This window comes from Dokdonia ponticola (genome assembly GCF_042653865.1).
Lineage (GTDB): Bacteria > Bacteroidota > Bacteroidia > Flavobacteriales > Flavobacteriaceae > Dokdonia > Dokdonia ponticola.
The window spans coordinates 334236-391906 of the sequence record NZ_JBHSFV010000001.1 but is presented as its reverse complement, the minus strand read 5'-3'; the positions used below and the strand labels follow the sequence as shown (position 1 = coordinate 391906).

The 57671-nt window shown below is 36.8% G+C and carries 52 protein-coding genes, 1 pseudogene and 1 riboswitch (1 of these 54 only partly in view); of the genes and pseudogenes, 20 read left to right on the top strand and 33 right to left on the bottom strand.

The window, feature by feature from the left end; all coding sequences use genetic code 11:
* The 3 genes in view from ACFO3O_RS01815 to ACFO3O_RS01805 are tightly spaced (each overlapping or abutting the next) and all read left to right on the top strand, a layout consistent with a single transcriptional unit that may run on beyond the window.
* Nucleotides 1–634: the 3' portion of a hypothetical protein gene (locus ACFO3O_RS01815; RefSeq protein WP_379976821.1), read on the top strand. 200 nt of this gene lie to the left of the window's left edge; the window shows 634 of its 834 coding nt (coding positions 201–834); its start codon lies beyond the left edge, outside the window; its stop codon occupies nt 632–634.
* The gene (locus ACFO3O_RS01810) at nt 635–1618 is read left to right on the top strand and encodes a serine hydrolase (protein WP_379976820.1); all 984 of its coding nucleotides are present in this window, start codon (nt 635–637) and stop codon (nt 1616–1618) included.
* Nucleotides 1602–2009 carry a thiol-disulfide oxidoreductase DCC family protein gene (locus ACFO3O_RS01805; RefSeq protein ID WP_379976819.1) on the top strand — a complete coding sequence of 136 codons (408 nt, stop codon included), beginning with the start codon at nt 1602–1604 and terminating at the stop codon, nt 2007–2009. Before ACFO3O_RS01810 ends, ACFO3O_RS01805 begins: the two co-directional genes overlap by 17 nt.
* A gap of 121 nt (nt 2010–2130) precedes the next feature.
* Here the strand turns inward: ACFO3O_RS01805 and ACFO3O_RS01800 are convergent.
* The 16 genes and pseudogenes from ACFO3O_RS01800 to ACFO3O_RS01725 all read right to left on the bottom strand — a co-directional run.
* Nucleotides 2131–2529: pseudogene (locus tag ACFO3O_RS01800) on the bottom strand (DUF2628 domain-containing protein); the annotation flags it as partial.
* Nucleotides 2530–2796: 267 nt separating this feature from the next.
* The gene (locus ACFO3O_RS01795; RefSeq protein ID WP_379976818.1) at nt 2797–3816 is read right to left on the bottom strand and encodes an SAM-dependent methyltransferase; all 1020 of its coding nucleotides are present in this window, start codon (nt 3814–3816) and stop codon (nt 2797–2799) included.
* 127 nt (nt 3817–3943) lie between these two features.
* Nucleotides 3944–4567, bottom strand: a complete 624-nt coding sequence (locus ACFO3O_RS01790; RefSeq protein ID WP_379976817.1) for a class I SAM-dependent methyltransferase — start codon at nt 4565–4567, stop codon at nt 3944–3946.
* Nucleotides 4568–4728: 161 nt separating this feature from the next.
* Nucleotides 4729–5295: a PH domain-containing protein gene (locus tag ACFO3O_RS01785; RefSeq protein WP_379976816.1), complete on the bottom strand. Its 567-nt coding sequence runs from the start codon at nt 5293–5295 to the stop codon at nt 4729–4731.
* Nucleotides 5296–5447: 152 nt separating this feature from the next.
* Nucleotides 5448–7346 carry a T9SS type A sorting domain-containing protein gene (locus tag ACFO3O_RS01780; protein WP_379976815.1) on the bottom strand — a complete coding sequence of 633 codons (1899 nt, stop codon included), beginning with the start codon at nt 7344–7346 and terminating at the stop codon, nt 5448–5450.
* Between the two features lie 227 nt (nt 7347–7573).
* Entirely contained in the window at nt 7574–7957 is a 384-nt protein-coding gene (locus ACFO3O_RS01775) for a hypothetical protein (RefSeq protein WP_379976814.1), read from the bottom strand.
* A gap of 71 nt (nt 7958–8028) precedes the next feature.
* Nucleotides 8029–8757 carry a nitroreductase family protein gene (locus ACFO3O_RS01770; protein WP_379976813.1) on the bottom strand — a complete coding sequence of 243 codons (729 nt, stop codon included), beginning with the start codon at nt 8755–8757 and terminating at the stop codon, nt 8029–8031.
* Nucleotides 8758–8832: 75 nt separating this feature from the next.
* Nucleotides 8833–8973 (bottom strand): hypothetical protein, encoded by a 141-nt coding sequence (locus tag ACFO3O_RS01765; protein ID WP_379976812.1) that lies wholly within the window; start codon nt 8971–8973, stop codon nt 8833–8835.
* 235 nt (nt 8974–9208) lie between these two features.
* Nucleotides 9209–9961, bottom strand: coding sequence for a WG repeat-containing protein (locus ACFO3O_RS01760; RefSeq protein WP_379976811.1), 753 nt, complete (start codon nt 9959–9961; stop codon nt 9209–9211).
* 656 nt (nt 9962–10617) lie between these two features.
* On the bottom strand, nt 10618–11370 hold the full coding sequence (locus tag ACFO3O_RS01755; RefSeq protein ID WP_379976810.1) for a hypothetical protein: 753 nt from the start codon (nt 11368–11370) through the stop codon (nt 10618–10620).
* A 499-nt stretch (nt 11371–11869) separates the two neighbouring features.
* Nucleotides 11870–12661, bottom strand: coding sequence for a hypothetical protein (locus tag ACFO3O_RS01750; protein ID WP_379976809.1), 792 nt, complete (start codon nt 12659–12661; stop codon nt 11870–11872).
* Between the two features lie 293 nt (nt 12662–12954).
* Nucleotides 12955–14010, bottom strand: coding sequence for a DUF262 domain-containing protein (locus ACFO3O_RS01745; protein ID WP_379976808.1), 1056 nt, complete (start codon nt 14008–14010; stop codon nt 12955–12957).
* Nucleotides 14007–14744, bottom strand: a complete 738-nt coding sequence (locus tag ACFO3O_RS01740; protein WP_379976807.1) for an FRG domain-containing protein — start codon at nt 14742–14744, stop codon at nt 14007–14009. Before ACFO3O_RS01740 ends, ACFO3O_RS01745 begins: the two co-directional genes overlap by 4 nt.
* Before the next feature lie 597 nt (nt 14745–15341).
* Entirely contained in the window at nt 15342–16133 is a 792-nt protein-coding gene (locus ACFO3O_RS01735) for an ABC transporter ATP-binding protein (RefSeq protein ID WP_379977236.1), read from the bottom strand.
* Nucleotides 16133–17161 (bottom strand): FecCD family ABC transporter permease, encoded by a 1029-nt coding sequence (locus ACFO3O_RS01730; RefSeq protein WP_379976806.1) that lies wholly within the window; start codon nt 17159–17161, stop codon nt 16133–16135. Before ACFO3O_RS01730 ends, ACFO3O_RS01735 begins: the two co-directional genes overlap by 1 nt.
* On the bottom strand, nt 17151–18338 hold the full coding sequence (locus tag ACFO3O_RS01725; protein WP_379976805.1) for an ABC transporter substrate-binding protein: 1188 nt from the start codon (nt 18336–18338) through the stop codon (nt 17151–17153). The genes ACFO3O_RS01730 and ACFO3O_RS01725 overlap by 11 nt, the downstream gene beginning before the upstream one ends.
* Before the next feature lie 439 nt (nt 18339–18777).
* Nucleotides 18778–18996: riboswitch (cobalamin riboswitch) on the top strand.
* Between the two features lie 29 nt (nt 18997–19025).
* On the opposite strand from ACFO3O_RS01725, the gene ACFO3O_RS01720 reads away from it, so the two are divergent.
* Nucleotides 19026–20906 carry a TonB-dependent receptor gene (locus ACFO3O_RS01720; protein ID WP_379976804.1) on the top strand — a complete coding sequence of 627 codons (1881 nt, stop codon included), beginning with the start codon at nt 19026–19028 and terminating at the stop codon, nt 20904–20906.
* A 3-nt stretch (nt 20907–20909) separates the two neighbouring features.
* Complete coding sequence (locus ACFO3O_RS01715) at nt 20910–21998, top strand: YncE family protein (RefSeq protein WP_379976803.1); 1089 nt, start codon at nt 20910–20912, stop codon at nt 21996–21998.
* 486 nt (nt 21999–22484) lie between these two features.
* Here ACFO3O_RS01715 and ACFO3O_RS01710 read toward each other — a convergent pair whose 3' ends face one another.
* From ACFO3O_RS01710 to ACFO3O_RS01700, 3 genes are all read right to left on the bottom strand, one after another.
* The gene (locus ACFO3O_RS01710; RefSeq protein WP_379976802.1) at nt 22485–23900 is read right to left on the bottom strand and encodes a S41 family peptidase; all 1416 of its coding nucleotides are present in this window, start codon (nt 23898–23900) and stop codon (nt 22485–22487) included.
* 67 nt (nt 23901–23967) lie between these two features.
* Nucleotides 23968–25002: a tetratricopeptide repeat protein gene (locus tag ACFO3O_RS01705; protein ID WP_379976801.1), complete on the bottom strand. Its 1035-nt coding sequence runs from the start codon at nt 25000–25002 to the stop codon at nt 23968–23970.
* A 12-nt stretch (nt 25003–25014) separates the two neighbouring features.
* On the bottom strand, nt 25015–26376 hold the full coding sequence (locus tag ACFO3O_RS01700; RefSeq protein WP_379976799.1) for an exo-beta-N-acetylmuramidase NamZ family protein: 1362 nt from the start codon (nt 26374–26376) through the stop codon (nt 25015–25017).
* Nucleotide 26377: 1 nt separating this feature from the next.
* Between ACFO3O_RS01700 and ACFO3O_RS01695 the strand changes: the two genes are divergently transcribed.
* Nucleotides 26378–27610 carry an ABC transporter permease gene (locus ACFO3O_RS01695; RefSeq protein ID WP_379977235.1) on the top strand — a complete coding sequence of 411 codons (1233 nt, stop codon included), beginning with the start codon at nt 26378–26380 and terminating at the stop codon, nt 27608–27610.
* A 352-nt stretch (nt 27611–27962) separates the two neighbouring features.
* On the opposite strand, the gene ACFO3O_RS01690 is transcribed toward ACFO3O_RS01695, so the two are convergent.
* The gene (locus ACFO3O_RS01690) at nt 27963–28535 is read right to left on the bottom strand and encodes a sulfotransferase family 2 domain-containing protein (protein ID WP_379976798.1); all 573 of its coding nucleotides are present in this window, start codon (nt 28533–28535) and stop codon (nt 27963–27965) included.
* 171 nt (nt 28536–28706) lie between these two features.
* Here ACFO3O_RS01690 and ACFO3O_RS01685 point away from each other — a divergent pair, with 171 nt between their 5' ends.
* Complete coding sequence (locus ACFO3O_RS01685; RefSeq protein WP_379976797.1) at nt 28707–29102, top strand: TerB family tellurite resistance protein; 396 nt, start codon at nt 28707–28709, stop codon at nt 29100–29102.
* Between the two features lie 539 nt (nt 29103–29641).
* Here ACFO3O_RS01685 and ACFO3O_RS01680 read toward each other — a convergent pair.
* Nucleotides 29642–32188: a TonB-dependent receptor gene (locus tag ACFO3O_RS01680; protein ID WP_379976796.1), complete on the bottom strand. Its 2547-nt coding sequence runs from the start codon at nt 32186–32188 to the stop codon at nt 29642–29644.
* 263 nt (nt 32189–32451) lie between these two features.
* On the bottom strand, nt 32452–36072 hold the full coding sequence (locus ACFO3O_RS01675) for a T9SS type A sorting domain-containing protein (RefSeq protein WP_379976795.1): 3621 nt from the start codon (nt 36070–36072) through the stop codon (nt 32452–32454).
* Between the two features lie 425 nt (nt 36073–36497).
* Between ACFO3O_RS01675 and ACFO3O_RS01670 the strand changes: the two genes are divergently transcribed.
* A complete protein-coding gene (locus ACFO3O_RS01670) occupies nt 36498–37034 on the top strand; it encodes a hypothetical protein (RefSeq protein WP_379976794.1) in 537 nt (178 codons plus the stop codon).
* Nucleotides 37035–37170: 136 nt separating this feature from the next.
* Here the strand turns inward: ACFO3O_RS01670 and uvrB are convergent, their stop codons facing one another.
* Entirely contained in the window at nt 37171–39171 is a 2001-nt protein-coding gene (uvrB, locus tag ACFO3O_RS01665; RefSeq protein ID WP_379976793.1) for an excinuclease ABC subunit UvrB, read from the bottom strand.
* 265 nt (nt 39172–39436) lie between these two features.
* Between uvrB and ACFO3O_RS01660 the strand changes: the two genes are divergently transcribed.
* The 7 genes from ACFO3O_RS01660 (at nt 39437) to ACFO3O_RS01630 (ending at nt 43236) form a co-directional block, all read left to right on the top strand.
* Entirely contained in the window at nt 39437–39721 is a 285-nt protein-coding gene (locus tag ACFO3O_RS01660) for a 2TM domain-containing protein (protein ID WP_379976792.1), read from the top strand.
* Nucleotides 39722–39733: 12 nt separating this feature from the next.
* Entirely contained in the window at nt 39734–40033 is a 300-nt protein-coding gene (locus ACFO3O_RS01655; RefSeq protein ID WP_379976791.1) for a 2TM domain-containing protein, read from the top strand.
* Nucleotides 40033–40380: a 2TM domain-containing protein gene (locus tag ACFO3O_RS01650; RefSeq protein ID WP_379976790.1), complete on the top strand. Its 348-nt coding sequence runs from the start codon at nt 40033–40035 to the stop codon at nt 40378–40380. Before ACFO3O_RS01655 ends, ACFO3O_RS01650 begins: the two co-directional genes overlap by 1 nt.
* A 63-nt stretch (nt 40381–40443) precedes the next feature.
* Nucleotides 40444–40788: a 2TM domain-containing protein gene (locus ACFO3O_RS01645; protein WP_379976789.1), complete on the top strand. Its 345-nt coding sequence runs from the start codon at nt 40444–40446 to the stop codon at nt 40786–40788.
* A gap of 66 nt (nt 40789–40854) precedes the next feature.
* Nucleotides 40855–41196, top strand: a complete 342-nt coding sequence (locus ACFO3O_RS01640) for a 2TM domain-containing protein (RefSeq protein WP_379976788.1) — start codon at nt 40855–40857, stop codon at nt 41194–41196.
* A gap of 70 nt (nt 41197–41266) precedes the next feature.
* On the top strand, nt 41267–42406 hold the full coding sequence (locus ACFO3O_RS01635) for an amidohydrolase family protein (protein ID WP_379976787.1): 1140 nt from the start codon (nt 41267–41269) through the stop codon (nt 42404–42406).
* Nucleotides 42407–42477: 71 nt separating this feature from the next.
* Nucleotides 42478–43236 (top strand): LytR/AlgR family response regulator transcription factor, encoded by a 759-nt coding sequence (locus ACFO3O_RS01630; RefSeq protein WP_379977233.1) that lies wholly within the window; start codon nt 42478–42480, stop codon nt 43234–43236.
* A 250-nt stretch (nt 43237–43486) separates the two neighbouring features.
* Here the strand turns inward: ACFO3O_RS01630 and ACFO3O_RS01625 are convergent, their stop codons facing one another.
* From ACFO3O_RS01625 to ACFO3O_RS01580, 10 genes are all read right to left on the bottom strand, one after another.
* Nucleotides 43487–43822, bottom strand: coding sequence for a hypothetical protein (locus ACFO3O_RS01625; RefSeq protein WP_379976786.1), 336 nt, complete (start codon nt 43820–43822; stop codon nt 43487–43489).
* A 79-nt stretch (nt 43823–43901) separates the two neighbouring features.
* On the bottom strand, nt 43902–44555 hold the full coding sequence (locus ACFO3O_RS01620; protein WP_379976785.1) for a hypothetical protein: 654 nt from the start codon (nt 44553–44555) through the stop codon (nt 43902–43904).
* A gap of 204 nt (nt 44556–44759) precedes the next feature.
* A complete protein-coding gene (locus ACFO3O_RS01615) occupies nt 44760–46517 on the bottom strand; it encodes an alpha/beta hydrolase-fold protein (RefSeq protein WP_379976784.1) in 1758 nt (585 codons plus the stop codon).
* Nucleotides 46514–46741 carry a hypothetical protein gene (locus ACFO3O_RS01610; RefSeq protein WP_379976782.1) on the bottom strand — a complete coding sequence of 76 codons (228 nt, stop codon included), beginning with the start codon at nt 46739–46741 and terminating at the stop codon, nt 46514–46516. The genes ACFO3O_RS01615 and ACFO3O_RS01610 overlap by 4 nt, the downstream gene beginning before the upstream one ends.
* A 177-nt stretch (nt 46742–46918) precedes the next feature.
* A complete protein-coding gene (locus ACFO3O_RS01605) occupies nt 46919–47323 on the bottom strand; it encodes a hypothetical protein (RefSeq protein WP_379976781.1) in 405 nt (134 codons plus the stop codon).
* A gap of 260 nt (nt 47324–47583) precedes the next feature.
* Complete coding sequence (locus ACFO3O_RS01600; RefSeq protein WP_379976780.1) at nt 47584–48876, bottom strand: IS1380 family transposase; 1293 nt, start codon at nt 48874–48876, stop codon at nt 47584–47586.
* Nucleotides 48877–49094: 218 nt separating this feature from the next.
* The gene (locus ACFO3O_RS01595) at nt 49095–49883 is read right to left on the bottom strand and encodes a hypothetical protein (RefSeq protein WP_379976779.1); all 789 of its coding nucleotides are present in this window, start codon (nt 49881–49883) and stop codon (nt 49095–49097) included.
* A gap of 151 nt (nt 49884–50034) precedes the next feature.
* Nucleotides 50035–50580 carry a hypothetical protein gene (locus tag ACFO3O_RS01590; RefSeq protein WP_379976778.1) on the bottom strand — a complete coding sequence of 182 codons (546 nt, stop codon included), beginning with the start codon at nt 50578–50580 and terminating at the stop codon, nt 50035–50037.
* A gap of 402 nt (nt 50581–50982) precedes the next feature.
* Nucleotides 50983–51819, bottom strand: coding sequence for a GNAT family N-acetyltransferase (locus ACFO3O_RS01585; protein ID WP_379976777.1), 837 nt, complete (start codon nt 51817–51819; stop codon nt 50983–50985).
* Between the two features lie 93 nt (nt 51820–51912).
* A complete protein-coding gene (locus tag ACFO3O_RS01580; RefSeq protein ID WP_379976776.1) occupies nt 51913–52929 on the bottom strand; it encodes a TIR domain-containing protein in 1017 nt (338 codons plus the stop codon).
* 558 nt (nt 52930–53487) lie between these two features.
* Between ACFO3O_RS01580 and pyrR the strand changes: the two genes are divergently transcribed.
* The 5 genes from pyrR to ACFO3O_RS01555 all read left to right on the top strand — a co-directional run bounded on the left by pyrR (nt 53488) and on the right by ACFO3O_RS01555 (nt 57343).
* On the top strand, nt 53488–54027 hold the full coding sequence (gene pyrR / locus ACFO3O_RS01575) for a bifunctional pyr operon transcriptional regulator/uracil phosphoribosyltransferase PyrR (protein ID WP_379976775.1): 540 nt from the start codon (nt 53488–53490) through the stop codon (nt 54025–54027).
* 4 nt (nt 54028–54031) lie between these two features.
* Entirely contained in the window at nt 54032–54961 is a 930-nt protein-coding gene (locus ACFO3O_RS01570) for an aspartate carbamoyltransferase catalytic subunit (RefSeq protein ID WP_379976774.1), read from the top strand.
* Entirely contained in the window at nt 54961–55296 is a 336-nt protein-coding gene (locus tag ACFO3O_RS01565; protein ID WP_379976773.1) for a ribonuclease Z, read from the top strand. Before ACFO3O_RS01570 ends, ACFO3O_RS01565 begins: the two co-directional genes overlap by 1 nt.
* A gap of 694 nt (nt 55297–55990) precedes the next feature.
* Nucleotides 55991–56908: a ribonuclease Z gene (locus ACFO3O_RS01560; RefSeq protein ID WP_379976772.1), complete on the top strand. Its 918-nt coding sequence runs from the start codon at nt 55991–55993 to the stop codon at nt 56906–56908.
* Nucleotides 56909–56926: 18 nt separating this feature from the next.
* On the top strand, nt 56927–57343 hold the full coding sequence (locus ACFO3O_RS01555) for a hypothetical protein (protein WP_379976771.1): 417 nt from the start codon (nt 56927–56929) through the stop codon (nt 57341–57343).
* Nucleotides 57344–57671: the final 328 nt, after the last annotated feature.

The following is a 57671-nucleotide window of genomic DNA, read 5'->3' as shown; positions in this document are numbered from 1 at the left end:
AAAATACCCTAATTTTATAGGGGTCATTATTTTAAGACTGTTAGTCATTTTATTGTTAGTAATTCCTGGTATTTGGGGATTCTCTCAAGCACCTCTTTTTCTTGTACTAGTGCTGACATCGCTCCTCATTAATTACCGGAGTCCTTTTGGACAAGATGGCTCCGATCAAATGTCAGCTATTGTGAGTATTGTTCTGTTGTTGTATCATATTAATCCAGAAAACACAACGGTAGCACAAGCAGGGATTTGGTTTATCGCATTACAATCATTACTCTCATACTTCACCGCAGGATTTTTTAAAGCCAAAGGAGAAAAATGGACTACACGTCCCAATGCCGTTTATTTAATATTTAACACGGCTACTTACGGAAGTAAACCCATAGCTGGATATTTACAAAATAAACAGATGGCCATTACCTTTTTGACTTGGTCTACAGTCGCGGTAGAAGTTGCTTTTCCATTAGTGTTAGTGACTGGATATCCCGGAATGATTGTGTTTCTTGGCTGGGGTTTAGCATTTCATTTGATGAACGCTTTAGTCATGGGACTTAACTCTTTTTTATGGGCTTTTTTAGCCACGTATGGAGCGATTATCTATTGTTGCATGCAACTTTCTGCCTATTGGATACTATAGATGATGGAGAACCCTATTGCTGAATACCTTATAAAACAGCCAGATCATGCTAGCCTTCTTTTTATAAAAAATGAGGAACCGCTTTTGACGATCAATGCGCACCGTCACATGCCGCTAGCCAGTATTTATAAATTAGTCATTTTAAAAACGTATCTAGAGCAATGCGAGGCTGGTACAATTCGTCCAGACACACAAATACACATCCAAGAACTAAAATGCTATTTGATTCCTTGGATTGATCCTGGTTTTAAAAAGTGGTATCATACGGTGCGTGAAAAAAATAAAATTAAAAAAGATCGTATCGCTTTGCGCGAAATTGTACAAGGAATGCTTGCATACAGTTGTAATGCGCATACCGACTTCTTACTTTCATTAGTAGGCATAGCAAATGTTCAAGAAGAACTCTCGGTATTGGGAATGCGTGATCACGATCCTATTATGCCTATCAGTACGTCTGTATTGCTATTTCTAAGAGATACTGTAAAAAATAAAACCCATACACCGTGTTCACTAGCAAAAGAAGCAAATATCGCTTTTGAAGCACTGCTGAAAGGTGAAAATGTAGAAGGCTTAGATTTTAATTTGTTAAACCATTTTGATTATAAGATGCAATGCCGCTGGAGTGATACGTTACCTAAGGGTAGTGTACATAGCTATAGAAAACTCTTGACACACCTACAGAATAGGCAACGATATGATAAGGAATTACAGAAAGTGATGCATTGGTTTGGAAATTTAAAATCGTACAAAGGCACATCAGGAGGGATGAAACTGGGGTCAACTCCTAAGGTATTTAATACCGTATTGTACGCTACAGATAAACAACACAACACCTACCAATTGCTCTATTTTTTAAATAACCTTACCGTTGACCAAAAGCAACTCGTTGAATTTGCGAGCGCATCGTTTAATGTACAGATACTAAAAGACCCTCTTTTTGTCAACCAATTAAAAAATGAAATCCAACATGTCCATATACGCTGAAAAAATAATACTGTTTGATGGCGACTGTTCTTTTTGCGATCGTACCGTTAATTTTTTGTTTGACCATAACACAAAACGTACACTTTACTTTACCTCTCAACAATCCGTATTGGGAAAGGCATTATTAGAAAAAAATAACCTTCCTACCGACTTAAATACTATTTATTTTTATGCTAATGGGAAGGTGTATCAAAAAGCAGATGCCTTTTTTTCTATAGCAAAAGAGCTAGATGGCATTTGTACATATTTCTCATATGTACAACGTATAGTACCAAAGAAATTGGCAGACTGGTGTTATGACCGTATCGCAAAACGAAGACATCTACTGTTAGGCAAAAAAGACAGCTGTAGACTCATGACAAAAGAAGAACAACAGTATTTTCTATTATAACGTTTGTAGTTGGTTTGAGTTTGCTTTCGCGAAAGCGTACCCTTGTATACTAGAAACTAGAAAGCCTTATCCGATTTGTCCGATGACCCTCCCGGATTTGAGATTTTAAAAAAAACTATAGTTATGCAATTGTATACATCTCTAGCATTAGTATAAGGACAATTAGCACTATTATAAAAACAGGACCTAGCATGGTAGTTCCCCCTTTTTTGGCAAGTACTTGTATCCTTTTTTCTCTATCAGAATATTCTTCCATAACTCTATTGACTACTTTTTGAGTTTTTGAAATGTAGAACCTGTTTGCTAGAAAACCAATAGCACTTGCCCATACAACGCTACTTATGAAATCAATTATTTCATAAGTATTAATAGAAATAACGCCATATTCATATAATGCTTCTTCAATAAATAACTCAGCAAAAATCATTCCTATAAGAATTAAAATATGGGTGTACATTTTTCGATATGCCATCCAAAAAAAACCTAAAAAAAAGGCGTGGACACTAAAAGAGCATTTCCCCCTTTTATCAAATTTTTTTGTTTGATTTACATAGTAATCAGCATTTTATTGGAAATAACTCTCATAAAACTCTTTGTTGTCTTCTGTAATCATTATATAAATTGTCTGCTTGATTTATTTTGTAAACTATTAATTTTACTAATTAAAACCTAGAGTTCACTAGAACTAATCTTCCTTTTTCAAAACAATCAATCGATCGGTGAGTTTAGGAGTGTATTGCCTACTTTTGAATAGCTACAGGTAGCTTAGTAAATGACATGTAGTTTACTAAACTTCAGTAGCATTCAATATGATTTGATACGCTAGTCTTGGCTCAGAAGAAATGACATATTGGGTATCAATTGTAATTGTACTTTTTATGTCATTTGGAATTTGCCTTAATATGAGAGGAGTAGTTAAACCACTCTCATTGACATCAATTTTCACGTCATCGTATACTTGGATATATGTATTCAGTAGTAAGTAACTTGCTGTTTTTGAATCCATTTCTTTAATAATGGTTTTCTTTTTTGAGAAAACTTCTATTTCGTCTCCTTGTTTTTCTGATAGATAGGAGTCAAACATAGATGCTTTACTAACTTCAAATATTTTTTCAATATCAGTGTAATCTTGTTTTAAAAACCTTCCATCTGGTGTTCCTGCTTTTTTTAGTGCTAGGTGTAATGCTATTTTCTCGGGTATAAATACCGTGTCTTGAGACACCTGACGCATTAGGTTTAAAAAAATAGGTACTTGCTGTTCTTTAGCCAAAGCTGATTGCATGGTCTCACTTATGATAATATCTGGTTTGTTTTTTGGGTCTATTACGTACCTAGTTGCATCATCTTTTACCAATGTAATATCATAATCTTCTAGTTCTAATGCCGTAATTACGTTTTCTAATATATTAAATGTAAATGGGTTGATTTCTAATAAGGTATAAGAGATATTCTTATTGGAATATCGCAACATAATAGGGAGTATTAGCGTTGCAAACGGACCTGTACCTGCATAGAGAACATGAATAGTATTTCGTTTTTTTAAGTCTTTGATCGCATTGTCTATCCCTTTTATAAATTGTCGGGTTCTCAATATATCATCTAGACATAGCCCTGCCCAAAACGTACCAAGAGATTTTCCATTTTTATTTTCAATATCAATTCGCCCTTCCTCTGTATCTATTTTTTGACTAGAAATTTTGTGTAGAATAGCTTTGTATTTTTTGGATGCTTCTAATAATTTTAGCTGATCAATAGTGTCCTCAAAGTATTCTGAAGTGGCTTGGATGAGTTCTTTCTGTATGTGCATGGGAGATAGGTAGCGGGTTACTTGTAACTAAGAATTGTTCGATAAATTTTTAAAATCTTAATGTAGTACATACGAATCAAAAAAACGAAAAATATGTTGGGAAGTTGGATGATCTTACTTTGCATTTTCAAACTGGCTTTTTCAAAACAATCAACCTGTCGGTTAGTCCAAGGATATCCAGCCGATTTTTTTCTGAGAGGTATCTAATGGTTTCTTTTGTATAGATAAAAATATGTGTTGGGTCTTTTCGATAATGCCAATTGGTAAAATCAATTCCCTCATGGTATACTAACGTCATCATGAGCAGGAGTCCGTTGGGTTTTAGTAAAGACGTAAGCCGATTTATTTCTGCGTTGGGATCATGAAAATGTTCCATCACTTCACAACAGACAATATAATCATAGGTTGATTTCAAAACAGTTTCATCAGGTGCAAAGAAAGGATCGTAGGGTACAATATCATAGTTTTTCTTTTGTAGCATACTAGAAATCACTGGGCCTGTACCACTCCCAAAATCTAACCCTTTGTGTGTGGGTAAGCGATGATCCAACACATACTGCGTGATAGGCATGGTGAAATTTTGATACCGCACATCCTCCACATCATTGTTGTGACATTCATAATGTGCTTTTTCTTCGACGGCAGTGAGGTATTCTTTTTCATCTTTTACAAGCGCTTTGCAGGTATCACACACATAGTAGTGTGCATCTTTTTGGATGATTAATAGGGAACTGCAAAGAGGGCATGTCATATCAGAAAATATGTGTTGTATTTCCTAAAAGTACGGAAACTCAATAACTAAAGATATGTTCTGTATTGTTTTTGGATATATTATTAATTCTCTTTTTGACACATGATGTGAAGTGATGAAAAAATATTTGGTATGAATAGTTCACTTACAACTTCATTTATTTAATATTTTTTAGGAATCGATTTTAACCTCACACCCTCTTTTGAATCATGTTTTTTGATATATGGGAATAATCGAAATCTATATTTAGTTTTTCTGATTATTGGTGCATCATGCACAAAGTCTTTGAATAAATTTGATAAATAATATCGATCTCCATTATTAAACTCTAAATCCCAATAGCCAAAATCTGAGAAAAATAAAGAATATCTTCCTTTGTTGTCAATTGTATTTTTATAGTTGTAAGCTATATGATATTTTGATTTTTTTACATCTTTAAAATTATATGTTTTTATTAACCCTTTTTGGGTTATGGAGATTAAGTGTAAGTCTTCATCTATATTAAAATCAGTGTGTTTGTTTTCAAAATGATAATTTAGATATAAAATAATAGGTAGTGCATTAGCTAAAAGTAATAATCCGAACATTAGTGAAAATAGCAAATGAATATATTCAGTATTTTCTTGATAAAAATATATCCAAAAAATTAAGTATAAGAAACATATGATGCTTATTGCTATCAAATTTCGCTTTAGTAACTTATTCAATATGTTTTTATTTTTTTTCAAAACCTTAGGTTATAATTCTAAATAAGAAAAGCTTGATATTTCTATAATCTAATATAGTAAACACCTATTAAATATAAAATTATAAAAGAGTATGCTTTCGCGAAAGCATACTTCACAAGTATACAAAAATGAGTTTGTGATTGTTTTTTAATTTAACGCTCAACCACCATCTTTAAGGTAGTTAACCTACCATGAGATTCGTACGTTACAAGGTATATCCCATTAGAAAAATTCTCCGTATTGACAATCGTTTGTTCACGAATACTAGTGATGTTTTCAATCCTTTTCCCTGAGAGGCTATAGATATTTATTACAGCATCTTTGTTTGTAGAGAAATTTTCGATATTAAAAATGGCTTCTGTCGAAACAGGATTTGATACAAGATTGAATAATCGCGTATCTGCTATGAAATCTTCGACACTAAGTATTTGTGATACTCTGAGTGTCACGTTCTGTGGGTGACAAAGAACATCAAATACATAATTTAAGTTGTTATAAATTGCTGTTGTCGTGCTTTCAGGTGTACAGTTTGTAATGTTTGAATCTGAAGTAAATACCACAAATTCATCACCAAGTTGTGGTTCAAACGTTAGGTTGACTTCAAATCCACCTTCAATAGAGGCCTCACCTGTGTTTTCTATGACATCGTATTCCTCTTCGGGAGTGTACCCATTAATATCTATGAGTAATTTGGCGGTTTCAGTTTGATGATAATGGGTGGTTTTAAATCGTTGAATGCCTGGTCCAGGTTCAAAATATCCATTATTAGATGCTGGAAAGGTAAATAATGAAGGAAACTGAAATGTACCAGAACCTTGTACAGTTCCATAGTCTATAAATTCTGGAAATTCTGGATTCTGAGAAAAAAAGTTAGAAAAACTTGAAGCATCATCCATTAAGATAGTGCCTTCATTTAATTGAATAAATTCGTTGTTATTAAATACTACCCCATTAAAGTGATGGTCAATAGTCGAATTCATCACCGTTAAAATACCCCCATTGTTGAATTGCTCATTTTCGGTTCCAGTTCCTACAATAGAGGCCCCATCTAGGTAAAATGCATCACTGCCATTACTAAACCTAGCACCATTTTCAAGAAAAATTTGAAAAGGATTTCCAGTTCCTAGGGTAGCAGATCCCGTAGTAGGCTGTACCAACACCCTGATATCATCGAGCGTGATGTCATTATTTCCTGTCATAAAAAGATGTGCTTCTTGTATTCTAAACGTTCCACCGCCCGTAAAAGTAACATCATCCCAAGTTAATGTGCCATGTACACTATAAAATAAAGTACCGATGACCATAGGATGCGCTGCACCATTATTTTTAATTTCCAAATAGCCATTGTTGTAGCCTTCAATACTTCCGCTGCTGGCACCAAAATGATTAGCACCACTAAAAATCAAACTCGCATTTTCTTCTACACCAATAGTAGGTCCTAAAATGGTATTCTCGTTAAAAGGTTCAATAAGCAGACTCCCTTCGGCTACGGTAAAATCATAACAACAGATATACATATCTGTATCAATAGTAACAGCGTTAGCTCCGTTTTTCAACAAGGGGCTTGTTATATTCAATATACCAGGATTAAGAGTGTTAAAACTTATGTCAACACCATCTAGCCTGAGAAGGCCCTGTTGCGTTTGAGAGATTAAAGTGGCTCCTTCATTTATAAAAAAAGGCTCCGTGTTTGAGATACCAGCAGCCTTTGTGATGGTAAGCGTTCCTGTATTTTTTAAGGTGAAATTTGATAAAATTTTAGTGCTATTGGTTTCAGCGATATGTAAGGCTTGAAAAGTACCATTACTGTTTAAGGTACCACCGCCTGTAAACTCCCCTCTCGTAAAAGTGATAGCAGACGTAGAGACTACCTCAACTCCCTCTGGTATGATAACAGTTCCCTCACCATTTTGTAAAGGGATCGTTCCCATATCCCAATTTAAGGGGTCTGACCAGAAATATCCATCTCCATTTCCTGTCCACGTATGCGTTTGACTCTGCATCACTAACTGACAAGCTAAAAAAATAGTGATAAAGGCAATTTTTTTCATTTTTTAATGGTAACAAATATCAGACAGGCTCGTTTCCAAGGATCAAGATACGTATATAATTTGTTTTAGATTGAATAATACTAGCGACGGCACAAACTAAAACACCTACTATTTTACTAAGGATAATTCCGCTTTCGCGAAAGCGGTCTCAGCAGCATACAGAAAAGGTGGTTATTGTGTAGGTTTTAAGGTTGGAAAGTGTAAAGAGTGCTATGTCTTAAGGGATATCAGCGTGTCTTGAATATATATTGGAATTCTTTCCAGTCCTTCTTAAACTCTTCTTTATCAATATGAATGGCATTGAATTTCTTGTAATCTTCTATTTGCAATTGATTATCACACCAATATCCGTGGTTTTTTCCCATAGGCATCGCTGTGATTATTTTGCCTTTTTCATTAAAACCTATTTCTCTATTTGTATGTTTTTTTTCAATGTTGAATTCTATTTTCCAAGTAGATACTTTATGCAGTAAATGATCAAAATCAGGATTGGCAACAGGAATTACCTTTCCTAAAACCCAAGTCATGAACTCATGTAATTTGCTTGCGTTTTCTGAACCAATCACTTCTTTTTTAGAATACTCAAATTTTAAGTAAATAAATTCGCTCATATAAAATAGGATATGGAGGTTTTGTAAGATTAGTTTTGTGCTAAAGTGGGTAACGTAGCAAATAAAAATAACTACACCTCATAATACACCTCATCAAAAGGAATTCTGAATCTTGGTCCATAGATTCCTTTGTTGTCTCTTATGCCGCATCCAATCACCATATTGATTTCTGCACCCGCAGGAAGTTTTAAGAGTTTCTTTACTCTTAAGGTATCACTCCCTTCCATCGGGCAGGTATCATAATCAATAGCTGCCATGCTTATCATAAAGTTTTCAGCCGCTAATCCAGCACTTTTGTGAGCTACAATTCGCATATCACTTAATCGGGCTTGTCTGTATATAGGTTTAAACAAGCCAACAATTTGAAAGATACTGTATTTAATAATCCCTAATATTCCCAAAAAATCTGTGTAAATCGACGGAATCAATTTGCTATAATAATTCATAGTCATTTTTTTTCGTTTCAAATCACGTTCGCTAAGATCCTCCTTGTTATATACCTTATTCAAAAATGCGATATTGGCTTTTGCTCGTTTTCTCCACAAATCCTTACGAGTGACTATAACCACTAGCTGTTGCGCTGTTGTTGCCGCATTTTGGTTAAAACAAGCTTCAGCCATTTTGGCTAACGTTTCTTTACTAGTAATATGATAAAACTCCCAAAGCTGAAGATTACTACTTGTGGGCGCTAATGACGCATTCACTAAGCACTGTTTGACTTTTTCGGTATCTATAGGGATCTCTTTATACACTCTTGTTGATCGTCTGTAAGCAATAGCTTCTGAAACTGTTTTTTCCATCTGTTCTTCCTGTACTTAAATAAAATTAACTAATAACGTTTATGTAGATACCACCAACATAGTTGTCAGGCACTTTTATGTAAAATTTGGCATCACCGTAGTATAAAAATATACATATTCTTTTGGAAGCAGTAAGATACGGATATTAGAATGCTCCTGCCTGCTAGTGATTCCGCTCCTGCCTGCCGTCAGGCAGGTTCGCGAAAGGTGCCTCATGAGCAGATAAAAAGGTTTTTAGTTATTCTTGTTTCTATAAGCTTGTACGTAGAAAAATAGGGGGTGAGGTATATTTTTAGGGTGACTTACTCATGTGGGGCACCAATTACAAATGGGTGGGAGCGGGGGAATTGACTGCATACTAAGAGCCGTATGAATTGAGAGGTTCACGTACGGTTCTGTGAGAGGTTTAGGGGTGAAATTCCCCTTTACCTACTTGACTGTAGTGCGTTTTTTATTTAAGCTTATTTCCATTCAAATCGTAAATATCGTGTGGTTCATTTTGGTTGAAATAGCGCACATTTTGAGCATAAACTTTGTTATTTTGAGCATAAATTTTATTACCTATTAATTTAATAGAATCATATTTTATTGGTATTAGTAATTTATTACTTATATGAATGACACCAGTTTTACCATCCATTAAATAAGTGTTTTCACCATCACAATCTTTATCATAAAAGTTAATAATCTCACTATCTTTACTAATAATTAACAATTCAGAAGTAATGAATTTCATCCAACTATATTTAAATGGGATAATTATATTGTTATTAATATCTACTAAGCCAAGATGGTTTCCTTTCCAAGTACTTATGACATATATGCAAGATGTAAATGATCCATTTAAATAGTCATTCCACCATTTATATGCTTTTTTTGAGTTGTTGTATGAAAAAAAATCTTCTTGATCATCTTCTTCATCGTGATTCCAAATAAAAAGATTTTCCTTTCTTTTTAATCCTTTGAATACTTTGAAATATCGCACTAAATTAGTATTGTAACAACTTTCTATATAATTATATTTTAAGGGTAATTCATATTCTCCGTTCTTATTAATAAGTCTCCACTTTTCTTCAATATTATCTTCAGGCTTAATTTTAGATTTTTTGATAATCTTGCTATATGGTGAAATCTCCTTTCCTTTTCTATAATAATTAGCAATATACTTGCTGAATTCACTAATTATTTTTACTAATTTTTTCATAAGAGTTACAATGCACTACAACGGTCTCGGCTATGCGTAGTGCGGGATTTCAAGGCACTTCACTTTCCGGAGAACGATAAGTTTATTAATGTTTATTTACTTTCAATTTAGCACCAAAACCCGTATTACGTATAGCCATTGTGTGTGCCCAGCATGGGCATCTTTTATTTATCGAAAGATAAATAATTCATTTAGAGGGTGCAAGTCCCTTATGGCCAGGGGTGATCCTTCGACTATCGCTCAGGACAGGCTCTTGAGCTCAAGCTGCCGCACGATTGTATCGTGTGGCTTGTGTAAGGTACATTTTACACGATGTATCTGCTGTCTTTTGTGGTTGGAAATGATGTAATGATATGATAGGTTATGGAACGCGATACAATCGCACACCATCAAGGGTTTTTTAGGGTGACTTACTCATGTGGGGCACCCATTACAAATGGGTGGGAGAGGGGGAAAAGTGGGGTAGGAATCTCAACGTTTACTGTTTTTGCAAAAACGCTTTTTTTTGGATCAAAAGGAGGTGTTCTACGCTCCTTAAAAATTCACTTTTAGGATGTAGGATAGAAAATAAAGTCCCCTTAAAACGTCTTATAGGCACTTGCTTTTTAGAAAATTATAGGGTTGTGCAACGGTTACCGTTGTTAGCAAACGTTTTTTTATTTCCATTTTGTTCTTAACTCAGTTCCGATCGGGAATTTTTTTGGTGTAAAATCATACATATAGGTCATTCCAAAACTTCTGTGAGTTAAAACAGAATCGACCTCGATAAAAAACTCGCCATCTTTAGTTTCCAAGGTCAGTCTATTATTCATTCTATCGTTTTTTCCTTTGTCCAATTCTATTAACCAAGAGATATTTTCTTCATCGTTTGGGTCAATAACTTTTTTGATGTATTTAATTTTCGCAGATACAGGTTCTTTTAAAAAATAACTTTGCCATTTTTCTGGTATTTGTTTTAAATCAAATTCAGACATAATCGAATCCTTAGTTTTTCGAACTAAATACATTCCACTCGTTACTGGTTCTAAACCATTATTTATATAGTCCGCAAATCGGATATAGTCATTTTCTTTTTCCAGACTCCAACCAAAATCAAAGTATTCTGAAAACAGGTATTCATTATTTTCCCATTTTACAACTTGAAATTCCGTTTTGATTTTTAATGAGTCAATCCCGTAAGTAATATTGGTCATTTTTGGTTTTGATTCCATATCCATAGGATATTCGGTATATTCAATTTTTTCTGGAATCAATTTTAAATTGATACTATCCATTTTATAAATACCAAAGACTTTTTTCCTTTCTCCACCACCAGTGCAACCGAATAAATAATTTTCGTTTATGAATCTTCCATCGCTTAATAAGTCAAGTCGTAAACCATTATTGAATCCGCTGTAAGAATATCTCAAAGTATCAATATTTTGAATAACTATCTTTTCGTTATTCGATTTGTTTTTGTCATTCGAACAACTAAATATTAAAATTAATAAGAGAATATTAATGTATTTCACAATCTTCATCAAATGTTTGCTAACGTTTTGGCTATGCGCAGTGTCCCGAAAGGCATTACGTATAGCCATTGTGTGTGCCCAGTATGGGCATCTTTGTTTTACAGCAATATAAGATATTCATTTAGAGGGTGCAAGTCCCTTATGCGCTGGAGTAATCCTTCGACTATCGCTCAGGACAGGCTCTTGAGCGCAAGCTGCCGCACGATTGTATCGTGTGGCTTGTGTAAGGTACATTTTACACGACGTATCTGCTATCTTTTGTAGTTGAAAATGATGTAATGATATGATAGGTTATGGAACGCGATACAATCGCACACCATCAAGGGTTTTTTAGGGTGATTTGCTTATGTGGGGCACCAATTACAAATTGTCGCCAGCGGGGGGGGAAGAGGTTTTTTTACATAGAATTAATATCCTTCCTATAGGTTATTAAACCTTTTTCATAGAATTGACTAATGTTTTCATAATCTCCTATTCTTTTATATCCAGTTCTTGTTTCAAAAATTGAGCCCATATTTTCTATATGTGGAAAGAAAACATGACTAGAGTCTATATTACTTGAATTTAGGAAGCCACCACAAATACTACCTTTACACTGTCCAGGCATAAAGCTAATTAAATAATCATCTTCTTTTTTAAAGTAAGTTTCAGAAAAAATCAAACCCTTGTAGGCTAGTGAACATTCATTGTCTGCAATTTGACCAGATAGTACTGCTTCAGCTTTTAGTTTCTTTTCTGAAATAAGAAATGATTTTGTGTCAGAAATTTGTTGTTTAACTAAGTAATTAGTGTTTAACCCATATATCGATAAGATTTTATTATATTCCAAGGGTAAAATAGATTCCCTAAATAATCTTCTTCTTGGTTTTTTATGCCATGTTTTATCACGTCGCACAAATCGACCATCTTTTTCAATTTTTGGTAATTCAATATCGTCATCAACAACTAAAACTATTTTTGCATTCCTTCTGTGGTCGGTTACAAATTTTAATAATTTCGTTGCAAAATCAAATGAATACACGCTAAACTCTCCCCATCTCTTTGTATCCAATTCGACATGACGTTCATTATCCTCTAAATAGAGTAAAGGTAAGTGTCCACCAAAAATCTTAATGTTTTTTGAGGTTTCAAGTATATCTTTTTTTAAAATAGAAAATAAGTTTTGCTCATCAAAAATTGCTTTTTCCATTGGTAGCTAAAATAAATTTTAGAGATAATCTGTTTTTTTAATTCGAATAAGGGCGAAACCTACTCATGTGGGGCACCAATTACAAATTGGCGCCAGCGGGGGTAGGAATCTCAACGTTTACTGTTTTTGCAAAAACGCTTCTTTTTGGATCAAAAGGAGGTGTTGTACGCTCCTTAAAAATTCATTTTTAGGATGTAGTATAGAAAATAAAGTCCCCTTAAAACGTATTATAGGCACTTGCTTTTTAGAAAATTATAGGGTTGTGCAACGGTTACCATTGTTAGCAATAGTTTTTATTCCTCAATATATTCTTTTACTATTCTAAATCTTTCTTTAATATTAGAAACGTCATTCGTTCCGTGTTGTGAAAGTCTGTCGTATTCTAAATAGTCATAGTTCGCTTCTTCATAACTTTCTTCTGCAAGTTTTCTATTAGCTTTAATATCTTCTTCGAACTTAATTAATTTTGACCTTTTAATGTCAATACCTTCTTCTTCTGCCCATTTGAACAACAAGTAATACATAACCATACTACCTTGAGTTCTTAAAAGATTGTCTTGGTTTGTAAAGCATTCTGACATTTTATCTAAAGTTTCTTTTACAGTAGAGGTAATTGCCTTAACAGTTTTTGACTTACCCTTTTTGTAGTTTTTAGCCATCGCATCTAAATATACTTTTTTAGTGTCGATAAGCTTTTTAGATTCCATTTGTGCTGTTTCTACTAATAAGAATCTTGCAGCAACTTCATAGTGTTGATATCGTGTATTTTTGAATTTTACTTTTTTAGTAAAGAATTTGTTGTTTGCTAAATCTCTAATTGCAGCAACCATATCTCCTCCAAATGCATTTCTTTTTTCTGCCGAGTTTAAAGGCACAGCTTCATTTAATCGAAAAAACATATCTTCGATTAAGTCTATATCATCAGTAAGGACAGCAATTATAGGTAATACAAAAGAGTCAAACCTAATTTTGATTTTCGGGTGTTCTTTTCCTAAATCTTCGTAGCTCAAACCTGAAAGATTTAAGTCTCGATTATCTTGGTATTCAAAATCATCAGATAAACAAAAGTCTCCATCAATAAAACCCCAAATCGTTTCAAGTCTTTGTTTACCATCAATTATTGCAAATAATTTTCCAGTTTTAGCTCTTTCTTTTCTTTCGAACTGATGAAAGTATATTTTTGGAATGTCATATTTGTTTAAAATAGAATCTATTAATAGTTGTTTTTTTTCTAATGTCCAAACTCCACCTTTTCTTTGGTATTCTGGGTCAACAACTATCTCATCTTTTTCTGAATATATGCTTAATATTGTTGAATGTTGAACAGGAAATGTTTCTATATAACTCATTGAATTTTATTTTTTAGAATTTCTCCAATACTTGAAAGTTCTGGAAATAAAGTGAATTTGTTTACTTCTAATAAACTCAATTCCTCTCGTAATTTTGCCTTGGAACCTGCCGGTATTTTTAATTTTATTACTTCACTATTTGCACAAAATTCCTCAATTGGCTTATTGTCTAAATGGTGTATAGTAAAAACACCTAATTGTGCCTGAATTCTTGTACTATTTCTGGTTGCAATTGTTGCAATCGGCGCAAGTTTATTCCTTGGGTTTTGACTTAATGTTTTTACAGAATAGTTTTCCAATTCTTCATCGTCAAAAGATGGTATGAAATTTTTTTCAGATGTGCTTATGTTCGCAATTTTATTAAGTTCCGTTGGTTTTAATAACCATAAAGCACCATCTTTATCATCGTGCAATTCGTTTTGTACTGCAAAGTATAAGGCAGCAAGAGGACTTTCACTCCAATCTAATAATCTCGTGGGAACTCCATAATGTTGCATTAGAAATAACCAATCAAAATCGTCTTTTGTTGATTTATTAATTAACATTGCAGCGGACTGCTTAAATCTTGTAAGCAAAGAACTTTCAGATGTGGTTTTTGATAATCTCAAAATTCCAGGTGATAAAGTCCAATCAATATCAGATTGTCCTCTGAACCAAATGTCTTCGTCAAATTTTTTTCTTACTTTTTTAAGAAACGTTATTAGGTTACTTATGCTTTTTATTTCTTCTGCCATAAATTATGGATTATGTTGTTTCTCAAATTATTGCCAACTACTTTATATCGCAAATGCACGATATATCTTTTATGTGTCGTTCCTCACAAAACTACGCTATTTTTTAAAATAATACATTGTGAATCATCTGTTTATAGTTGTTTTGTGAGGGTGCTTATTTTTAGTTGAACCGTTGCAAACGTTTCTAACCGTTATAAACGGCTTTTAGTAAATTGCAAAATACACGATTTTATCTAATTACTTTGCGGTTTCCCGTAATGGGAAGGAATTAGGTATGAGGCATTCTGAAATCAAAATCGAAAATGAAATCAAAGCAAAGGTTGATGTTTAAAAATAGCTAGTTGTGTGATCTTTCCTAGAGTCTATCCAGAGCTTGTCGAAGGATCGAGATGACTGCAATTTTTAATGGGGCATTAGAATGAGAAATGAAGATTTGAAACATTAAATTATAACCATTAACCATTAACCATTAACCATTAACCATTAACCATTAACCATTAACCGTTAACAGTTAACAGTTAACAGTTAACCGTACACTATTAAAACCTGAAACTTCAAACCAAGAAATCAAGAAACTTTAAAACCTGAAAGAAACACTTACCCAATCACAAACCTCCCCAAGTCTGCATCAAATCGTACATTCTCCGAAGGAAACAGCGCATCAAAAACTCCTTTTTGGATCAGTTGTTTTGGAGTATCAATGATTGCTTTTCCATCTTGTAGGACAATCATTTGATCGCAGTGCGCAATCGCGAGTTCGATGTCGTGGGTGGAGAACAAGACAAGTTTTTTTTGCTCGTGAGCGATCTGGGTGAGGAGTTTGAGCACTGCTGCTTTATGATGTAAATCCAGATGCGTCATTGGTTCGTCGAGGAGCATCACAGACGTATCCTGTGTCAAGGCGCGGGCAATGAGCACGCGTTGGAGTTGGCCGTCACTGAGTTCGTAGCACTTCTTGTGTTTTAGGTCGGCGGTGTCGGTGGCTTGGAGGGCGAGGGTGATGGTGTTTATATCGGTTTCAGAGAGTGAACCGAGCCAATTGGTATAGGGTTGTCTTCCCAAACTCACCAATTCGACAACGCTTAGATTCTTCGAAATCGCCTGCCCCGTGAGCACCACAGAGAGTTGTTTTGCCAAGGTCTGAGGTTCGATTTTGGAAAGCGGGGTGTCATTCAGGGTCCTATTTCCCGAAAGGGGATTTTGTAAACCTGCCAACGTACGTAATAAGGTAGATTTTCCAGCACCATTAATGCCGACGAGTCCCACCAATTGACCTTGGGGTATGGCAAGATTAATCTCGGAGGCTATCAACGTATTCCCTTTTTTGGAGGCATAGCCAATGCAGAGGTCTTGAGTGGCAAGAACGGTATGTGTCACAGGACGCTCCATCAAAACACTAATTTCTTTTTACGTACCAATAACCAAATCACCACGGGTGCACCCACCAAGGCAGTGACAGCATTGATCGGAAGGGTATATTCACTGAAAGGCACTTGTGCCACCGTATCACAAATTAACATCAGAATCGCACCGCCTAAAATCACTGCGGGAAATAATACACGGTGGTCGGAAGTAGGCATGATTTGCCGAATCAAATGGGGTACGGCAAGCCCAATAAAGGCAATGGGTCCCGCAAAAGCGGTAATGCTTCCCGCCAACAGACTGGTCGCGATAATGATGACAAATCGACTTCGGGTATAGTGAACGCCCAAGGTTTTCGCGTAGGCATCGCCTAGCAAAAGGGCATTGAGTTCTTTGAGGTGGGTCAGCGCTAGGATAAGACCAGCGATAAAACAGTATAAGAGTATTCGGATGCTTTGCCAAGAGACATCGCCAAGACTTCCAAACGACCAAAAAATGTATTGTTGGAGTTCTTCGGCTTTGCTAAAATAGGAGAGGACACTTACGACCGCAGAGGTGAGACTTCCGACCATTAAACCGATAATGAGCAATGCCATCGTATCGCGCACTCGTGATGCAACGGCCAATACCATTAAAAATACGAGAAAACTTCCGGCCGCCGCTGCGATAATCAATCCCCATTTTCCAAATGCAAGCGAACTAGAAATGCCCAATACGGTACCGCCCAAAATAAACAATGCTACCCCCAAACTGGCACCACTACTAATTCCCAAGACAAACGGCCCTGCCAGCGGATTGCGAAACAGGGTTTGCATTAACAATCCTGCCACAGCAAGACCACTACCCGTAATCATCGCCATGAGCGCTTTGGGGAGTCTGTACTCATAAATAATAAATGCCCAAGCGGGTTTGCTGACTTCTCCACCAAATAAGCTTTTGACCACATCAGACATGGGGATTGCCACAGATCCTAAACTCAAACTAATCACAAAACAGCACACCAAGCCTATGGCGAGTAGTAGTAAAGGGACGGTATGAGAACGATTAGTCTTCAAAAGGCGTATAGAAATAAGGTTGGTAATTGGGCAAGAGTTCTGGATGTAAATAATACACGAGATCTTTTAATACCAAATCGGGTCGGTTGGGGGCGAGTTCGTAATATAACATCCCACCTGTAGCGCCTTTTTTGGTTGTAAAGGTGTATAGTTTTTTATTTTTAAAGGCTTCAAATTGAGTGTACACTGCATGGGCTTCGGCGAGTGTTTGGTAGCTTCCAAATTGACCTGGTGCGATCCAGAAGTCGGCGTTTTGACCTTTATCTAGCACCGACTCAATGCTTAATCCGATGCTTCCTGTGCCTTTACTGTCTTTCCATAAATAGTCACCGCCAGCGTCTTCAATCAGTTGTGCGGGCCAGCTTTCTCCGTGGGGTAAATACCACACATCTTTGTACATCGCACCGCTCAAGACCGTTGGGCGTTGGCTGACTTCTTGCGCCAGTTTTTTGGTGGTGAGGTATTCCGTTTCTATAGACTTGAAAATACTATCTGCTTCTTTTGATTTGCCGTACAACGCGCCAAAAAACTTAATCCATTCGGCTTTTCCCAACGGACTTTTCTCTACCCAATCACCGTTGTACAACACAGGAATGCCTGCTTTTTCAAGGGAATTAAGAGAGGTGTTTTGACCGTCGACACCAAATCCAATCACCGCATCCGGATTGAGGTCGATGGCGACTTCGGTATTGATGGCTTCGTTTTGTCCGAGTTCTTTGATTTTTCCGCTTTCAATCCGTTTTCGGGTCTTGGCACTGGAGATATAATCTAGATTTGGAAAGCCCGTAAGCGTATGATCTACTCCTAGCATTTCCAACGAAGGAATGTGCGTGGTAGAGGTCACCACTATAGATTTTAGAGGGACTTTGACAATCGCATCTATTTTGTTTTCTTGGAGTAAACTCGTCAGCGATGCCGTATCGTTGTGGGTTGGCAAGGCGCCTGTATCTTCCACTAAAGCATATCGGTATACGTTTTCCGTACCCGGAAAAGCGTCGGTTACTTCGATCAGCGTATAGTTAGAAAAAGTACTGATGGTAAAGCCTGTAGCATAGTCAACAGCCTGTTTTTGAGCCGTTTTGGTTTCAATTACTTCCTGTTTCGTTTCTTTTTTACAAGCAGTAATACCTGTCAAAATAAAAAGAAATATCCAAAACTGTTGCCAATGTTTATTCATTCTTCAAAAGTAGTATTTAAAAAAGAGAAAAAACAAATAGGAATGAAAAGAGGTGTTTTTGATTTTCTTAAAGAGGTTTCTTAAAGCTTTAGATGCATTTAAAAACACATTTCTTAATGCTTTGTCAGTCTGAGCTTGTCGAAGACCTAGTTTATAAACTTTATTAGTAAGAAAGCACTTCGACAAGCTCAGTGTGACAATTGACTAAATAGGGAGAACTCCTATCGTTTACCTCTCACATGAATAAATCTAAAATTACAGCTCCTTCCCTCTCTGAGGGAAGGTGGCTGTATCGAGGCACGAGATACAGACGGAAGGGAGAGCCCCCTAACCCCCAAAAGGGGAACTTCAGTTTCAGTTTTAGCTTCGATTTCAAAAATAGAGTAACACTCTATTTTTAAAACCTATATTCTTTCCTCTTTATTCTCATAAAAACCATACCTTTGTTGAGAATTTTGGTTTGGAGAGTAAACACATACTCACCAATTAAAAGGGAATTTTGTGAAAAACAAAAGCTGTTCCCGCAACTGTAAGCTGTGCCTATACCCTTGTATAGGACTTGTTAAAAACACTACACCGCCACTGTCTTGAGGTGTCAAGATGGGAAGGCTTTTAACAAGAAGCAAGCCAGGAGACCTGCCACGATTTATAACTAATATCGACTGACTTTCGGGTAAAAGGTCACAGATGATGAAACAAAAAATCGCCTACATCGTGATGGTACTATGCGTTTGCATGAGTACGGCACATTCGCAAATAGATAGCTTACAGGTATTGCCTGAGGTGATTCTGAGTGACGTGAAGTTACGTGACTTCTCACAAGGGGTTACCGTGACTAGAGTGACCGACTCTGTGCTCAACAATTCCAAAACAGCGCTGACAGAGGTGTTGCGTTACCAAAGCCTTATTTTCTTGCGAGAAAATGGGCCAGGCGGGGTGTCTTCTCCATCTTTTAGGGGGACTTCTGCACAGCAAACGGCTGTGGTTTGGAATGGCATCAACATCAACTCACAACTCAACGGACAAACGGATTTTAATACGATTTCTAGTCGGAATTATGATCATATTGATGTGCGAAGCGGCGGTGGGAGTATTCCGTATGGATCGGGTGCAATAGGTGGGAGTATTCATTTGAATAATGAGATCTCGTTTGCCCCCCGTTTTGAAAACCAATTAGCCCTCAGCTACGGGAGTTTTAATACGCCTTCAGGGAATTTTAAATCGCGATTTGGTACTGAAAAATTCTATGGGGATGTGGCGATAGATTATACGCGAAGTGATAATGATTTTGAATATCTTGATACGGATCAGCGGAATGAGAATGGGCAGTTTGAGAACACCAATCTCAATGCGAATGTTGGATTTACGCTTTCGCGAAAACAGCTTATCAAGATTTACCACAATACTTTCCTAGGAGATCGCAACTTTTCGGGGACGCTCACCGCACCGTCTGACGATGCGTATCAGGACCGAAATACCCGTACGCTTATCGAATGGCAAGCGAGTGATACCAATTATGATTCTAAACTCCGAGTGGCGCATGTCTTTGAGCAGTTTCGCTACTTTCCCAGTGAAACCAACCGGGAGATTTCTACGCTTGGAAAAGCGATTCGATATACTGCAAATTATGACTTTACGTATCGGTTTGGAAAAGATAAACGGCTGAAAACAACGCTTGATTACACTACGGTTGATGGCAGTGGGAGTACCATTCAGCAGGCAACACGCAATGCTTTTTCGGCGAGTACGTTATGGCATCATCAGGTGACCAAAAAATGGAACTATGGAATTCAAGCACGACAAGAGGTGACCAATACATTTGATAGTCCGTTGCTGTTTGGGGTGAGTTCTGAGTACGCTTTCCTGCCGGCCGAGCAGGCGGGCACGAATCTGCTTAGCTATATCATCTCTATCAATGCTTCTCGAAATTACCGCATCCCGACCTATAACGACGTGTACTGGAAAGGTGCAGGATCGAGAGGAAATCCAGACTTGATCCCAGAGACCAGCTTTCAAGTGGAATTGGGGCATCGTTTTAGGTATAAAGATCTGAATGTACGACTGAACACGTATTATATAAAGACGGATGATTTGATTGTTTGGCGGCCTGATTTTTCAGGGATTTGGAGTCCCGAAAATCTATCTGAAACACGTAATTATGGCGCAGAACTGATGACTGATTATAGTTTCTATATAGGGGAGCATGTATTTACTATGACAGGGCAATATGGATACACCATCGCAGAAGATATAGAGACAGGGAAGCAACTTTTGTATGTGCCCAAACAGAAAATCACAGCAAGTGTGGGATATACTTTTGATCGATTCTCTGCGTTTTATCAGTTGTTATACAATGACAGGGTCTATACTACCACAGATCATTCGGATGTCTTGCCAGGATATGCAGTGTCCAACGTAGGAATGAATTACACATTGGTGAAGAAAAAAGAACAGCAGATTGCTATTTCGCTTCAAGCGAGAAATATATTTAATAAAAACTATCAAACCATTGCCTTTAGACCGAACCCAGGGCAAAACTTTATTTTACAAACTACTTATACATTTTAAACTATGAAATTCTACAAACTTTTATGGATTGCTATTTTTGGAACGCTGTTTTTATATGCGTGTAGTAACGACGATGACGTTTTTACACCAGATCCTGATCCTGATCCAGAGGAGGTGCTTCCTTTTGAAAATGGTTTTTTAGTGACCAATCAAGGGCCTTTTAATACAGGTTTTGGAAGTGTTGATTTTGTTGATGCAAGTTTAACGACAGCAGATACTTATATTTATCAAGATGTGAATGATGATAATCTTGGGAATATCGTGCAGTCGATTGGTTTTTCGGGCGACTTGGCCTATGTGATAGCAAACAATAGTAACCGGATCACCGTGGTGAATCGATTTACGTTTGAGGAAGTGGGACGTATTGAAACGGGATTGAATAACCCGAGATATTTTATAGATGCCAATGGAAAAGGGTACGTATCTAACTGGGGAGATCCTACCATAGCCACCGATGATTTTATTGCGGTGATTGATCTTACAACAAATACTGTAACAGGAACTATTCCTGTGGGAGAAGGACCTGAGGAAATGATTTTTAATCGTTTTAACTTGTATGTGGCAAACCAGGGTGGTTTTGGGGTGAATGATATCGTTACTGTGATTGACCCAACTATCGATATGGTAACTTCTACCATAAATGTAGGGGATGTACCTAACTCTATGCAATTGGATAGTGATGGAAATTTATGGGTGCTTGCAGGAGGAAGCCCCGCTTTTACAGGTAATGAAACGCCAGGAACGCTCACCCGAATTAATACCTCAAGCAATCAGGTGATTACGACCTTTGTTTTTGGAGCACAGGATCATCCTAACTATTTGAATATTGCAGGTGATGATTTATATTATTTCTTAGCAGGTGACGTGTTTAAAACCACGACGGCTAATTTTCAAATCCCAAGTACACCTGAGCTTTCTGGGATGAGTTTCTTTAATATGTTTGTGGTCAATAATGGCACTACATTGATTGGATGTAACGCAGGAGATTTCGCGAGTAACGGAACATTAGAGATCTATAATTTACAAGACAATACCTTAACAAGGACACTAAATGTAGGGATTATTCCCGACAACGTATATGTGAATCCGTAGTCGTATTTTACTTACGGATTGAAAAACGCGAGCATGTATTAGGGGACAGACTCGCGTTTTTTGTTCCCTAATTACTGAAACGAGTTCAGCACAGGTACTAATACCATTTACCAATTGAATTTACTGTAATAAAACACCCTTTTTTCCTTTCTATTTAACAAGAAAAAAGAAACCGTAGCTTAGGCTATGCTTTAGTTTTCTTTCTCAAATAAAGAAAAAAATCATCGTTTTCTTTTCCAGTAAATTCAATTAATAACTGGTATAACTTTCTCCCAGAGGGAGAAGGGATTTTTTATGGTTTTAGATTTTGTCTTTGGGGATTCTATTATGTACTGTACAATGTACAAACAAGCTCCCTTCCGTCTGTATCTCGTATCTCGATACATCCACCTTCCCTCAGAGAGGGAAGGAGCTGTGATTTAGATTTTATTCATCATATAGGGAAAGAGTAAGCATTCCCCCTTTGGGGGCTAGGGGGCTTTGAGGCTACTCATTCAACATCCGTTGATACAACACATCATTTTGATCGCTGTAGAATACAGCGGGTAATTCGCGAGTGTTGTAATGGGCAGCAGCACTTCTTCCTAAGAGAATTTCGTTGATGACAGCATCCAGTAAAGGTTCTCCTTGAACACCTAATTGCCCCAAGTTTCTAAAGTCTTCTGCGATCACAATATCAGGCGTAAAGCCATCAAAATAATCGGTGAGTCCGTTGGCGTTTACAGAGCGTAATACGAGTGGTAACATCACATAGCGATGGTTGGGATTAATGGCATCGGTTCTTCTGAAATCTGGGGAGTCATATAATAAGAAAGAGCCTTCAAATTTCCCTGAAGTGGTTGTTCCTACTTGAATGACTTCAATGTACGGATCAAGTCCGCTTAAAATCAATTCGCTGGCAGAGGCAGAGCTTCCTGTAGTGATCACATAGACTCTAGTTAGGTTCAAACTATTGATACTTGCGCCGTTGTTGCCACTTCCAATATTAGCATTAAAACGACGGTCAAATTGGTTATCAGGATTTCGGTCGTCATTATAGGTTTGTCTTATAAAGATCTCTCCGTTAAACTGCCCTGTAATCATCGAACTCAAATCATTGGCAGTTTCAATAGAACCCCCTCCGTTGTAACGTAGATCTAAGATAAGATCGGTAATACCGTCTGCTTGAAATTGTGCAAAGACATTATTGAGTTGGTCATCAAATTCGTTGGTAAACCCGGTGTAGTGTAAGTAGCCGATTTGTTCACCCTCTACGGTGAGTGTTCTGGCGGTATGTACTGGGTTAATCGTAAGTTCTATTTGGTTGAGATCAATGTTGGTACCGTTAAGTGTAAAGAGTTCAGTGTCTGGATCATAATCGGCGAGATTGAGTGTGAAGGCATCTCGTCCAAAAATCTCATCAAAGTCAGAAGTGTTTGTGAGTAATACTCCGTCTATTCCCGTAAAGATCATGCCGCGTTGTACACCTGCATCTTGCGCAGGACTGTTATTAATCACATAACGTACGAGTCCAAATACATCTCCATTGCCCGAAGGATCATTAAATAAGGCAAAGCGCATTCCCGTAGAGCGGCGGATTCCGCTTAACGCATTTTCTAATTCAATATAATCATCTCTTAAAATACTAAAACGGTCATTAGGTGAGAGTAACCCTTCAAAAGTAGCTTCCGGGGATTCAAAACTCTCCAAAAAAGCATCACGTTCTTCATCACTTTCAAAGCGGTCATTTGCCAAATCTGGCACATCTGATTTATATAAGGACCAGAAGTTAAGACCTCTATATATAAATTGTGAGATTTCTAGATTACTCGCAGGTCTGATCACATCATCTAGATCATCAGAGCAATTCACTAGGGTAAGGGATGCTAAAATTCCTAAGAGTAAAAATTTGATCTTTTTCATAGTATGTATTTTCTATAATTGAGAATTCTCATATCCAGAATCCTCGGTTTTTTTGATTGTTTTTTGATCAACTATTGAGCCATGAAAACATAGCATTTATTTTTTGTTCATTTTCTTTCAGCCAAGCAACAGAATTTTCGTTTTTGCTTTGTTGTACATAATGACAAAAGGTTTTTATGTGCTCACTTTGTGCTAACGTGTAAAAAAACGGAATATAAAACCCTTTCCATAATCCGTCGGTTTCTTTATTGGTGTCACCAAGTGTTGTAAAGAACGAAGTGGTATTTTCTATAAATAATTCGTCTTCAGATGTATCTTTATTCTTTTCTAAACTCTTAGAGGCCTCTAATAAAGAAAGCATTAACTCGGAAGATCCAAATTCTGAATTCGTTTTCAACGTAATATTAATATTTTTAGGTTCACCTTCTTTGGTGGTTTCTTCCTGAACACCCTTACTAAAATTTGTATATACCATATCTAACGCTTCTTTAGCCCTTTCTGTATGTGGTTCAGCCAATAAAAAATAAAATGAACTCAGGAGGGTTGGGATCTTTTCTTCTTTTTTGTGATTAATATGCGCTAGTAAATAGTGAGTGCTCAAATGGTTTTTGTCTATGTTGGCGCTTTGTAGGGCATGATATTCTGCGTTTTTAAGATCATTTATTTTGAAATAATTTACGGCTAAGTTGTATTGTAAATAATGATCCTCTGGAAATTTTTCAATCCCTTCTTTGAATATTTTGATGGAGGCGTCTATTTCTCCTATAATATCGAGGCAAGACCCTTTGGTTACATACGAAGAAAGCACATAGACAGGATCATTATTATCTTGTATGACTTTTTCACTATACAGAATCGCATTATCATAATCTCCTAGTTTATAGTAACTCAAAGCAATTTGGTTGTTTGCCAGTGCAGATGTAGGATCTATTGCTATTGCTTGTTTGTAAACCGCAATAGAGGTTTCGTAATCTCCTTCTATATAGGATTCATAGCCTTGCGCAATAATGGCTTCAATTTCAATTTCAATTTCTTCTTCTTGAGAATAGCCTATACACGTACTCGTAAGTACGATCAATGTCATAAGTAATTGTTTGATCATATAAGTGTCGTTTTAGTGTTGATAGATGAGGTATTTTTCGCGGATGTTTTTAAAACGTTCGATTGCTGGAGACCATTCTTTCTTTATTTCTTCAAAAGTATCCCCTCGTTCGATTTGTTGTTGCAATTTCTCTGAACCCGCATGTAGCGTGAAACTGGATGTTTTGAAGAAGTTTTCTTTATCGGCATGAGCTGCATAGGCTTCTACTAACCAGGCTAGATTGACACTAGCGAGATAGTCCTCATCTCGTAAATCCATGCCGTGGCAACGGTTTCCTTTTTCTTTGGGATTACTCGCCCCAAAATTAGGCTGTGGAGTGTACTCAAATGGAAATTTATCAGAAGGCAATAGGGGAGAGCCAAAAATTTGAAACTGCATTTCGGTGCCTCGTCCTGCGTTGATTGTAGTGCCTTCAAAAAAACCTAAACTTGGATACAGGTTGATACTTTGGTCATTGGGTAAATTAGGTGACGGTCTCGTAGGTAAGGAGTACCGACTATCGTAATTCCAGTTTTGTAAACGAATTACGGTTACATCGCATTGAATGCCGTTTTTGAGCCATTGCTCGCCATTCACCATATTTGCATATTCTCCAATGGTCATTCCGTAGACCAATGGGATGGGATGCATTCCTAAAAAACTACTGTGTTCAGGTTCTAGGGTAGGGCCGTCTATATAATGTGCGTTGGGGTTGGGCCTGTCTAGTACAATCACAGGAATCCCTTTTTCTGCGGCAGCTTCCATGACATAGGTAAGTGTTGAAATATAAGTGTAAAAGCGTACACCTACATCTTGAATATCAAACAGTAATACATCAATATCTTCTAGTTGGTCTTGCGTTGGTTTTTTATTTTTTCCGTGCAACGAAATGATGGGAAGTCCCGTTTTTGGATCTTTCCCGTCTTTTACATTTTCGCCTGCATCTGCATTCCCTCTAAAACCATGTTCGGGCGAGTATATGCGTTTGACAGTAACTCCGCGGCTTACTAACGAATCTACCAAGTGGGTACTTTGTGCTTTGCTGTGGATTTCGGATGTAAAAATGAGGCCGCTCTGATTGGTCACCACGCCCACGTTTTTATTTTGTAAGAGCGGGAGATATTCAGTCGTTCTGTTGGCGCCCACCACAATCGGAAGGTTCTGATCAGAACTCGTATTTCGTATTTCGTATTTCGTATTTTTTAAGGCGGAGTCCGCTTTCGCGAAAGCGTATACAGCATCTTCAGAACTAGGTGATACTTTCTGATTTGTATTCTTAGCGGATACATCCGTATTCGTATTTCGACTTTCGACTTTCGTCTTTTGCGAATTTCCACACGAAATTAGAAGAAAGAGCGTTAAAAAAAAGGTATTTTTGAACAAAAGAATCTGCATTTTGAATCTGGAGTATTTTATAGCAAAACGGTTACATGGGGCAACATCGTATAAAAGTAGTGCATCTACGACGATAATAAAAATTGCTATCATTGCGATTGCCATCGGGATGATCACGATGCTCATTGCGATTGCGACCGGATTGGGCTTACAAAAAAAAATTAGGGAGAAAGTGGCTGCTTTTAGTGGCGATATGCTGGTGTCGAATTTTGACGGAAATAACAGTGAAGAGACGGTAAATCCAGTGCCTTTATATCAAGATTTTTATCCTGACTTTGAAGCCGTTCCCGAAGTTACGCATGTGCAAGCCGTAGCCACCAGAGCAGGAATTATCCGTACCGCTACCGATTTTGAAGGTGTACTCGTTAAAGGCCTTGGCGCCGATTATGATTGGGATCGCATTGATGACTATCTTATTGAGGGGCGTTTTCCTGTGCTTACAGGCGATCTGAATACCGAAATGATCATTAGTAGCTATTTGGCCAATCGGCTTGGATTTACCCTTGGTGATAAAGTGATTGTGTATTTTATAGATGATAATTCTGACCGCCCTCGACCCTTACGACTGGATATTGTAGGGATTTATGAGAGCGGATATCAGGAGTTTGATAAGGCATACCTCATGGCGGATATCCGTCATATACAACGAATTAACAGATGGAAAGACTATGAAGTGGGTGCTTTTGAGGTATTTATAGACGATTTTGATAAGGTCGAAGAGGTCAATAATTATGTGTACAAGAATTCAGGGTCCTTTTTACGCTCCATTACCGTGATTCAACGGAACCATAATATCTTTGAATGGGTAAAATTATTTGATTTTAATATTGCTCTGATTATTGCTATTATGATTATCGTAGCGGGTATTAATATGATTGTGGCATTATTGGTTTTGATCTTGGAACGCACGCGTATGATCGGGATTTTAAAAGCGCTAGGGAGTTCTGATTATAGTGTACGTAAGATTTTTATCTACAATGCCATGTACCTGATCGGGATGGGACTCTTCTGGGGAAATCTCATTGGATTAGGACTGGTGTTTGCCCAACAGTATTTTGGAATTATCACCTTAAATCCCGAAACCTACTACGTCAAAGTCGCGCCTGTTTATATTAATTTGGGGCATATTTTACTGCTTAATGTGAGTGTTTTTGTGTTATGTCTTTTGATGTTATTGATTCCTTCCTACATCATTACAAAAATTAGCCCTGTGAAGTCGATTCGGTTTGAATAAGCTGTTGGTTTTTAGCTTTTAGCGGTAGCTTTTAGTCTGTTGTTAGTAGTTTTTAGATTGTAGTTTTGTTCGTGGTTATTGAGTTAATTGTTAACGGTTATCGATTATCGGTTATCGGTTAACGGTTAACAGATAATATTGGTTGAATGTTTCTTGTTAGGGACATTATTTTCTAAAGTACACATTTCTATTTACGAGCGTAAGTAGGGGGCTTATTAGGTTTTAAAAAATAGAGTACTACGCTATTTTAGAACAATACTCTATTTGTATCGAGTAAGAGTTCCCCTTCGGAGGGTAGGGGGCTAGAAGGCTAGTGCCTGTGCTGAACTTATTTCAGTAATGAGGGAGAATTTTAGAACAAATATCCAAAATAGTCAATATCGCTCGCACATTTTTCAGTGACGAGTGCTTTGCTTTTTTCTGTGTAATACTCCCTATAATCTTTGGTTAGGGTTTCATTACTTCTTGGGATTTCTTGAATGTTTATTTGTAGCTGTTTGGCTATTTTTTTCACTTCTTCGCTATAGTTTTCAAACCGATAGATGGTCACATTATCTATACAATGTGTGGAATTCTTAAAATAATCTATTTGATTTAAAAGAAAAGAATCATTCCCGTTATCTTGTGCTATTTCAATTAGAAATTCTTCAAAACGTAACTTGTCTCTTTCTAGATCTTGCGGATCAGATTTATGGAGTAACGAGTACCAAGAGAGTAACCTGTCCCAAGGATTACGGACCATGCTAAACACAAAATAATCAGGATATTTTTCAAGTAGTTTTCTTTCCATGGTCGAAGCATTTCCATGCTGAGCGATGACATCTACTTGATTGGGTAGTGCTTTTTTTAATAGTGAAATCATACTGGAACCTCCAGTCCTATGGATGTGAATAAAGATGGTTTTACGGTTGCGGATGAGGATCATACTCCAAATATATAGTATTCAGTATTATAATCTTTTTTGATTTGTAAATGTGTGTTTAGAGAATAAAACTTTTGCTTTTTACAAACAGATGAGGTGTTACAATTATTATAACTCCACCATTTTCATAAAAACAGAATATCTCTTATATTGCATGACAAAATAGGTAATGTTGTGAGTACAGAAAAAAAGCAGATTATTTCCGATATGATTGGCTTGGCAAAGGCAGATAATGTTTTGCATGAGCGTGAGTATGAATTTATTCTTGCCGTAGCTGCCCGTTTAGGACTTTCTAAAACAGACGTAGATACACTACATGCACGTCCTTTAAAAGTAAATGTGCTCACCACAGAATTACAACGTATTTCCCAGTTTCATAGATTATTACTCTTAATGAATGTCGATCAAGAGACACATTTTACAGAGTTAGATGCTTTGCGCAACTATGGTTTAAAACTAGGGATTCGCCCAGAAGCCATTGAGCAAATCTTAAGCGAGATGGATGATCACGAGCATAAGATGATTCCGTCTGATCGGTTGGTAGAAATCTTTAAGCGTTTTTATAATTAAACGTTTTCTTTTGTAAACATCATTTAAAATGTGTCAAAAACAAACTGATTGTCATCCTGAGCCTGTCGAAGGAGAATAGGTAATCAGAATGGTAAAAACTTAGACAGGCTCAGTTTGACATTCCATGAATTATAGAGATCTTCGGAAATTCAATTAGCTACAAGGGATTCTCGACTGCGCCTGTCTGCCGAACAGGCAGGCTCGAACGGACAACATTATTTGTAGAGTCCTTTTTTTTTATGAATATGTTTCTTTATATGCTTTCTCGAAAGCGGTTAACGAGGTAATTGGAAAGGTTTATCCATGATCCATCAGATACGATGAGTTCTCGACTGCGCCTGTCTGCCGAACAGGCAGGCTCGAACGGGCATTGTTATTCGTAGAAACCATTTTGCTTGAGCGAACTCGCCTCGCCAGCAAGAGAGTAAAAAAGAAAACCGAAGCGATGAAACTTCGGTTTTCAAATCACAGATAGTACGCAAGTGTGGTTGGAAGTTAGGTCAGCGCACTACCTATGTGATGAGTTATTGTAAAAGCGTCTAAAAAATTCCTCCTCCTTCTTTCTCATCTTTATCACGGCGTTTTCTAGATTTTGCACGGTATTTATTACTTCCTAAACGAAGGGATAAGGCTGCATTAATCGTATTACTTTCCCAGTTAAACTCGATATTCTGGTTAAAAGGACGCGTTCCTGTACCTTGAAATTTCATGGTATTAAAGATGTCATTGTAATTAAGACTCGCCGTAGCTTTTCCTTCCCAAAAGTTGTAACGTGCTCCGATATTAGTCATAAACATAGGATCTACTTCAAACTGAATACTCTCGTTTGCTCCACGATATAAAACGAAAGCAGAGAAGGTTAATTTTTTGGTAGCCTTGAAGTTATTAAACACTCTAAAATTCCAGATAACATTGTCTATTTCAAAGTTATTGCTTGTAATATCACTCACTGTTGGGTTATCTACAGTAGGGTCTACAGTTTCAGCAAAGGATTGTTGTGTTTGCGAAAATATATCAAAACTCGCGTTAAAACTCCACCATGACAACGGTTTGTAATTTGCTGAGATTTCTAATCCATAGGATGAGGTATCATCAAAGTTGTCATTGGTAAAAATCAAACTATTTAAGTTTGGATCTGTACGATCAAACAATAGCGCCTGCGTAATTAGATCTGACACCGAACGATAAAAGACGCCTGTAGTAATCGATCCTTTTTCTAGATTACGGGTGTAATTGACTTCTAAAGAGTTGGTGAATTGCGGAATCAATGACGGATTTCCAAATGCTGATATAAGTGGTGTACTAAATTCTCTAATCGGATTTACTTGTCCGATCCCTGGCCGATCGACACGTCTGCTATAACTCAATTGATATTGATTCTTTTCAGAAGGGTTGTAGGTAATAAACGCCGATGGATATACCTGTGTATAATCATTTCCAAAACTGCGAAGTACACTATTCCCATCACGAGACACATCTACCGAAGGATCGATGTCAAAATTGGATAAGTCATCGGTAACGATGCCGTCTAGGAATGTTTCTTTGGTATCGGCAGTGACATTTACAGACTCAAAACGAAGCCCAAATTGTGCCGACCATTTCTCCCATTTTTTATTCACAGATGCATACAAAGAATAAATATCTCTTGCATAGTCAAAGTTGGTGCTAGGTGCATTGATAAAGGTAGTAGGATCTGTAGAAAGGTTAAACGGATTAATGACAAACTGATCGGTACTTCGACCAATTTCAGAGCTAAAAATACGTGCTTGTGCCCCCGCTTCTAGTTTTAAGGTCTCTGATAACGGGTTTACATAATCTAAGTTAATCGTCGTTCTCCTACGATCTGTATTAATGTCATCTACATAATCTTGCGCTACATTTTCTCCATCAAAAAGGAAAAGCCCATTTTCATCTCCTGAAAAGATATTGTGATCTACTTCCAACTCAACAGAGCTACCTTCTTTAGGTAATTCAAGTTTATAATTCAGATTGTATTGTGAAGACATATTATCATTTCTATTATCAAAAATCTGACTCACATCATTGGCATCTGTTGGGAAATCAACTTGGGTTATTCCCGTGACAAATCCATTAAAGATATTCTGATTTGTAAAAACAGATAGTGTGTTTTTCTCATTGAGATAATAATCTACCCCTACTTTAAAGAGGTTAGAATTGCTATCATCAAAGAAGTCTATGTCCTGAAAAATCTGATCTTGCTCACGATCTACAAAGCCAAAATTTCTATTCTTGTTGTAATTACCACCCCAACTTCCAAAAAAGTTGAATTTTCCGTTTCTGTAGTTAAGATCAATACCTGTATTCCATTTTGGATTGTCTTGATAGGTAATTCCTGTGTTGATATTTGCATTAAACCCTAGATTTGCATTCTTATGAAGAATGATATTAATCAGCCCGCTCATTCCTTCTGGATTGTACTTTGCTGATGGGTTGGTAATTAACTCAATTTGCTTAATAGAAGTAGAAGGGATTTGTCGTAATAATTGAGCAACAGGTACATTAGACAGCTTTCCGTCTATCATCACTTGTACGTTCTGATTCCCTCGTAATGATAAATTTCCAGATTGTTGATCTACTGTGACAGACGGAAGGTTATTCATAATATCTCCCGCAGTAGGACCAGAGGTGGTCAAGTCTTTCCCTACCGTAATTACTTTACGATCTATTTTTTGCTGAATGGTCGTACGTTCTGCAACGACAGTGACTTCGTCAAGACCTGTAGCTTCCTCTTCTAGTTCTATTGTTCCTAAATCAACATCCTTATTATTGCGATCAATTTTTAGAGGCACACTGTATATTTTATACCCTATAAACTGGATGGTTACGGTATTTTCTCCTTCAGAAATTCCTTTAATTTCAAACAGACCATTGTCATCTGTGATCCCTCCTGTAATAATTTCACCTGAAGCATCTAGGATAGAAATTGTTACAAACGGAAGTGGTTCTTGTAGTTGTTTATCCAGTACTTTTCCTTTGATCGTTCCGATCTTTTCAACTGGATTGTTTGGATGGGCGTAGGTCAAACTACCCCATAATAGCACAAGTGCTAACATGAATTGTCTCATATTCTGATTGATTTTGATTGATGAATGTATGTTATACATATTACTTTGTATAACATACTATAACCACGTACACTATCGTAATTATGCTTATAAGACTTTAGTGATTGGGAAATGTTACCAAAAAAAGTAATTTTAACATTTTGATATTATTTTTTCTAGTTTAAGAAGAAATCTTGAGTTAAAGCTTAAATAATGAGATGTTTAGGTATAAAAAAAGGAAGCTGTAACAGCCTCCTTTTAGAATGTATTTCGCTTATATAGAACTACTTAATAATTAATTTTTGTGTTATTGTCGTACTTTTAGATTGGACATTTACAAAATAGATGCCTTTTGCTAACCTACTTATATCGATAGTTTTAGAAGTGTTAAAATCTTGCAGTGTGATACGCTCAATAATTTTTCCTTGTACATCAATAATAGCCAGTTGCTGTAGTTGTTCCTGCCCTGCATAGGTAAGAGTCACCTGATCTGACGCAGGGTTAGGGTAGAGGGTTACGCTTTCGCGAAAGCGTACTTCTTCTATATTCAATACGTCTCGTTCTTGAAATACAATGGTAAAACGCGCTGGCTGTATGGTTCTTTGTGTGGTGAACGTATAGTCGGTTTCTTTTAAATTCACGATTTCTTGGGTCATCTCATCGATCAAAAATATAGGTGTATTTATCATATTGGCCCCTTCAAAGTGATCAATACTTATCGTATAGATTTCCTGAGTTTCTACGGTGGTCGCGAATCCTAAGGTCAACTCTATGGAAGGATCAAAAACCTCTCTTCCTTGTATGGCTAATTGTTCTCCCGTTTCTAAGGTGGTAAACAAAGAAAGAAAGGTTCCTAAACGTACAGTATCATACCCAGGATCAAAGCCAGGTGTCGCTTGCGGAATGAAGCCCACAGCTGTTTGTGATACCGCATCTTCATACGCATTGGTCGTCAAATTAAGCCATAATAGGTCTATACTATCCGTTTCTGAGGTTCGTAAATCATCGTTATTACCCGTCACACGGATACTGTTTGTAAAGGTGACAGGCGTATTTGCCATCGCTTGTGCTTGATCTGCTTTAATCGCAAACCCTTGTCCTGATGCCATAAATTGTCCTGGGGCAGTACCTCCATTAACGGCAGCGATTCCTACCAACGCATTGCGAATGGAAATATCATTCATAGAGAAATTACTAGTGCCAAATCCGGGTAAATCTGCACTTGGGTTGGTGATATGCTCCCATAAGTATACTTCGTTCACTGCGTCATTAGTTGTAATAAATGCATTGACATCAATAGCAGAGGCATATGGATTTCCTAACAAGTTATAGTTATTGGTAGTTTCAGGTCCGTTGTAGTTGATAGGAACGGTAATGGTTCCTGAGTTTAGGGTTCCTTGGTCGTAAGTGAGTGTATACGGCATTTCAGGTGAGTCGGCTTCAGGAGAAGGGAATACTAATAACCCTATGCCTGCATCCGGTAAAGCTCGGATTCCTGTGTATTCATCTAAATAATCAAGGTTGTCATCTAGAAAGTTTTCGGCGCCTGCAAATTCAGGAAATTCCATCAGATCGATATCAAAAGGCACAAAATTGGCTGGGATAATTCCAAACACAGCACGGGCATTGCCGTAGACTTGATCTCTGGTTTCCCCATTCATGGGACTACTTAGCGCAATAAAATTACGCGCAGCTACTGGAGGCGTTGTTTTGGTCACATTGATATTTCCGTTATTAACGGTCACTGCATCTTCGGCTACTTGTACGAGACTTCCTTGATGGGCTACGTTAAGGGTTCCCTCTACGGTGATGTCAAACACAGATCGTAAGTAAAAACCATCTCCTATAGTCACGATGGCTGTAGTGGCAATGGTGCAACTACAGGCATTGATACTATCTTCATTAAAATTGGTGTTGTAACTCCCATTAAACAACGCCGATTTTGTGTTGTCTGGAATCCCATTGGACCAGCTACTTCCATCCCAAACGGTACTCTCTGAACAAGGTTGTGGTATGGTCTCTACGGCCTGTATGGTGAAGTCAAAGGCATTAGCAGAAAAAGCACTCGTGCTTGCACGTAAGAGATAAGTATTTCCGTTGATCAATTCAAAAAAGCTTCCATCGTTAAAAAAGCAACCTAGCTCTTCTCCAGAGCATTCGTCAAATAGAGAGAAGCTCTCAGTTCCCCCAACATTTGAGATTTCAATAGTACCATTTACAGGCATGGTGAATGTGTACCATAGATCGAGGTTATCTGCACTCATAGTTTCACAAGATGCGTCTATACTCTCTGTGGCACCTCGATTATCTATTGGAATAACTGTTGTTGTTTCTTGAAGTACTTGTATGGTGGTTGGAGTGGTACATTCATCATTGGTAGGGTTTTCAAACGCTTGGACTCTAAAATTAACAACTCCAGAAAAGGTGCTGTTTTGAGCTGCTCTCATAACATAATTGGTCGCTTCTTGTAGATTATAAACAAAACCATCGTTAAAAAAGCAAGCGACCTCATTTCCACCACAAGCATCAAAAATACTAATGCTTGTGATAGATGAGATATTAGTTACACGTAAATTCCCATTAACGGGCATGGTAAATTCATACCATACATCTAGATTTTCAGTGTTGATATTTTCACAAGAAGCATTGATGCTCTCTGTAGCGGTTGGCATATCTATCGTGTACTCTAACGCTTCTGTGGTGTTAACCGTAATCGTTTCTCTATCGGCACATTCATCATTTGTGGCAGCTTCAAACGCTTGCACTCTAAAATTCACTGTTCCTGAAAAAGTACTGTTTTGACCTACTCTCATGATATAATTAGTTGCCTCTTCTAAACCGTAAACAAATCCGTCATTAAAAAAGCAAGCGATTTCAGTTCCTCCACAAGCATCAAAAATACTAATGCTTGTAGTAGATGAGATATTGGTTACGCGTAGATTTCCATTAACGGGCATGGTAAATTCATACCATACATCTAGATTTTGGGTATTTACATTTTCACAAGAAGCATTGATGCTTTCTGTAGCCGTTGGCGTATTTATAGTGTATTCAAGTGCCTCTGTGGTGTTAACCGTAATCGTTTCTCTATCGACACATTCATCATTGGTAGCAGCTTCAAACGCTTGGACTCTAAAATTCACTGTTCCTGAAAAAGTACTGTTTTGACCTACTCTCATGATATAATTAGTTGCCTCTTCTAGACCGTAAACAAATCCGTCGTTAAAAAAGCAAGCGATTTCAGTTCCTCCACAAGCATCAAAAATACCAATGTTTGTAGTAGATGAGATATTGGTCACACGTAGATTTCCATTAACGGGCATGGTAAATTCATACCATACATCTAGATTTTGGGTATTTACATTTTCACAAGAAGCATTGATACTTTCTGTAGCAGTTGGGGTATTTATAGTGTATTCAAGCGCCTCTGTGGTGTTCACCGTAATAGTCTCTCTATCGACACACTCATCATTGGTAGCGGCTTCAAAGGCTTGTACTCTAAAGTTTACTGTTCCAGCAAACGTAGAATTTTCAGCGACTCTCAGTACGTAATTGGTCGCTCCTTGTAGGTCAAAAATAAATCCGTCGTTAAAAAAGCAAGCAATTTCACTTCCTCCACAGGAGTCAAAAACACTAATACTCACTGTAGACGGAATATTTGTGACACGTACATTTCCATCTACGGGCATGGTAAACTCATACCATACATCCAGATTGTCGGTATTTACATTTTCACAAGAAGCATTGATGCTTTCTGTAGCCGTTGCGGTGTCAATAGTATACTCAAGATTTTCTGTTGTATTTATTGTAATTGTTTCTCTATTGGCGCACTCATCATTAGGTGCTTGCGCATTGATGGTAAATCCCCCCAAAATCAATGCTAAAAAGAGTACTATGTGTTTCATAATATGTTGGTTAATTAGTATTTGTACTCTAAATTAAATGGATTAGGACGAACCGTCTATTTTTTTTAGTGAATGTGTGTTTTTAATTAGTGAATGTCATTTTGTAGATAGGAAGTAGATAAAATCTTATATATAGATCAACTTAAAATGCTATAAACGTCTGCTTATAAATTCTTGAGGACGGTACATTCTTTTCTGTTTTACTTTTTGTTCCTAACGCTACTACTTTGTGTCATCTTTTTTATAGTAATTATACAAGGTATTTATACCTGTTAGTATAATTCAGTACTAATACCTTATAATCTCTAGAAGCCCTGAACCTATCTTTACGTTGTAAAATACTGATAAAGTGTGTTTTATAAAAAGTAAGGTGAAATGAGTCGACATGTTACTTTTTTTAATAATCGACTCATTTAAAAAATGTTATGTCATTACAAGTAAGTTTTAGAGTGGTAGGTTTGTATTGTTATTTTGAAAATCTACAGTTATCAAATGTTTCTCCACAGTCTACTGTGCAAGAGGTGATGAATGCAGTACAAGGTGCTGAGTCAGCCTTTAGTTATAAATCTGTAGATATGGGAGGTAAGGAAATCGTAGATACAATGTCTTATGATTTTACTTCAAATTCAAGAACACCGTATAATTCGTCTGGCACACCTGCACAAGGATCTCGTGATTTGTCAAACAAAATGGGAGACACTTCTCTCGTTTGGCAATATTATCGTTCTGTAACTGGGAGTATAGATGGTAGTGTTTGCGAAATTAAATTATTAAGTCAAGGTCAACCTTCATTTGCAACAACCCCCTTAGATTATAATGATTCGTTCTTTGGGAGTTTACCTGCAAATTTCCAGATTTCTACGTATAATTTGACGTGGCGATTGGTTGAAATTCAGATGTCACCAGAGAAGCAAGCTGCTTTTATGTTGGCAAAAGCAAATGCTATTAAAAGTTATAAATAGTGTTTTTTGTTAGTAAAAAAACAGGCAGTAAACATATTGTTTACTGCCTGTTTTATATTTAGTTTGCTTATTATTTTTGGTACAGCTCATCATTTATTTCTGCATTATTATATTTCGCGAAAGCATAAAAAAATCTTTACGCCAATTCCTTCAACTTTTCTTGAAGTACTTTAATATGATCTCGGAGTTTGGCAGCTTGCATAAAGTCGAGTTCTTTGGCAGCAGCTTCCATGGCTTTGCGAGTCTCTCTGATACTTTTTTCTATTTGCGGTCGGGTTTGATAGGTCGCGGCATCTTCGGCAGCGAGGTTGATGAGGTTTTCTGCTTCTATCGAATAAGTAGCTTTTCGCGTAAGCGCATTATCCAAACTTTTAATTATCGCTTCGGGTTTGAGTCCGTGGGCGGTATTGTAGGCGATTTGTTTTTCTCTTCGGTAGTTACTCGCGTCTATGGTTTCTTGCATGCTTCGGGTCATTTTATCTGCATATAAAATGGCTTTCCCATTAATATTACGCGCGGCACGCCCTATGGTTTGTGTTAGAGAACGCTTGCTTCGTAAAAAACCTTCTTTATCGGCATCAAGAATGGCAACGAGCGATACTTCTGGCAAGTCCAATCCTTCACGAAGTAAATTCACACCCACAAGCACATCATAGAGTCCTTTACGCAAATCTTGCATAATCTCGACACGCTCCAAGGTATCTACATCTGAGTGAATATAGCGCGTTCGAATATCAATACGCGCCAAATATTTGGTCAACTCTTCAGCCATTCGTTTGGTTAAAGTTGTGACTAGAATTCGCTCATCGCGGGCGACCACTTTATTGATCTCTTCAATGAGATCATCGATTTGATTCAGGCTTGGACGCACTTCAACGACGGGGTCCAAAAGTCCTGTCGGACGTATGATTTGCTCTACATAGGCACCTTCAGTTTTCTGTAATTCATAATCGGCAGGGGTAGCAGAAACATAAATAACTTGATTCTGGAGCGCTTCCCATTCTTCAAATTTCAACGGGCGGTTATCCATGGCTGCAGGAAGTCGGAAGCCATATTCGACAAGGTTTTCTTTACGACTTCGGTCCCCTCCATACATCGCACTTACTTGAGAAACGGTCACGTGACTCTCATCCACCACCATTAGGTAATCGTCTGGAAAATAATCTAGCAAGCAGAAAGGTCTGGTACCGGGTTCTCTACCATCTAGATAGCGCGAATAATTCTCTATACCTGAGCAATACCCAAGTTCGCGAATCATTTCCAAATCAAAATTAGTTCGCTCATCAAGGCGTTTGGCTTCCAGATGTTTTCCTATTTCTTTAAAATAATCGACTTGTTTCACAAGATCTTCTCCAATCTGATGGATAGCACCTTGAAGCACATCTGGAGAGGTCACAAACATATTGGCGGGATAGATGCGAAGTTGATCATAGGTCTCAATGACTTCGCTCGTTTTTGGATCAAACGCTTCGATTTCTTCAATTTCATCACCAAAAAAGTGGACTCTAAACGCCATATCTGCATAGCCTGGAAAAATCTCTACAATATCACCTTTGATTCTAAAATTACCACGCCCAAACTCCATTTCTGTTCGGCTATACAAACTTTGTACAAGTTGTTTTAAAAGCATGGTGCGGGCAATCACCTGATCGCGTTTGATTTCAATCACATTTTTCTGAAACTCTGCTGGATTTCCAATCCCGTACAAACAAGACACTGATGCAACTACCAGAATATCGCGCCTTCCCGAAAGAAGGGAAGAGGTGGTGCTGAGTCGCATTTTTTCGATCTCTTCATTGATAGAAAGATCCTTTTCTATGTAGACTCCAGAAGAAGGAATAAAGGCTTCTGGCTGATAGTAATCGTAATAGGATACAAAATATTCAACGGCATTATCAGGAAAGAACGCTTTAAACTCACTATATAATTGAGCAGCAAGCGTTTTGTTATGCGCAAGTACCAACGTAGGTTTCTGCACACTTTCTATGACGTTTGCGATGGTAAATGTTTTTCCGCTTCCTGTGACCCCTAATAAGGTTTGATAAGTTTCGTCTGCGTTAATTCCGTCTACTAAAGATTTAATAGCAGTTGGTTGATCTCCAGTAGGTTTAAAGTCGGATTTTAGTTTAAATTTCATAAGCAAGGTAGTCTTGCTAAAATACGGTTTTTTACGCTTTCGCGAAAGCGGAATTAACTTGCATTTTATATGGAATAAGGAACGACGAACGACGAGTGCATAATATAAATATTGAACGAATTTGCAAACGACTAATGACTAATAGCCAACCGCTAAAAGCCAAAACCCACAATTCATCCTCAAAAAATTACAATTGGGTGACTCTTACTTTTGAAGGAGATAGGTTTGTAGCATCTTTACACCATCAAATTAAAACACATACATCATGAACGATTCAAATAGAGATTACAAATACGACAGAGCAAAAGCCCGTGTAAAGGAAATGAAAGAGTTTTATACACATTTAATTACCTATCTTATTATGGTGCCGGTATTTATTTTCATAAATTACTACACAGGCACTTCTTTTCCTTGGGCGATATTTCCTATTGCAGGTTGGGGGATTGGCGTACTAAGTCATGCCACACAAACCTTTGGATGGAACCCGTTGTTTACCAAAAATTGGGAAAAGCGTAAAATAGACGAATTGTTACGAGATGACAACTTTTAAAAAATAGAAAAGATGGAAAGTCAAGAAGATAGATATAGAAGAGCAAGTGAAAGAGTCGCTGAACTCAGAAAATTTTACGGTAAATTAGGAAGCTTCCTTTTAGTAGGGGGATTATTTTTAGCATTCAATTATTACTCAAACGGATTACGATACCCTTGGTTTTTATGGATTATAGGCTTTTGGGGATTAGGAATCGCTATCGAAGCATTTAAACTCTTTGGAACGAACTTGTTTTTAGGTAGAAACTGGGAGCAACGTAAGATCAGAGAGCAAATGGAAAAGGAAAATAGAGATACATCAAATTGGTTCTAATGGAACACATAGATCAAGAAAAATTAGAGCGTGCTAAAAAGCAGGTAAAAAATGTAAAAGAGTGGTATACACACCTTTTTATTTATCTGGTGATCAATATAATACTCCAATTCTTTTATGCGGGTGTTTTTGATGGAGGGAGTTTTACGAATTATATTCCTTGGTGGGTACGTTTAACAACACCATTTTTTTGGGGACTTAATCTTTTTGTACATTGGTTATATGCATTTAAAAAAGTACGTTTTGATATTACTTTTTACAAAAGATGGGAAGCGCGTAAGATTAAAGAATATATGGAAGAAGAGGAAGAGGGTTTTATAAGTAGCATTCGGAAGGAAAAGAAATAGATTCCCTCCCCTGCCTACCGCAGGCAGGTTCGAGGGAATAAAAAAATAGTAAAGTACAGACTCATGGAAGATATAAAGAATGGAAAATATGAACGTGCTAAAAAGCAGGTAGAAAATGAAAAAGGATGGTACACGCACCTTTTTGTATATATCGTTGTTAATATATGTTTGCAGTTATTTTATTTTGGGTTCTTTGATGATGGAAGAATAACAGGATATATGCCTTGGTGGGTTCATTTTACAACACCATTTTTTTGGGGCATTGGTTTGCTCGGTCATTGGTTAAAAGTATTTAAAAAAGTACGTTCTCTAAAGTTTTATAAAGAGTGGGAAGCGCGTAAAATTAAAGAGTTTATGGAAGAAGAGGAAGAGGGGTTTATGAATAACATTCGGAAGGAAAATAAATAGATTCCCTCCCCTGCCTACCGCAGGCAGGTTCGAGGGAGTGAAAAGAAATATGTAAAATAGATGTTCATGGAAGATACAAATGAAAAAAAGTTGGAGCGTGCGAGGAAGCAGGTAGGTAGAGAAAAAGCTTGGTATTCCCATCTCTTTGCGTATATCGTTTTTTGTACCGTAGAACAATTATTTTATGCAGGTATTTTTGACGACAAGATATTTACTTCACATGTCCCTTTTTGGGTACGTATAATAACCCCGACAGTATGGGGGATTGGTGTATTCATACATTGGCTGTATGTATTTAAAGCCGTACGATTTAATTCCTTTTACAAAAACTGGGAAAAGCGTAAGATTGACGAATATATGGAAAAAGAGGAGGATGAGTTTATGAGTAACATTTGGAAGGAAAAGTAATAGATTCCCTCCCCTGCCTACCGCAAGCAGGTTTGAGGGAATGAAAGGAATACTCCATTAAAAAATAAATATGATGAAATTGTACAGCATTTTTTTTATGCTTTGCTTCACTTTTTTTGGAGCGCTAGCGCAAGAATCTTTTGTGATCAAAAATGTCACGTTGTTTGACGGAGAGACGATCATAGACAAAACATCTGTACTGATAGAAGACGGTGTGGTCAAGAAAATAGCAAAACGCATCAAAGGCGATTACACCATCATTGACGGGAAAGATAAATTTTTAATGCCTGCATTAACCAATTGTCATGTGCATACGTTTATGGTGCCTCAATTGTATGAAGCAGCCAATGCGGGAGTGCTTACACTTCTGGACATGCACGGCTATGAATCTGTACAGCAATACATGACAAGCATGCGTGATCAACCCAATGCCGCACGATTGTATAGAGCAGGATATGCGGCCACAGCACCAGGAGGTCACGGCACTCAATATGGTTTTGAGGTGCCTACGTTAGAAAAGCCCGAAGATGCCAAACAGTGGATTGCAGATCGCGTAGCTGCTGGCGTTGATCATATCAAAATTATCGTGGAACCGTGGAAAAACACCCTCTCACACGAGACAGTAAAAGCACTTATTGAAGAAGCACATGCTAACGATAAAGTTGCGGTTGTGCATATCTCAAAGGAAGAAGATGCATATCAAGTACTCTCTAATGGGGCTGATGGTTTGGTGCATATTTGGACAGATAAAGCCATGCCTCAAGAACGTCTTGATGCCCTTGTAAAAAATCAAGATTTTTTCGTGATTCCAACCATTCTAACCAATGTACTGGTACAACCACTATTTTTCGGAAAAACAGAGGCAGAAACAGCTGTTGTAGAAGCCGAATTATTAAAAGAAGTCAAACGACTGTATGATGCAGGCGTACCCATTCTCGCAGGTACGGACCCACCCAACGCCAATATCAATATGGGAACAGATTTATACAGAGAGTTGCAGTTTTTTAGCAAAGCAGGGATCCCAGCCATCGATGTATTAAAAAGCGCCACATCTTTACCCGCGACTCGATTTAATATAGGAAAAATAGGATTTGTAAAAGAAGGTTATATCGCAGATCTTATATTACTTTCCAATAGTCCGCTAGAGAGTATGAAAAACATATCAAGTATCGAGAGAATCTGGAAAGCAGGCGTTCTTGTTAAAAAATAATCCTTTGGATCCACAAACAGAAACTATTTAAAAATAGTAATTTTATAAAAAATATAGCATACACTGTCATGATGAACGTATTAATCATAGAAGATGAAAAACCTTCTGCACGTAGATTACATAGAATGCTTGCCGAACTTAATGTAACGGTGAATGAGATGTTACATTCTGTAGAGGAGGCAGTCGATTGGTTTCAAAAAAATGCACATCCTGATTTAATTTTTTTAGACATTCAGTTGTCAGATGGCTTGTCTTTTGAAATTTTTGATCAGGTAGAAGTCAAAAGTGCTATTATTTTTACCACAGCGTTTGATGAGTATGCCCTACAAGCTTTTAAACTTAATAGCGTTGATTATTTACTAAAGCCTATTGATGATGAGGATTTGGAGAAAGCTGTCGCGAAATATAAAGAGCGCATCCCCAAACAACAGGATGTAGCGTTGAATTTTGAAGACATCAAAAAACTACTAGGCGTTACGGCCGTAGAGCGGGAATACAAAAGACGTTTTACGACAAAAATCGGACAGCATCTGAAGATGATTCCTGTGGATGAAATTGAGTGCTTTTACAGCGAAAATAAAGGCACGTACGTTGGCACCACTGAAGGACGAAATTACCTGCTGGATACCACTTTAGAAAACTTAGAAGAAGAGCTGGAGCCTAAAACCTTCTTTAGAGTCAGTAGAAAATTTTATATCAACATCAATGCGATCAAAGATATTATTTCCTATACGAATTCACGCCTACAAATCAAACTCAACAACTGGAATGAGCAAGAGATTATTGTGAGTAGAGAGCGTGTAAAGGATTTTAAAACGTGGATTGATTGATTTTTTAAAAAGACGTAAGACTGTTTTGAAATCGAAATCAAAATCGAAATCAAAATCGAAGTTGAAACTGAAACTAGATCGCTTCGCTTCTCGATCGCTTCGATCCTAGACATAAGACGTAAGACTCATTCTTTTGAGACTTTGTGATTTGGAATTTGTGATTTGAGATTTCCAAAGAAGACCCTAGATCGCTTTGCTCCTAGACGTGGTACGTAGGACTTGTTCTCTTAAGGCTTTTGAGATTTGAGATTTACTTCACTTCTTTAGCTAATAACTTATCAGAGATTCGGTAAGTAGCAGTATAGTTCAGATTGGCTTGGCGTTTTTTGAAATCAATATAGGCTCTTTTGTACCATTTAGGATCTGTAACTTTCTTTTTATAATCTTCGTTGGTTTTGGTGTCAAACACATCTCCATTAGTTGAAGTTTCAATGGCATAAATACCAATTCCAAAATGGGCAACACGCTCAAGAACCGTAGCAAAATTCGCTTCTGAGAAAGTGTACACACCATCTGCTTCCACAAAGGTATTTAGATTTTGAAGATCTGTGAAAATATGCTTTTCTAAAAATTCATTTTTTTCCATAGTGTTTTGAGCGGTTTTTAAAGCTGTCTTGCTTTGGCAAAGGTACAGGTATTCTAAGGGATGTAATCATTGGAGGGTACTATTTTATTTTTTTCATAACACCATAAGTCGTCCAATCAAAATGATCCCCAGTAGATTTATATACATAACTAGAATCTGGAAAAACTTCTAGTATTTCTACATTGATCGATTTTCCAATATGTTGTTTTAATTGTTTTCTAGTCATTCTCTTGTATATAAGCGTATACTCCCTAGTGGATAACCATTCTATGGTATAAATTTGCTTGTCATGCGTTCCTATTTCTCGTTGCACATGTTTTTTTCTTTTGACTTTAGATATGCTATAGACAGGATTTTTATAGCGAAAATCACCTTTTAAAAATGGGAAACCTTTTTCAATTTTTTGACCTTTTGTTGTAGCATCTTGATATTTACTATTGACTAGGGTAGAAGTTGTTTCATAACAATTATTTCTAAGTGTACTATCTGGGTAAAATTGAATTCCTAATAAGTACTCTTTTAACTGTTTGATTATAGTTTCGTTAGTATAGGTGGTCTTATCTGGAATTACTTCAACCTTATAAATTTTAGCTTCGTCATTTACGCATACATTAAATCTCACAAAGTCAACGCCATTTGCATCATCAACAAAGAAGTTTTTCTGAATCTGAGCATTTGTGCTCATTATAAAAAGTAGGATGCTTATAGAAGCAAGTATAATTTTGCTTTTCATAAATGATTTTATGGATTTTCTTTTTTAAAAAGGATGAAATTTTTAAGCTAGCGTACAATTATATCGTGGTTATTTTTTTTTAAGCTATTATATTCTCTGAGTATCCGCGTTAAAAAATTAATGATTCCTTTATTTTGGAATGAGATACAATTGCACTCTAGCAGGATTAAAGTGATATTATAACAACATCTTTAACCAAAAAAATCAATACCGCCAACTTTTTAAATCGGCATCTTTAGGAGCGACTTTATCCACCTTATCTACATATTTTTTGATAAACATACGGTGGTATCGCAATCGACTAATATGATTTCCATTTTCGTGATCCCCGTTCCAACAGTGCTCGGCTCTGTCGCCATAATCGACTTCCCCATTATAATATGGAGCCGTGGTTTCAGAGAGCATGTCTTCGGCGAGATATACGGCATTGTTGAGGTAATAATTATCCATATCACCACAATAAATGTGAATTTTATGTTCCCAATCTTTCCCGTGTTTTTCCCAATCTCGTTTCATAATATACGCGAGATCATAGTTTTCTTTCCAATAGGAAGCCACTTCTTTATCTATTTTCCCAGTCAGGCGGTCCCAGATTCTTTTAGGATACCCCTCTTCATCTATGGGCGAATAGGTGGCCTCCCATATATCCCATTGTTGTCCTGACCGGCCTTTGGTGCCTAATACCAATTCTCGATAATTCATATCCTTTAAGCTCGCATCTACATTGCCTAAATAATCCCGATGACCAGGAACCAGTGTTTTTCTAAAGGGCCCTTCTTGGTAGTAGGCATTCTCGTCTTCGTATATATTCACCAAACAATACGCTCTAAAATCAATAGGATCGGGACAAGCGACAAAAGCCATTCCGTACTCTTTGGGATATTTGACTTGAACAGCCAGCGATTCCCATCCACCAGTACTTCCTCCGTAAACAAATCGTGACCAACCTTCTCCGATGCCTCTAAATTGTTGTTCGATATGCGGAATAAGCTCATACGTAATCGCATCCCCATACGGTCCTTGCGCTTCACTATTCACCGCATAAGAATCATCATAATAGGGCGTAGGATGCTGAATTTTAATGGCGATGACGCGTGGAAAATCAGGTCCAGTCCACGTTTTATAAAAATCATAGGCTTCTTGTTGGACGATCACATTATAGCCCTCCACATCAAAACGCTCACTATATTCAGGTTCCATATTGGGATCTGGCGGTGTGGTTCTAAATCCGCCAAAATCTGACGGAAAATGCCCATGCATGATAGCCAGTGGATACTTGACATCGGGATGCGTGTCCCATCCTTCAGGCAATAGGATATGCGCTCCCACATACATATCTCTTCCCCAAAAATCACTCAACAGCTTACTTTTTATTTTTATATGCTTTACATACTTTGTATCCTCAGGTTCGGCGATGGGAGGTATTTTCTGATCTAATGTGATGGAGATCGCAGGAAACTGCCCATTAGTGATGGTAACTTTTTGGGGTGTAGCATACAGATTACCGGGTGCTCTGTTCCATTGTTGGCCTTCCCCTCGATCCATCGGTAATTTGACGACATGCCCATCGGCCCGCTTAAAGGTTTCGTACTTATGAAATAAAACCTGTACATAAAACTCACCCGATGGCAACGAATCAAAGCTCTTGATAGGATATCCAAAAGCTTCCATATCAAATTGTAAGGGCTCTCCAGGGTTCCAGTCGTTCACATCCATGCCGAAGGCTTGACACGTTTTGGAGTCGTCCCGAAGCTGAAATCGAGGTTCGGTTTCGATGTTTTTTGAAATCAACACAATGACTCTTCCATCCAATGCTTCTTGGTAATGTTCTGTTGGAAAAGACAATTCAATCCCTCCTACATTTTCAGATGGGGCAGTATCAGAACATGAGCATAAAAATGAGGTACAGCAAACACTAACAAACAAAAATGCAGCTGTGGAGAGGAGGTTCGATTTTTTCATGGTATGGTTGGTTTTATATAGGCTTGATGTGTGTTTTGTTTTTTTTGCTCCTGCTTACCTGCAGGCAGGTTCGCGAAAATGTAATTAGAATGGATTAAAGTTGTGATACGAGCAACATCGTTATGTTTGATGTTGATGCATATAACAACATCTAATGTAGTAAATACAAACTGGATATAAAATGTAGACTTGAATTGCTTTTGGAATGCGATATAATCACGCACCACGGGTTTTGTTTTTCCGCTTTCGCGAAAATGTAGCTAAAATGGGTTGCTGTTGTGTTGTGGGTTCGTATAAAGGGCAAGCTTTGTATACACTCGTTACAAACGAACGCTGGTGAGAGAAACTTAGGGGAACTCACTCGTGTTTGGGCACCAATTACAAATGGGCGCCAGCGGGGGTTATTCAATTCTAATGTTTATTTCTGTTTTCCACCAAAATCCGCGTTTATCATGGTTTAATAGTGTATTCATTCCTTTTTTAGTTCTATACACTCTAAAGAAATCTTCATTTTCAATAATTATTTTTTGCAAGGAATTGGTCAATTCTTCAATCTCAGAATTCGACCATGTTCCTATTCCAAAATGGAGCATATCAGATTCTTTGGGTTTGATTCTTAAAATAACCGAGTCTCCTATTCTCAAATTTTGAAATTCATAAAAATCATAATTTTCTGTTTCTGGATCGGCTAGAAGAGTGACCTTTACCTCAGAATCAGATTCATTTTCAAATTGAATGTAATGTGGAGGATCACAAGACAAAAAAGCCAGGCTTGAAATGAGTAGTATAAAAAATGCTTTTGACATAGATATTAATTTCAGTCAATATAGCGTGTTTAACGATTCAATGATCATTTTTCTTTTGGAACGCGATACAATCTAATATCCGCAAGTCTTCTCGATTTAAGCTAGTTATTGTTTATAAAACTACTTAGAGTACTTATTTGGTATTTATTTCTCTTTTTTGTGAGTTTATTTTTATTTAGGAGATATAACTTCTCCATTGAAGATTTTAATCTTTCTTGGGATTATTCAAAAAAAGAAAGAGCGTTTTTGCGATTTTAAGGTTATGTCTTAAAATTTATCTTTCCATATAGTTTGAGCTTTTTTTGTCTTGCTGTGCGTATCCATTTAGCTGGAATACATATGAATCGGAACACAAATTTTTTAATTCTAAAGCTCTCATTAAGTCCTCTAACTTTTTTGGAAAAAGTCTTTATCAAGTAACCATAAAGGTTTCTACAAATGGCTGTAAAAATTAAGAACACCGTATTTTCCTCTAGTTTTGAAAAAGGTAGGTTCTTCCAGCCGAAATCATTTTTTAGCACATCAAATTCTCTTTCAGAAGCGCCTCTTTGATTATAAAAATCAACTATTTGATCTTCTGTTTTTAGTTGATCATTAGTGATTATAGCTGAATAATTAAAATCTTCACCAGTAAATAAGCTAATCTGGCCATCTTTTCTTTTAGTCTTCGTGACTACTAATCTATATTCTCTAACTTTATGTTCTTTTTTTGTCCTCTTAGCTATGCTTTCAAAAGGAGAGTAAAATGTTTCACCACGGTATGCCTCTTCGTTGCCTACTCGAACTTTTTTCCAAGACTTAATAGAATCAATTGCTGTTGCTAGAGTTTGATTACTATTTGCACGCAGATAGAAGTTTTGGACATTCTTTTGAATTAAATCAATAACATCTAGTTGATATGAAGCCCCATCAGCTCTAAAGTTAATTAATTTTATATTTTGATCTTTTAAAAGTTCAAACATTCTAGTTAAAGTTTGAAATTGCAAGGTCTTTGCATCACTATTTCCATTTCTATTTTCAATGAAAACAATTTTACTTCCCATTGTTGCAACTCCTGGACAATAACCTAGCTCTTTTTTGTACGTTCTTTTTGCATCTGCTTTTTTAGTATATAAAATAGTATTATCATAATCTAAAGTTTGTTCCAAATTCAATTGGTTAAATAACTTTAATATTTTTATATTCAATACATTAAGATCCCGATTAATGCTAAATTGATGTAGCTTTTTCCCTCTAGGTACACTGAAAACATCGAATGGTAAAGCAAGTTCTTTAAATCTATTTAGTACTCTATCAGGACTTGGTAAATTACAATATGGAATATCTGACAGTGCACTTTTTAAGTTTCCAGATAAATCTTCAGCACAGTCTGCTCCACACAAATATATCGACCAGAAAGAGTATAGTATATCTTTCCAATCATACTTACTCTGGGGTGCTAAATCAGGTAATGATTCACTTAGAATTTTATCCAAATTATTTATATAGAACTCTTCTAAAACAAAATTTAATCCTCCAAATGGAGTTATACCGCTGGATTGTACTATTTTCATATTGTGTTTATAAGTATCACTAATTTAAGTGAAAACACAAAATCTGCAAAGTGTTTATTAATAATGCTTTGCGGTGTTTTAAAATTTAGACTTGCGGATATTAGATACAATCGCGCACCAGCGGGAGAGACTTAGGGTAACTCACTCGTGTTTGGGCACCAATTACAAAATGGCGCCAGCGGGGGTTTTACTACGGTTACCGGTGTTAGCGCCAGTTTTTATTCTACTATAATTTCATTTTTGGTTGTTTCTTCATTATTTTTTTTATTCAATTTCCATAACCAATATAGTCCGCCAAGTGGTATTCCGAAAGTCCAAACCGAACTTAAATATCCCATATATGAAAAACTAATTCCGAACAGTATTTGAAACGTTAATAAGCTAAAAGAAAGACCATATACCGCACTATAAGTTATTGCGGGAACATTTAGAAAAATCACAGCAATATATTTCAGCCATTTTTTCTTTAGATTACTTTTCTTAATTCTTATAATAATCCAAATATTAAAAACGGGAACGCATATTGCTAAAATTCCAAATAGCCAGAAGAAAGTCATATTTGGAATTTTCTCCTTTAAATCGAGCGTTTTAATGTGTAATATTTTATTAGAATTATCATCAAAAATAATTTCGAATACTCCAAAATCTGTATCATTTGAAAACTCTATTTGTGCAAAAGTTGTATTTGGTGCAGTACTTTCCCCTTCTACTGTCGATAAGGTTTTTTCGGCAGTCATAAATTTGTAGTTTAGCTCTTTCCCAAAATTAGTTACAATTACGTTCTGAAAATTTCCCAAACCTAGCTTTAATGTGTCTAAATTCGTGTTTTTGAAAGCTTCGTTTTCTATTGCCATAAAGGTCAGACTTTTTTCATAATCTTCTTCTATTAGCGCTTCTACAAATCCTTCTGTAGTGTCTTTATAAGTAAATGCGTTATTAATGAAATCACAGCTTGATAAAAGTGATACAGTTAGTATTAGAAGTAAAGTTTTTTTTAGTTTGTTCATTTCTTCAAATTGATGGTAACATGTTTGTGTATGATTTCGTTGCGTGTTTAAGCATCTAATGTAGCAAATACAAAACAAATAGAAAATCCGAGAGGATTTACAGCGATAGTTTGTTTGGTGAGCACTCGTTATGAATGAGTGCTAGTGGGGTTTATTTATTGTAATATTCTTCTAAGTAAACTAAGAGATTGTTATAGTTTTTATTGACTTCATCTAAATTAGCTTCTGGATGTTTTATAATGAACCAATTGTGAAAGGAACTCCAACCATCACTAATGGCTAAAGATGCCTCATTATATCCTGTTAGAGTGTCAATTTGAATTTCACGTATCTGCTTTTCTGTTAAATAAATCTTAGTTTGATATTCTAGTTCAGGAATTGATAGAAATTTATTAAAAAGGCTTGAGGTTTTGTATGTAATATCAAAATAATTTTTATTTTTTTTAAGTTCCAAAATGTCTAATTTGGGTTTTATAGCTTTTCCTTTCAAAAGCCGGTTGAAGTAATTTTCTCGATTTAGTGATTTATCCTCCCATACATATTTTACAAGAAAATCATCAGTTGTAATACTCTTAGCTTTTGAATATTCGATATTATTTATATGCTTGTAGAATTGGGTTATAACTTCCTTTTCATCATTCACACAACTGGTTGAAAAATAAAAAATAATAAGAAAAGTAATTGTAGTTATTCTCATAATAAGCTGAGTGTATATCAAAGGTCTTGTGTATGATTAATTATGTCTTTTAAGTGTTTAAATTTAACAAATACAAACCAAAAAGAAAATCCGAGAGGATTTATAGCGATAGTTTGTTTGGTAAGCACTCGTTACAAACGAACACTGTGGGAGAGACTTAGGGGAACTCACTCGTGTTTGGGCACCAATTACAAATTGGCGCCAGCGGAGGTAGGAATCTCAACGTTTACTGTTTTTGCAAAAACGCTTTTTTTTGGATCAAAAGGAGGTGTTGTACGCTCCTTAAAAGTTCACTATTAAGATATAGGATAGAAAATAAAGTCCCCTTAAAACATCTTATATAGGCTTACTTTTTAGAAAATTATAGGGTTGTGCAACGGTTACCGGTGTTACCTACAGTTTTTATTCAATTATTTGGACGTTTATCCATTCGAATTTCTTGATATAATTAGCTGACTTCACAGCATTGTTAGAACCAATATTTTCTCTTTCAGTCAGAAGTCCACATTTTTCTACTCCACTTTTTAAAATTTCGGAAGTTGCAGATTGCAATAATTCTGATGCAAATCCTTTTTTCCGATGTTCTTTAGATGTAAAAAGTGCTCCAATCATAACATTTTGAGGGTTGTGATTTATAATTCTTAATGAAGAAGTCATTTTATTAGCTACTTTCCAAGCAAAGATTGTTCTTTCTAAAATTCCCATTTGCACAGACCTTGAAATTTCTTCGTCTGTTTGAGTTCCTTGTCCATTAAAATCCTCGTGATAATAGCCTAAATTCAATTTCAGAATATCAGCAAAATTTTTCTCCGTTGCAACAATCAATTCTCCGTTTTTACTATTCGGTTTATTAATTATTTCACAGTCATAAATTATTCGGTCATTTATTAATCTTGTTTTTAGATTTTTTAACTTAATAACTTCATTAATTAAATCTTTTTGTCCTCTTAAAACGACAATGTCAAAATTTTCATTATCTATCGATTCGGCAACAATTTTAACAGCTTCATCGTTCCATTTTGTTGCATATAAATAATATGAAATATCAGCCCAAACAGCTAAAATGTCAGTTTCATCGTCTCCAACAATATTATAAACATCAAATAGTTTTCCCTCTCCATTTTTTAAAGATTCAAAAAGTGAATTTAAATGATAATGTTCAAAATATTGTTCAGAGAGTCTTTTGGAATTATACTCCAAAAATTCAGTCGGATTGTTGAATTTTATCTTTTGGTTCATTGATTGGTCAAATTGTAGGTAACGGTAAATATAACAAACGTTGTTGTCCCGAAGGGCAACTATGTTTTGTTATATAGTGTTATGACACTTTTTTTAGTCTTTCTGATAACTTAAATATTCATTAAAGGCTTTTAAATTAGTTTCTTTTAGATTTATTTCTAAATAGTTTTCCTTAACGTAATTCATTAAATCCTTGAATGATTTATATAATTTCTTCTTATTTTTTTTTAATAAAATGTAGGCTTTATCTTCATCTGCCGAGGGTTGAAACTGATCTGATACACCAAAAATATAATTATCAGATTGCATTGGAGACCTATAAAGAATTCCAAAACTTAATGAATATCCCCAAGCGTGATGAAAACTTTCAATAAGCTTTTTTAATTTTTCATCATAAATAGTAAAGAGACTATTAATCATTATGGAGTTGAAACCTTCCCAGAAAAAAAGCACCTTATGTCTAAATGTCTCAGGATGAGTCAGTATAAAATCATCAACTGTGGGTATATGTATTTGACCTAATAACCATTCTAAATTTTCTAAATCTCGTTCCTTTTGTATTTCTTTTTTAGACCTTTTTAATTTGTTAGAAGGTTTAGTTGGGTTTTGTTCAATTATCAATTTAATAGCCTCTGTAAGAGTTTCTCTTAGTTGACCTTTACCGTTGTTGTCATTTTTAGAATTTATTGAAAAATCTGCGATTCTGTGCTTGTCTATATCAAACGGCACATCATTTGGAAATTCTCCTTTGGATTTGTTAAATAACATAATTATTCTTTCCCAGCCCAATTTCCCGATTGCATATCCTAATTCGATTAGAACGTTGGGATTTGGTGTTTTTCGAAATTCTTCTTGATTATTATTTATTGTTGTTATGTCACAAATAAAGATTTCAGAAGATTCAATTTTTTGAAAAATAGATTTTGGAATATTTGGACTACCAGAGATATTTCGAGTAGCTTCATCAAGATTAATAATCAACTCATCGTTTTTTAACTCAATTTTATTAATGGCTTCCCTAATTGCCTGTCTGATCCCATTTTGATTGGTATTTCGGTCAAGATCTGATTGCCAAGAGTAAAAAACATTATATTTTTTGCTTTCTTCCATTAAGTTTCAATGTGTCATAACTCATTTATATCGCACACTCACTAATTTTATGGTAAATGTGTTCCTTTCCAAATCTACCACATATTTTTCAATAGGGGAAGGCTAACCTGTTGTTTATGAAGTGTTTTTTGCTGTATCAGTTTTGAGGTTACTAGACACAAACGTTTATAACCGTTTTAAACGGCTTTTAAAACGTGTCTAACCTACATAAATTTTATCAGCATAGGGTACGGGTTTCCGTAATGGGGAGGGATTAGGTAATAGGGATGAGGGATGAGGGATGAGGGATGAGGGATGAGTAGTGTTTATTTGTGGCTTTTGTGTGAGTTACGTGTGGATCTCTCCTAAAGTCTATCCAGAGCTTGTCGAAGGATCGAGATGACTCAGGGATTCAATGTTTTGAGATTTGGAATTTGTGATTTCGATTTCGTTTTCAGTTTCGTTTTCAGTTCCCCCTTTGGGGGCTAGGGGGCTTTTCAGTCCTGCTTCCACTTTCGCGACAGCAAAAACAAAAAAACTCCCTATCTTTGCTTTCCGAACATTGTTTTGGAATCATCTATGAGTCAAAAAGTATTACTTAATGCGACCGAGGTACACATTATCCTCAATAGATTGGCTTGTCAACTCATTGAAAATCACGAAGACTTTTCTGATACCGTCCTGATTGGGATTCAGCCGCGTGGGATCTTTCTGGCAGAACGCATCAAAAAACTGCTAACAGATACCTACCACATTGAGAATGTCAAACTAGGATATTTGGATATTACGTTCTTCCGTGATGATTTTCGCAGAAGCGAAAAAACATTGGCAGCCAATAAAACCAAAATCGATTTTGTGGTCGAAAATAAAAAAGTGGTCTTTATCGATGATGTCCTGTACACCGGACGGAGTATCAATGCAGCACTGACAGCCATACAGAGTTTTGGACGCCCAGAAGAAGTGGAGCTTATGTGCTTAATTGATCGGCGTTTTAGTCGGCATTTACCCATCCAACCGGATTATAGAGGCCGACAGGTAGATGCGATCAATGAGGAAAAGGTTAAAGTGAGTTGGGTAGAAAATGAAGGGGAGGACACGGTATATGTGATTAATACATAAGGAGATGAGTGAATTAAGTGTACAACATTTACTAGGAATCAAATACATCACCAAAGAAGACATTGAGTTGATCTTCAAAACTGCCGATCATTTTAAAGAAGTCATCAATAGACCGATTAAAAAAGTCCCTTCCTTACGAGATATCACAATTGCCAATCTCTTTTTTGAAAATAGTACGCGTACCAAACTTTCTTTTGAACTTGCTGAAAAACGACTGAGTGCCGATGTGATTAACTTTTCGGCAGCGGCGTCGTCAGTGAAGAAAGGGGAGACACTGATTGATACGGTCAATAATATCCTGTCTATGAAAGTGGATATGGTCGTGATGCGTCATCCAAATCCAGGGGCAGGTATTTTCTTGTCCAAACATATCAATGCCAGTATTGTCAATGCAGGAGACGGTGCCCATGAGCACCCAACGCAGGCATTACTCGATAGTTTTTCGATCCGCGAACGTTTAGGTGAAGTGGCAGGGAAAAATGTGGTGATTGTCGGTGATATTTTACATAGCCGTGTGGCCTTATCTAATATTTATGCCCTCAAATTACAAGGCGCCAACGTGAAAGTCTGCGGGCCTAAAACGCTCATGCCAAAGTATATTGAAAGCTTAGGGGTTGAAGTCGAATTGGATTTACGCAAAGCGCTTCAATGGTGTGATGTGGCAAATATGTTGCGAGTGCAAAACGAGCGTATGGACATTAGTTACTTCCCAAGCACGAGAGAATACACCCAACAATACGGCGTCGATAAAGCGTTGTTAGAATCGCTCGATAAAGAGATTGTGATTATGCACCCAGGGCCGATTAATAGAGGGGTAGAGATCACCAGTGATGTCGCCGATTCTGGGCAAGCGATCATCTTAGATCAGGTGCAAAATGGGGTGGCGGTTCGTATGGCCATTATCTATTTACTAGCTTCCAAAATCAAACAATAATGAAGGTTACACAAAAAGATACGTATACAATTCTTGAAGATGAGCGTGATGATGTATTAGATTTTGCATCCTACTTAGAACGTATTGTTCCCGAAAAATACGAAGATCGTCATCTGGTGATTGATCTTTTGCAATACACCGAACTCACATTAGAGCAATTGGTCGCTTTTATCAAGCTTTCTAACTACCAACGTGCAGATAAAAAATCATTTGTGTTTGTCAACACAGGTATTAATTATGACTTGATTCCCGACGAAATGGTGGTGGTGCCCACCCTACAAGAAGCTGAAGATATCATCCAAATGGAGGAAATCGAGCGGGATCTTGGGTTTTAATACATTCCCGTACTTCGACTGGCTCAGCATAAATTCCGGCGGGAATCTCAAAATCGTTTTCCGAAATAATTGTATACTTTCTTTTTTTGATTACGTAAGAAAGAATATCTATAATTTTTAATTCTTTTTCTCCAGTATAGTAAGGGGTTTCCGTTAAAAATTTTTGAAGCCTTGGAAAAAATTTAGGAAAACGCTTACGGTTTTTCGCTTTAAGCGAAAAAATACCTAAGAAATCGAAGATTCATAAGTTCCAAAATTTAAAATAGAAATGACACGCATAAAAAGCGCCTTTTCTTTTGGTTCCGTTTTCTTTGGGCGAGCAAAGAAAATGAACAAGAAAGCTAATTTATTAAATCTACTATTGAATTTTATATTTGTTATTAATAATAGTATGTGAGTATCCTTTCTTTTCTTTTTTTCATTGCCAAAAAAAGAAACAGATTCCCGCCTTCGCGGGAACAAGAGTCTAGGCTGGCGAAACCTTGTCTAAATGTATCGTTAAATTCCTGAATTTCAGAAACTCGCTGCGCTCAGACAGTCCGAAATTCTACGGAATCTTCACTTCACATTTTACGACAACTTTTCGAGAGCCGATAGCCAATCGATTTTAAAATATCTTCATAACAAACCAAACTATTACACAGATATGTATATTTTCGCGTATACATTATAAAAACACCATTACTTCCATCCCATGAGTACCTCCCTTACTGTATCCATTTTAGGCTGTTATGCTGCTGCTCCAGGGGCGTTCAAAAATCCGACGTCTCAAGTGTTGGAGATTCGGAATCATGTGTTTTTGATTGATTGTGGGGAAGGGACACAGGTTGCCTTGCGGCGAAACAAAATAAAGTTCGTTCGTATCAAGCATATTTTTATCTCGCATTTACACGGTGATCATTTCTTTGGACTGATGGGTGTGATTTCAACCTTTAGTTTATTAAAACGTACCGCACCACTCACGATTTATGGGCCCGTAGGCATTAAAGAAGTGGTGTTATTACAACTGAAGCTGACACAAAGCTTTACTAGTTACCCGTTGCATTTTAAAGAATTAAAAAGTAAAGAACCTCAACTCATTTATGAAGATGATTTGGTAACAGTCACGACGATTCCATTGAAACATCGTATTTATACCAATGGGTATTACTTTCAAGAAAAAGTAGGGCTTCGCAAATTGGACATCAATGCGGCATTGAATCTTGAAATTGATAAAGCGTATTTTAATAAAATCAAACAGGGTGGTGATGTCACTTTGGAGGATGGCACGGTGGTTCCTAATCACGAACTCACGTTTGATCCGCCAACACCCAAAAGCTATGCGTATTGTAGTGATACGAGCTATCAACCCAGTATTACAGATCAAATACAAGGGGCGACGGTGTTGTATCACGAATCCACATTTTTAGATAGTCACGAGCATTTATGCAAAGTGACAGGGCATAGTACCGCAAAGCAAGCGGCTACGATTGCCAAAGAAGCCGGTGTAGATCAGCTTATTTTAGGACACTATTCTACAAGATATCCTGACTTAAACGCCTTTAAAGAAGAAGCACAAACTATATTTGCAGATACGCACCTCGCAGATGATGGCGAAGTATTTACGTTTTAAGAGTTAAGACCTCATACCATGGAAGATAAGAAACCAATACCCAAGAAGCTGGCAGCACAATTACAAGAGCACTTTGATCAACTCATCCCTCGTAATCTTTTTTTGGTCAAACAAAACACCTATACAGACCGTGTGTATCGGGTGGCGGGATCTACTGCTATCAAAAATAATATTACGATTGCCTTTAAAATTGAAGAAGATGATAGCTTAGGGTATGTGTGCGAATATTTTCTCGATGCTAACGGCTATACAGAACACAGACGCTATTTCCTCGCCACTGACGAGGTGGAATTATTAGAAAACTACGAAGGGCAATTCGGTGATGCAGCCTATGAAGACGAAGATGTGAGCTACGAAGAGCAGATGCGCATCATCAAGCATAACAAAAAAGTACGTGATTTGCTGATTAAGAAAGGGTTTGTGAAGAAGAAGTAGGGGTTTTTCGCTCCTGCCTGCTGGCGAGGCAGGTTTGCGAAAGCTAATAATAGAGTCATATAATTTCAATTCATGAAACTCCCTTCCGTCTGAATCTCATACTTCGATTCATCCACCTTCCCTCAGAGCGGGAAGGAGCTTTTGTTTTCGTTTTTTAAGCAAGAGTAAGAGTTCCCCCTTCGGGGGTTAGGGGGCTGGGCTCCCTTCCGTCTGAATCTCATACTTCGATTCATCCACCTTCCCTCAGAGCGGGAAGGAGCTTTTGTTTTCGTTTTTTAAGCAAGAGTAAGAGTTCCCCCTTCGGGGGTTAGGGGGCTGGGCTCCCTTC

Excerpts from the sequence above, each read along its gene's own strand:
- ACFO3O_RS01620 (WP_379976785.1), bottom strand. The coding sequence starts at position 44,555 with ATGAAAAGCAAAATTATACTTGCTTCTATAAGCATCCTACTTTTTATA.
- ACFO3O_RS01640 (WP_379976788.1), top strand. The coding sequence starts at position 40,855 with ATGGAAGATACAAATGAAAAAAAGTTGGAGCGTGCGAGGAAGCAGGTA.
- uvrB (WP_379976793.1), bottom strand. The coding sequence starts at position 39,171 with ATGAAATTTAAACTAAAATCCGACTTTAAACCTACTGGAGATCAACCA.
- ACFO3O_RS01705 (WP_379976801.1), bottom strand. The coding sequence starts at position 25,002 with ATGATCAAACAATTACTTATGACATTGATCGTACTTACGAGTACGTGT.
- pyrR (WP_379976775.1), top strand. The coding sequence starts at position 53,488 with ATGAGTCAAAAAGTATTACTTAATGCGACCGAGGTACACATTATCCTC.
- ACFO3O_RS01630 (WP_379977233.1), top strand. The coding sequence starts at position 42,478 with ATGAACGTATTAATCATAGAAGATGAAAAACCTTCTGCACGTAGATTA.
- ACFO3O_RS01740 (WP_379976807.1), bottom strand. The coding sequence starts at position 14,744 with ATGGCAGAAGAAATAAAAAGCATAAGTAACCTAATAACGTTTCTTAAA.
- ACFO3O_RS01805 (WP_379976819.1), top strand. The coding sequence starts at position 1,602 with ATGTCCATATACGCTGAAAAAATAATACTGTTTGATGGCGACTGTTCT.
- ACFO3O_RS01770 (WP_379976813.1), bottom strand. The coding sequence starts at position 8,757 with ATGGAAAAAACAGTTTCAGAAGCTATTGCTTACAGACGATCAACAAGA.
- ACFO3O_RS01655 (WP_379976791.1), top strand. The coding sequence starts at position 39,734 with ATGGAAAGTCAAGAAGATAGATATAGAAGAGCAAGTGAAAGAGTCGCT.
- ACFO3O_RS01775 (WP_379976814.1), bottom strand. The coding sequence starts at position 7,957 with ATGAGCGAATTTATTTACTTAAAATTTGAGTATTCTAAAAAAGAAGTG.
- ACFO3O_RS01750 (WP_379976809.1), bottom strand. The coding sequence starts at position 12,661 with ATGGAAAAAGCAATTTTTGATGAGCAAAACTTATTTTCTATTTTAAAA.
- ACFO3O_RS01725 (WP_379976805.1), bottom strand. The coding sequence starts at position 18,338 with ATGAATAAACATTGGCAACAGTTTTGGATATTTCTTTTTATTTTGACA.
- ACFO3O_RS01680 (WP_379976796.1), bottom strand. The coding sequence starts at position 32,188 with ATGAGACAATTCATGTTAGCACTTGTGCTATTATGGGGTAGTTTGACC.
- ACFO3O_RS01580 (WP_379976776.1), bottom strand. The coding sequence starts at position 52,929 with ATGGAAGAAAGCAAAAAATATAATGTTTTTTACTCTTGGCAATCAGAT.
- ACFO3O_RS01555 (WP_379976771.1), top strand. The coding sequence starts at position 56,927 with ATGGAAGATAAGAAACCAATACCCAAGAAGCTGGCAGCACAATTACAA.
- ACFO3O_RS01565 (WP_379976773.1), top strand. The coding sequence starts at position 54,961 with ATGAAGGTTACACAAAAAGATACGTATACAATTCTTGAAGATGAGCGT.
- ACFO3O_RS01795 (WP_379976818.1), bottom strand. The coding sequence starts at position 3,816 with ATGCACATACAGAAAGAACTCATCCAAGCCACTTCAGAATACTTTGAG.
- ACFO3O_RS01810 (WP_379976820.1), top strand. The coding sequence starts at position 635 with ATGATGGAGAACCCTATTGCTGAATACCTTATAAAACAGCCAGATCAT.
- ACFO3O_RS01765 (WP_379976812.1), bottom strand. The coding sequence starts at position 8,973 with ATGAGGCACCTTTCGCGAACCTGCCTGACGGCAGGCAGGAGCGGAATC.
- ACFO3O_RS01560 (WP_379976772.1), top strand. The coding sequence starts at position 55,991 with ATGAGTACCTCCCTTACTGTATCCATTTTAGGCTGTTATGCTGCTGCT.
- ACFO3O_RS01780 (WP_379976815.1), bottom strand. The coding sequence starts at position 7,346 with ATGAAAAAAATTGCCTTTATCACTATTTTTTTAGCTTGTCAGTTAGTG.
- ACFO3O_RS01635 (WP_379976787.1), top strand. The coding sequence starts at position 41,267 with ATGATGAAATTGTACAGCATTTTTTTTATGCTTTGCTTCACTTTTTTT.
- ACFO3O_RS01615 (WP_379976784.1), bottom strand. The coding sequence starts at position 46,517 with ATGAAAAAATCGAACCTCCTCTCCACAGCTGCATTTTTGTTTGTTAGT.
- ACFO3O_RS01590 (WP_379976778.1), bottom strand. The coding sequence starts at position 50,580 with ATGAGAATAACTACAATTACTTTTCTTATTATTTTTTATTTTTCAACC.
- ACFO3O_RS01645 (WP_379976789.1), top strand. The coding sequence starts at position 40,444 with ATGGAAGATATAAAGAATGGAAAATATGAACGTGCTAAAAAGCAGGTA.
- ACFO3O_RS01600 (WP_379976780.1), bottom strand. The coding sequence starts at position 48,876 with ATGAAAATAGTACAATCCAGCGGTATAACTCCATTTGGAGGATTAAAT.
- ACFO3O_RS01595 (WP_379976779.1), bottom strand. The coding sequence starts at position 49,883 with ATGAACAAACTAAAAAAAACTTTACTTCTAATACTAACTGTATCACTT.
- ACFO3O_RS01710 (WP_379976802.1), bottom strand. The coding sequence starts at position 23,900 with ATGAAAAAGATCAAATTTTTACTCTTAGGAATTTTAGCATCCCTTACC.
- ACFO3O_RS01745 (WP_379976808.1), bottom strand. The coding sequence starts at position 14,010 with ATGAGTTATATAGAAACATTTCCTGTTCAACATTCAACAATATTAAGC.
- ACFO3O_RS01570 (WP_379976774.1), top strand. The coding sequence starts at position 54,032 with ATGAGTGAATTAAGTGTACAACATTTACTAGGAATCAAATACATCACC.
- ACFO3O_RS01675 (WP_379976795.1), bottom strand. The coding sequence starts at position 36,072 with ATGAAACACATAGTACTCTTTTTAGCATTGATTTTGGGGGGATTTACC.
- ACFO3O_RS01670 (WP_379976794.1), top strand. The coding sequence starts at position 36,498 with ATGTCATTACAAGTAAGTTTTAGAGTGGTAGGTTTGTATTGTTATTTT.
- ACFO3O_RS01605 (WP_379976781.1), bottom strand. The coding sequence starts at position 47,323 with ATGTCAAAAGCATTTTTTATACTACTCATTTCAAGCCTGGCTTTTTTG.
- ACFO3O_RS01625 (WP_379976786.1), bottom strand. The coding sequence starts at position 43,822 with ATGGAAAAAAATGAATTTTTAGAAAAGCATATTTTCACAGATCTTCAA.
- ACFO3O_RS01715 (WP_379976803.1), top strand. The coding sequence starts at position 20,910 with ATGAAATTCTACAAACTTTTATGGATTGCTATTTTTGGAACGCTGTTT.
- ACFO3O_RS01650 (WP_379976790.1), top strand. The coding sequence starts at position 40,033 with ATGGAACACATAGATCAAGAAAAATTAGAGCGTGCTAAAAAGCAGGTA.
- ACFO3O_RS01735 (WP_379977236.1), bottom strand. The coding sequence starts at position 16,133 with ATGGAGCGTCCTGTGACACATACCGTTCTTGCCACTCAAGACCTCTGC.
- ACFO3O_RS01760 (WP_379976811.1), bottom strand. The coding sequence starts at position 9,961 with ATGAAAAAATTAGTAAAAATAATTAGTGAATTCAGCAAGTATATTGCT.
- ACFO3O_RS01690 (WP_379976798.1), bottom strand. The coding sequence starts at position 28,535 with ATGATCCTCATCCGCAACCGTAAAACCATCTTTATTCACATCCATAGG.
- ACFO3O_RS01585 (WP_379976777.1), bottom strand. The coding sequence starts at position 51,819 with ATGAACCAAAAGATAAAATTCAACAATCCGACTGAATTTTTGGAGTAT.
- ACFO3O_RS01700 (WP_379976799.1), bottom strand. The coding sequence starts at position 26,376 with ATGCAGATTCTTTTGTTCAAAAATACCTTTTTTTTAACGCTCTTTCTT.
- ACFO3O_RS01790 (WP_379976817.1), bottom strand. The coding sequence starts at position 4,567 with ATGACATGCCCTCTTTGCAGTTCCCTATTAATCATCCAAAAAGATGCA.
- ACFO3O_RS01660 (WP_379976792.1), top strand. The coding sequence starts at position 39,437 with ATGAACGATTCAAATAGAGATTACAAATACGACAGAGCAAAAGCCCGT.
- ACFO3O_RS01720 (WP_379976804.1), top strand. The coding sequence starts at position 19,026 with ATGATGAAACAAAAAATCGCCTACATCGTGATGGTACTATGCGTTTGC.